Origin of the sequence: Candidatus Chloroploca mongolica (assembly GCF_004762035.2) — a bacterium.
Lineage (GTDB): Bacteria > Chloroflexota > Chloroflexia > Chloroflexales > Chloroflexaceae > Chloroploca > Chloroploca mongolica.
On record NZ_SIJK02000006.1, the window covers coordinates 1 to 57671 of the forward strand.

General features: G+C 57.8%; 49 protein-coding genes and 1 tRNA gene (1 of these 50 running past the window's edge). 27 read left to right on the top strand and 23 right to left on the bottom strand.

Translation table 11 applies throughout. The features are described from left to right. Positions 1 to 186: 186 nt before the first annotated feature. From EYB53_RS04825 to EYB53_RS04835, 3 genes are all read right to left on the bottom strand, one after another. Positions 187 to 1107 carry an ABC transporter permease gene (locus tag EYB53_RS04825; protein ID WP_135477087.1) on the bottom strand — a complete coding sequence of 307 codons (921 nt, stop codon included), beginning with the start codon at positions 1105 to 1107 and terminating at the stop codon, positions 187 to 189. Then, positions 1104 to 1955 carry an alpha/beta fold hydrolase gene (locus EYB53_RS04830; protein ID WP_371879068.1) on the bottom strand — a complete coding sequence of 284 codons (852 nt, stop codon included), beginning with the start codon at positions 1953 to 1955 and terminating at the stop codon, positions 1104 to 1106. The genes EYB53_RS04825 and EYB53_RS04830 overlap by 4 nt, the downstream gene beginning before the upstream one ends. 279 nt (positions 1956 to 2234) lie before the next feature. After that, positions 2235 to 5291, bottom strand: a complete 3057-nt coding sequence (locus EYB53_RS04835; RefSeq protein ID WP_135477089.1) for a S8 family serine peptidase — start codon at positions 5289 to 5291, stop codon at positions 2235 to 2237. A 166-nt stretch (positions 5292 to 5457) separates the two neighbouring features. Here EYB53_RS04835 and EYB53_RS04840 point away from each other — a divergent pair. The 10 genes from EYB53_RS04840 to EYB53_RS04885 all read left to right on the top strand — a co-directional run bounded on the left by EYB53_RS04840 (position 5458) and on the right by EYB53_RS04885 (position 18980). Beyond that, a tRNA-Pro gene (locus EYB53_RS04840) sits at positions 5458 to 5534 on the top strand. A 136-nt stretch (positions 5535 to 5670) separates the two neighbouring features. Next, positions 5671 to 10491, top strand: a complete 4821-nt coding sequence (locus tag EYB53_RS04845; RefSeq protein ID WP_167857261.1) for an SdrD B-like domain-containing protein — start codon at positions 5671 to 5673, stop codon at positions 10489 to 10491. A 30-nt stretch (positions 10492 to 10521) separates the two neighbouring features. Further along, on the top strand, positions 10522 to 10926 hold the full coding sequence (locus EYB53_RS04850; RefSeq protein WP_135477091.1) for a TadE/TadG family type IV pilus assembly protein: 405 nt from the start codon (positions 10522 to 10524) through the stop codon (positions 10924 to 10926). A 9-nt stretch (positions 10927 to 10935) separates the two neighbouring features. Next, positions 10936 to 11625: a hypothetical protein gene (locus EYB53_RS04855; RefSeq protein WP_245860296.1), complete on the top strand. Its 690-nt coding sequence runs from the start codon at positions 10936 to 10938 to the stop codon at positions 11623 to 11625. A 27-nt stretch (positions 11626 to 11652) separates the two neighbouring features. Continuing rightward, positions 11653 to 12549: an SAF domain-containing protein gene (locus tag EYB53_RS04860; RefSeq protein WP_135477092.1), complete on the top strand. Its 897-nt coding sequence runs from the start codon at positions 11653 to 11655 to the stop codon at positions 12547 to 12549. A 37-nt stretch (positions 12550 to 12586) separates the two neighbouring features. Continuing rightward, entirely contained in the window at positions 12587 to 13849 is a 1263-nt protein-coding gene (locus tag EYB53_RS04865; RefSeq protein WP_135477093.1) for an ATPase, T2SS/T4P/T4SS family, read from the top strand. A gap of 53 nt (positions 13850 to 13902) precedes the next feature. Next, positions 13903 to 15171, top strand: coding sequence for a ParA family protein (locus tag EYB53_RS04870; RefSeq protein ID WP_135477094.1), 1269 nt, complete (start codon positions 13903 to 13905; stop codon positions 15169 to 15171). A gap of 11 nt (positions 15172 to 15182) precedes the next feature. Then, complete coding sequence (locus tag EYB53_RS04875; protein ID WP_135477095.1) at positions 15183 to 17162, top strand: ATPase, T2SS/T4P/T4SS family; 1980 nt, start codon at positions 15183 to 15185, stop codon at positions 17160 to 17162. Between the two features lie 14 nt (positions 17163 to 17176). Then, positions 17177 to 18133: a type II secretion system F family protein gene (locus EYB53_RS04880; RefSeq protein WP_216863575.1), complete on the top strand. Its 957-nt coding sequence runs from the start codon at positions 17177 to 17179 to the stop codon at positions 18131 to 18133. A gap of 55 nt (positions 18134 to 18188) precedes the next feature. Continuing rightward, a complete protein-coding gene (locus tag EYB53_RS04885; protein WP_135477096.1) occupies positions 18189 to 18980 on the top strand; it encodes a hypothetical protein in 792 nt (263 codons plus the stop codon). 139 nt (positions 18981 to 19119) lie between these two features. Here EYB53_RS04885 and EYB53_RS04890 read toward each other — a convergent pair whose 3' ends face one another. Continuing rightward, positions 19120 to 19491 carry a LysM peptidoglycan-binding domain-containing protein gene (locus EYB53_RS04890; RefSeq protein ID WP_254150894.1) on the bottom strand — a complete coding sequence of 124 codons (372 nt, stop codon included), beginning with the start codon at positions 19489 to 19491 and terminating at the stop codon, positions 19120 to 19122. Positions 19492 to 19614: 123 nt separating this feature from the next. Between EYB53_RS04890 and map the strand changes: the two genes are divergently transcribed. From map to EYB53_RS04930, 8 genes are all read left to right on the top strand, one after another. Beyond that, positions 19615 to 20397 carry a type I methionyl aminopeptidase gene (map, locus tag EYB53_RS04895; RefSeq protein WP_135477098.1) on the top strand — a complete coding sequence of 261 codons (783 nt, stop codon included), beginning with the start codon at positions 19615 to 19617 and terminating at the stop codon, positions 20395 to 20397. Between the two features lie 6 nt (positions 20398 to 20403). After that, a complete protein-coding gene (locus tag EYB53_RS04900; RefSeq protein ID WP_216863576.1) occupies positions 20404 to 20676 on the top strand; it encodes a hypothetical protein in 273 nt (90 codons plus the stop codon). Next, entirely contained in the window at positions 20657 to 21112 is a 456-nt protein-coding gene (locus EYB53_RS04905; RefSeq protein ID WP_167857262.1) for a YggT family protein, read from the top strand. Before EYB53_RS04900 ends, EYB53_RS04905 begins: the two co-directional genes overlap by 20 nt. 48 nt (positions 21113 to 21160) lie before the next feature. After that, positions 21161 to 21577 carry a hypothetical protein gene (locus tag EYB53_RS04910; RefSeq protein WP_254150895.1) on the top strand — a complete coding sequence of 139 codons (417 nt, stop codon included), beginning with the start codon at positions 21161 to 21163 and terminating at the stop codon, positions 21575 to 21577. 79 nt (positions 21578 to 21656) lie between these two features. Next, positions 21657 to 23738, top strand: a complete 2082-nt coding sequence (locus EYB53_RS04915) for a molybdopterin-containing oxidoreductase family protein (protein WP_254150896.1) — start codon at positions 21657 to 21659, stop codon at positions 23736 to 23738. Between the two features lie 182 nt (positions 23739 to 23920). Then, positions 23921 to 24250, top strand: coding sequence for a hypothetical protein (locus EYB53_RS04920; protein ID WP_135477100.1), 330 nt, complete (start codon positions 23921 to 23923; stop codon positions 24248 to 24250). Next, positions 24247 to 24624 carry a hypothetical protein gene (locus EYB53_RS04925; protein WP_135477101.1) on the top strand — a complete coding sequence of 126 codons (378 nt, stop codon included), beginning with the start codon at positions 24247 to 24249 and terminating at the stop codon, positions 24622 to 24624. The genes EYB53_RS04920 and EYB53_RS04925 overlap by 4 nt, the downstream gene beginning before the upstream one ends. Before the next feature lie 147 nt (positions 24625 to 24771). Beyond that, positions 24772 to 25284, top strand: a complete 513-nt coding sequence (locus EYB53_RS04930) for an adenylyltransferase/cytidyltransferase family protein (RefSeq protein WP_135477102.1) — start codon at positions 24772 to 24774, stop codon at positions 25282 to 25284. A 79-nt stretch (positions 25285 to 25363) separates the two neighbouring features. Here EYB53_RS04930 and EYB53_RS04935 read toward each other — a convergent pair whose 3' ends face one another. Together EYB53_RS04935 and EYB53_RS04940 are read right to left on the bottom strand one after the other, a co-directional pair. Continuing rightward, positions 25364 to 26404, bottom strand: a complete 1041-nt coding sequence (locus EYB53_RS04935) for an NAD-dependent epimerase/dehydratase family protein (protein WP_135477103.1) — start codon at positions 26402 to 26404, stop codon at positions 25364 to 25366. Between the two features lie 12 nt (positions 26405 to 26416). Further along, positions 26417 to 27688, bottom strand: a complete 1272-nt coding sequence (locus tag EYB53_RS04940) for a DUF190 domain-containing protein (RefSeq protein WP_135477104.1) — start codon at positions 27686 to 27688, stop codon at positions 26417 to 26419. A gap of 216 nt (positions 27689 to 27904) precedes the next feature. Between EYB53_RS04940 and rarD the strand changes: the two genes are divergently transcribed. Continuing rightward, positions 27905 to 28813 (top strand): EamA family transporter RarD, encoded by a 909-nt coding sequence (gene rarD, locus EYB53_RS04945; RefSeq protein ID WP_135477105.1) that lies wholly within the window; start codon positions 27905 to 27907, stop codon positions 28811 to 28813. A gap of 87 nt (positions 28814 to 28900) precedes the next feature. Here rarD and EYB53_RS04950 read toward each other — a convergent pair whose 3' ends face one another. From EYB53_RS04950 to EYB53_RS04960, 3 genes are read right to left on the bottom strand one after another with little or no spacing between them, the layout of a single operon-like run. Next, on the bottom strand, positions 28901 to 30925 hold the full coding sequence (locus EYB53_RS04950; protein WP_167857263.1) for a WD40 repeat domain-containing protein: 2025 nt from the start codon (positions 30923 to 30925) through the stop codon (positions 28901 to 28903). 33 nt (positions 30926 to 30958) lie between these two features. After that, a complete protein-coding gene (locus tag EYB53_RS04955; protein ID WP_135477107.1) occupies positions 30959 to 31498 on the bottom strand; it encodes an NUDIX hydrolase in 540 nt (179 codons plus the stop codon). Positions 31499 to 31510: 12 nt separating this feature from the next. Continuing rightward, the gene (locus EYB53_RS04960; RefSeq protein ID WP_167857264.1) at positions 31511 to 32959 is read right to left on the bottom strand and encodes an MGDG synthase family glycosyltransferase; all 1449 of its coding nucleotides are present in this window, start codon (positions 32957 to 32959) and stop codon (positions 31511 to 31513) included. Positions 32960 to 33150: 191 nt separating this feature from the next. On the opposite strand from EYB53_RS04960, the gene argC reads away from it, so the two are divergent. Next, on the top strand, positions 33151 to 34152 hold the full coding sequence (gene argC / locus EYB53_RS04965; protein WP_135477109.1) for an N-acetyl-gamma-glutamyl-phosphate reductase: 1002 nt from the start codon (positions 33151 to 33153) through the stop codon (positions 34150 to 34152). Positions 34153 to 34222: 70 nt separating this feature from the next. Here the strand turns inward: argC and EYB53_RS04970 are convergent, their stop codons facing one another. From EYB53_RS04970 to EYB53_RS04980, 3 genes are all read right to left on the bottom strand, one after another. Further along, positions 34223 to 35329, bottom strand: coding sequence for an ABC transporter ATP-binding protein (locus EYB53_RS04970; RefSeq protein ID WP_135477110.1), 1107 nt, complete (start codon positions 35327 to 35329; stop codon positions 34223 to 34225). Between the two features lie 65 nt (positions 35330 to 35394). Then, complete coding sequence (locus tag EYB53_RS04975; protein WP_135477111.1) at positions 35395 to 36402, bottom strand: LacI family DNA-binding transcriptional regulator; 1008 nt, start codon at positions 36400 to 36402, stop codon at positions 35395 to 35397. Between the two features lie 321 nt (positions 36403 to 36723). Next, the gene (locus tag EYB53_RS04980; RefSeq protein ID WP_135477112.1) at positions 36724 to 37695 is read right to left on the bottom strand and encodes an LLM class F420-dependent oxidoreductase; all 972 of its coding nucleotides are present in this window, start codon (positions 37693 to 37695) and stop codon (positions 36724 to 36726) included. 79 nt (positions 37696 to 37774) lie between these two features. On the opposite strand from EYB53_RS04980, the gene pgi reads away from it, so the two are divergent. Continuing rightward, complete coding sequence (gene pgi / locus EYB53_RS04985) at positions 37775 to 39409, top strand: glucose-6-phosphate isomerase (protein WP_254150897.1); 1635 nt, start codon at positions 37775 to 37777, stop codon at positions 39407 to 39409. A gap of 68 nt (positions 39410 to 39477) precedes the next feature. Here the strand turns inward: pgi and EYB53_RS04990 are convergent, their stop codons facing one another. The 3 genes from EYB53_RS04990 to EYB53_RS05000 all read right to left on the bottom strand — a co-directional run bounded on the left by EYB53_RS04990 (position 39478) and on the right by EYB53_RS05000 (position 43871). Further along, positions 39478 to 41457: a polysaccharide biosynthesis protein gene (locus EYB53_RS04990; RefSeq protein ID WP_135477113.1), complete on the bottom strand. Its 1980-nt coding sequence runs from the start codon at positions 41455 to 41457 to the stop codon at positions 39478 to 39480. 279 nt (positions 41458 to 41736) lie between these two features. After that, on the bottom strand, positions 41737 to 42096 hold the full coding sequence (locus EYB53_RS04995) for an STAS domain-containing protein (protein ID WP_216863578.1): 360 nt from the start codon (positions 42094 to 42096) through the stop codon (positions 41737 to 41739). Positions 42097 to 42182: 86 nt separating this feature from the next. Then, positions 42183 to 43871 (bottom strand): SpoIIE family protein phosphatase, encoded by a 1689-nt coding sequence (locus tag EYB53_RS05000; RefSeq protein ID WP_135477114.1) that lies wholly within the window; start codon positions 43869 to 43871, stop codon positions 42183 to 42185. Positions 43872 to 44185: 314 nt separating this feature from the next. On the opposite strand from EYB53_RS05000, the gene EYB53_RS05005 reads away from it, so the two are divergent. Next, on the top strand, positions 44186 to 45424 hold the full coding sequence (locus EYB53_RS05005) for an NAD(P)/FAD-dependent oxidoreductase (protein WP_135477115.1): 1239 nt from the start codon (positions 44186 to 44188) through the stop codon (positions 45422 to 45424). A gap of 78 nt (positions 45425 to 45502) precedes the next feature. Here EYB53_RS05005 and EYB53_RS05010 read toward each other — a convergent pair whose 3' ends face one another. From EYB53_RS05010 to EYB53_RS05035, 6 genes are all read right to left on the bottom strand, one after another. Then, entirely contained in the window at positions 45503 to 46717 is a 1215-nt protein-coding gene (locus tag EYB53_RS05010) for a DUF3095 domain-containing protein (protein ID WP_167857265.1), read from the bottom strand. Positions 46718 to 46847: 130 nt separating this feature from the next. Next, positions 46848 to 47087, bottom strand: coding sequence for a hypothetical protein (locus EYB53_RS05015; protein ID WP_135477117.1), 240 nt, complete (start codon positions 47085 to 47087; stop codon positions 46848 to 46850). Beyond that, positions 47065 to 47400: a hypothetical protein gene (locus tag EYB53_RS05020; RefSeq protein ID WP_135477118.1), complete on the bottom strand. Its 336-nt coding sequence runs from the start codon at positions 47398 to 47400 to the stop codon at positions 47065 to 47067. The genes EYB53_RS05015 and EYB53_RS05020 overlap by 23 nt, the downstream gene beginning before the upstream one ends. 374 nt (positions 47401 to 47774) lie before the next feature. Beyond that, on the bottom strand, positions 47775 to 48860 hold the full coding sequence (locus tag EYB53_RS05025; protein ID WP_135477119.1) for a glycosyltransferase family 9 protein: 1086 nt from the start codon (positions 48858 to 48860) through the stop codon (positions 47775 to 47777). A 127-nt stretch (positions 48861 to 48987) separates the two neighbouring features. Then, entirely contained in the window at positions 48988 to 50289 is a 1302-nt protein-coding gene (locus EYB53_RS05030) for a CpXC domain-containing protein (RefSeq protein WP_135477120.1), read from the bottom strand. 102 nt (positions 50290 to 50391) lie between these two features. Then, positions 50392 to 51030, bottom strand: a complete 639-nt coding sequence (locus EYB53_RS05035; protein ID WP_135477121.1) for a class I SAM-dependent methyltransferase — start codon at positions 51028 to 51030, stop codon at positions 50392 to 50394. Between the two features lie 140 nt (positions 51031 to 51170). Here EYB53_RS05035 and EYB53_RS05040 point away from each other — a divergent pair, with 140 nt between their 5' ends. The 3 genes from EYB53_RS05040 to EYB53_RS05050 all read left to right on the top strand — a co-directional run bounded on the left by EYB53_RS05040 (position 51171) and on the right by EYB53_RS05050 (position 53904). After that, positions 51171 to 52139 (top strand): quinone oxidoreductase family protein, encoded by a 969-nt coding sequence (locus EYB53_RS05040; protein ID WP_135477122.1) that lies wholly within the window; start codon positions 51171 to 51173, stop codon positions 52137 to 52139. Positions 52140 to 52199: 60 nt separating this feature from the next. Next, positions 52200 to 53600: an aspartate kinase gene (locus EYB53_RS05045; RefSeq protein ID WP_135477123.1), complete on the top strand. Its 1401-nt coding sequence runs from the start codon at positions 52200 to 52202 to the stop codon at positions 53598 to 53600. A gap of 109 nt (positions 53601 to 53709) precedes the next feature. Then, positions 53710 to 53904, top strand: a complete 195-nt coding sequence (locus tag EYB53_RS05050) for a hypothetical protein (protein WP_135477124.1) — start codon at positions 53710 to 53712, stop codon at positions 53902 to 53904. Between the two features lie 63 nt (positions 53905 to 53967). On the opposite strand, the gene EYB53_RS05055 is transcribed toward EYB53_RS05050, so the two are convergent. Together EYB53_RS05055 and EYB53_RS05060 are read right to left on the bottom strand one after the other, a co-directional pair. Next, entirely contained in the window at positions 53968 to 54408 is a 441-nt protein-coding gene (locus EYB53_RS05055; RefSeq protein WP_135477125.1) for a SufE family protein, read from the bottom strand. A 133-nt stretch (positions 54409 to 54541) separates the two neighbouring features. Continuing rightward, complete coding sequence (locus EYB53_RS05060) at positions 54542 to 55393, bottom strand: response regulator transcription factor (RefSeq protein ID WP_135477126.1); 852 nt, start codon at positions 55391 to 55393, stop codon at positions 54542 to 54544. 103 nt (positions 55394 to 55496) lie between these two features. On the opposite strand from EYB53_RS05060, the gene EYB53_RS05065 reads away from it, so the two are divergent. Together EYB53_RS05065 and EYB53_RS05070 are read left to right on the top strand one after the other, a co-directional pair. Next, on the top strand, positions 55497 to 56900 hold the full coding sequence (locus EYB53_RS05065) for a sensor histidine kinase (RefSeq protein WP_135477127.1): 1404 nt from the start codon (positions 55497 to 55499) through the stop codon (positions 56898 to 56900). Between the two features lie 368 nt (positions 56901 to 57268). Further along, positions 57269 to 57671: the 5' portion of a response regulator transcription factor gene (locus EYB53_RS05070; RefSeq protein ID WP_135477128.1), read on the top strand. It continues 41 nt past the right edge of the window; the window shows 403 of its 444 coding nt (coding positions 1–403); it begins with the start codon at positions 57269 to 57271; its stop codon lies beyond the right edge, outside the window.

The window sequence follows — 57671 nt, forward strand, 5'->3', positions numbered from 1 at the left end:
TCTGCGTAATCTGCGGACACTATCGAACCCTCTCGGGACTTTGCATCAGCCCTGTGCGCCTACGCCATGGCGATTGCATCACTTTTCAAATAAGACCTCACAGGTCTGCTCGTCGGCATTGGGACGCCATCATCAAGACCTGTGAGGTCTAGCCCGTTGCGCATATAACGGAAGCTCCATCCCCGCTTACGCGGCGTCGGACGCTGAGCCCTGCTTTTTAGATCTGGCACGCGTCAGGTTGTACTGGACTGGCTTGAGCATACGGATAGCAAGGACAAGGAAAAAGATCGTGAAGGCCAGGGAGAAAAAGACATAGGCGATCCAGGGTGAAGGGAGCGGCAGATCGCCTTGCGTAGAAGGCACCGTAAACCAGAGAGGACTCTCACCCTCGGCGAGGAGTCCGGCGGTGAAACCGAGGGCCATAAAGGGATGCAAACTGACTAACAGACCAATCCCATAGATAAAGAGGACATGATCACTAAACCGATTCGTCAGGATTGTAGTGACTACCAGCAGAAAGGGCAAGAGGAGTTGCACACCAATGATTGTTCCCTGTGCCACCACGGTTGCTGAGAGCGTTGTCCGCATCACCGTCGACCAAAAGAGGCCAATCGTGGCATAACAGATGGCGGTGACGATCAACCCAAGCACCCCAATAACAAATTCGGTGCCGGTGACGCCACCAAAGAGAAAGGAGAGCCCGGCCATAGGCAACGCCGCCGCGATGAGCAGCATTGCAAAAGCCAGGGCCGAGACGAGCTTGCCAAGGGCGATCTGCAAGGGTGAGAGCAGCGTGGTAATCAACAGATCATACGTCTGGCGTTCTTTTTCACCTGAGATAGCCCCGGCTGTCAGTGAAGGAGTGATCACACAGACCTGAATAAGGCTCGCCGTCATCACCGTCAAGAAGATCGCCTTGCCAATACGTCGCCCGGCCTCGGGATCATTGAAGGCACCGCTAAAGGAATCCGACGCGGCGGCATAGACAAGCAAAGTCACGCTGGCAATCAGCGTAAGATAGACCACCAGAATGATCAAGGGGCGATTCCCCCGTATCCGCCCGCGGAGCTCACGGTTCAAGACAGGGTTGTTGCGTAAGCGAATCATGTGAAGAACTGCCCCAGCAGTCGATTCACCTCTTCGGGAGCCTCTTGTTGAACCCAGTGACCAGCGCCAGGCAACCGATGCACCACCAGGTCAGTCACATAGGGGCGGGTTGCTTCAACGAGTTCCACCCCAAGATAGGGATCATCTTCGCCCCAGATAAGGCATGTTGGCACCTCACAGTGTCGCACCTTGCCACCAGTCAGCCCTTGCATCCCGCCACGGGCAGCGGCGCGGTACCAGTTCAGCGCTGCGGTCAACGCCCCAGGGACACTAATCGCATCTTTATAGGTATCGAGATCATCTTCGGTCAACGCATCGGGGCGTGTCGCCGAGGTAAGTGCCAAGCCGATCATCGCATAGTCACCCGCCTTGAGCAACAGTTCAGGCAAGAAGGGGAGGCTAAAGAGGCCCATATAGAGGCTACGCTGTTGTTGTTGCCGATTGGTACGCAGTTCTTTGGCAAAAGCCACGGGATGGGGGGTATTGAGGATCGCCAGGCGACTGACGCGATGGGGATAATTCATCGCTGTGGCCCATGCCACGGCACCGCCCCAATCGTGGCCGACGAGCAGCGCCTGCTGATGACCAAGGGCCTCGATCAACGCAACGACATCAGCTACCAGCACATCAATTTCATAACCCCAGGACGGTTTATCGGTCTGATGATAGCCACGCTGATCAGGGGCGACCACGGTAAACCGGTCAGCGAGATCCGCCAGTTGATGCCGCCACGAATACCAGAACTCAGGGAAGCCGTGCAGGAACAGAACCAGCGGCCCTTGCCCCGCTGTCACATAGTGCATCTTGATGCCATTGATCTCGAGATGGTTGTGCTGTAGTTTATTCACGTTACTTCCTTTTGTTACTTGTTGGTCACAAGTGTACCACATCCCCGTAGCTTGTGGCACCTGGGGCCTTTGGCCCCAGGGCGTGTGCAATAGTCTGGGGCGTAGCCCCAGACCCCGCGTTTCAGGTGGTTTTGCCGCCCCAGCCCCTTCGCCGGAGCTGGCGTTGCGCCAGCTGGGACTCTCCATCTGGGAAGCGCATTTGTCAGAACTGCTGGTAGAAATAAGCGCCCGGGAAGAAATAACTCACTATACGCTTATTTTCGGGGCTTCCATGCAATGCTATTCTGGCCCACTGGAAGGCGGCAATTCGACGAACTGGTTCTCATAAGAGGGGAACGGTACGGCAAGCCACGGGAGATAGGCAATGTGAGGAACATAATGTATATTGATGCGTGTCAGGCCCAGGTTGTGGCTCGTTGTGGGGCCCGGCGCACTGCCGAGCGTAAAAGCCCCGTAAAAGTGTTCACGCAGCATACTATCGTCGGGCAGTGACCAGCCAACCCTGAGTTTGAAAGGTTGGCCTATGGGTTGGTTTTGTGGCCCGGTGATGGTCAGATTGCCAGGCTCGATTGGCGTTGTTGGCACAACGGCGGTATAGAGATCAACGGTATCTACGTCCGCCTCTGAACTTGCCCAGAGCCAAACGATGATCAGGAGGTTTGCATCTTCTGCCAACCCATACTTGTCGCGCAGATTAGGCAGGCCGAACAAGTCGCACGTTTCTTCAGCCGAGTAGTTGAAGCCAAAGCATAGGACTTCTTTACTTTCAAGAATGCCGTCATTATTGTTGTCAAACCCAACAACAAGATCGACGTCAGGTGCTGTTGAATTGGCAGTTTCAACAATAATGCCCATCGTACGATCAAGCGACGGAGTGAGCACCTTCGTGTACATACGGCTGTAATATGAAAGTCTGATGCGTTGCCGATCCGGCTGCACCATTCCATAGACCGCTTGCTGAAGATCGGTGATCGCTATTGCTGTAGTATCAAGTTCAATCGTCTGTGTCAGAGCATTCGTGCGGATATTGATGGTTGCAGGAAGATTGCTATTGCGCACTTCAATAGCAAGCGGAAAGCTTGCACGCGGGAGATCACCTGTTGCTGACAGTACGGCTATTGCAGGTGTGAAGGTGAGGTAGCCTCTTGCCTCTGTCCCGCCAGCCTCAACAGCTAGCTCGCTCCCACTTGCTGTAATCGTGATGATCTGGGTTGCCCCTGGGGCAAGCGTGATCATTGCTGGCGAGACCGTTACAGCTAACCCGGTAGTGCCCGTGAAGGCTGGGGTCCACGTTGTCGTTACTGGCAAGGTACTCTTGAGTGTACGAATCCAGACACATTCCCCAAAGCAGTTGCGATTGGTGAGGCTCGGGAGATTGAGCGTTGTCACATTGCCGCCCAGGGTCGGGTCAGCTGCCGCAAAGTTGGCGGCAGTCTCATCGAGCACAAACCCGGCCCGCATTGCGCGCCCGACATTGATCCGTCCTGCGCCAACCTCAAAGGGGTCATCAGAGGTGTGCTCGGCCGTCGTCATCAAGGCCGAACGCACTTCTGATGGTGTCCACGCGGGATAGCGTTGGCGGAGCAGGGCAGCAGCCCCCGCATTGTGCGGGGCGGCCATCGAGGTGCCGCTAGCAACCGCAAACTGAGGCTCACCCGTCCAATGAACGGTCACTGCGGCAATAATACCAACCCCTGGCGCAGCCACATCAGGCTTGAGCACATCGGGGACCGTCGCATCAGGCCCACGTGAGCTAAAGTCGGCTGTTAGATCAGTTTTTGTTGTGGCCGCTATGCTCATCACCCACGGTGCATTTGAAGGTGCCCCAATGGTGGCTGCGTCCGGGCCACTGTTTCCAGCCGAGACGGAAGCGAGGATGCCTGCTTCGAGGGCATTGCGGAAGGCAAGCGCATCAGGTTCTACCCATGGGTCACGCGAATAGCCCCCAATTGAATAGTTGATCACCGCAACGCCATCCTGTGTCGCTTGATCGATTGCGCCAACAAGGGCCGATGTTGGACACCCATCATACAGACAGCCATCGTAGATGATCAGGTTTGCGTGAGCAGCTACGCCGCCGATCTGGTCAAACGTGGATCCTTCTGCCTGCACGTTCTGTAATATATTGCCGGCAGCTGTACTGGCGGTATGCGAGCCATGACCATGGTCATCGAATGGACTGGTACGCCCCATAGGGTCAAAACTCTCGCTGGACGCAGGGAAGGTATATGCTCCAACAAGCTTGGCATTGCAACGAAAGCCATCGTGATAGGCTGGACTCTCAGGGTCAGCGCAGACGCCCTTATAGACTCCTTCACCAAAAGGATTCGTATGGGTATAACCATCAGCCCCAGTTGCGGCAAAAGCTGGATTGAAAGGATCAATGCCAGTGTCAATCACCCCAACGAGGACCCCTTCCCCACGGTTGGGCAGGATCTGACCGCGGATCTTGCCAGTGAGAAAATCAGGTGCCTCGTGCAGATTGATGTAGAGTTCGCCCGCAAAGAGCGCATCTTCGACCGCCTGGCTCAGGATAACGCTACCGAGGAACTGACCATTAACAAGCTGATAGGGCGCAAGATCGACGACAGCCGGGCCGTTCGCATCCGCCGCTGCCTGGTGGATATGTGCCCCTGGCCCACTGACTGTGACGCCAATACTGCTAATGGTAAAACTAAGCATTTTGCTGGTCGCATCATAATGAAACGTCGCGCTGCCCGTTGCCTCAGAGGAGACCGGGGGAACTTCGTTGGCTCCGCCGAGGTCAGCCCGGAAGATCGCCGGGCGTGTATCAAGCTGACTCGCCCCAATAATTGACGGGCCACTATTCGTGTGCAGTTGACGATAGGCTTCACGGGTCACTTGCACAACCCCCGGAAGGGCAGCAAGTTGCGTTGCCTGCTCTGGGCTCAACACGCTGACAAACCCATTGAAGGCCGTAGCGAAGACCTGTTCAACGATGAGTTCGTCGCCGAGAACCTGTTCAGCCGCCACAATCACCTGCTGGCGCTGGAGCGCCAGATAAGCGCGATAGCGCTGGCTTGCCACCGACTGAGGATCAAGTCGGTTGGTGCCAGCAAGGCGGGGATTGGTTGCAGGGATACCTACAATGCCGCCTGTATAGGTTGCGAGTGGTGGATCGGTGAGTTGCACGATATAACGAGCCGGGCCATCGTCAGCGTGAGCCTTCGCCTTGGTCACATGCGCGTCTAAGGCGGCAGCAACGATTGAGGGTTCTGCGTGGGTACGCGTGGAAAAAGCATAGCCTGGGATAAACGTGAGCACCAGCATACTGATAACCAGCAGGCTCAAAAGAGATACAGAATGCTTTAACATAGTCCTCGCTCCTTGAGAAAAAACTAAAAGTTAAAAATTCGTATAAGAGAATGCTGTCATAAATGGATAAGTTTTAGCATATTATACCACGCACAAGCTTCCGGAAAGCTTGATCGCCGCATATTTGACTGAACCGCATGAACGCGCTATAATCAACCAGATTGAACGGGGCGTAGCGCAGACCGGTAGCGCACCTGAATGGGGTTCAGGAGGTCGCTGGTTCAAATCCAGTCGCCCCGACCAGTCAAAAAAGACGAAGGCCACTTGCTGATCAGCAAGTGGCCTTCGTCTTTTTTGTATTTCTCTTGAAAGCGCATCTTCTGGCGGGCTTGTGCGGTCTATGAGTCAGGATATTTGCCCAAGCGAGCCAGAGGGATGTATGCGTTACTATCAAGCGTTTTTGCTTCAGTTGGTTTTTCGTGGAACGGTGCTCCTCTTTTTTCTGCTTCCCCTGTTCTCTACGGCTGGTCTGGTTTTGCGGCCAGCTTCTGTCGAGGCACATGTGGCACCTGCGGGGGCTTTTGGGAGCGCGGTTGGCTGTTTGCAACAGCCGGATCAATTTATTACCAGCCGCTATGCCAATACGATGTATTTGCCTCCCGGCTCAACGACCGAAGCCGCTGCGGCCCAGAACCTCCCCGCAGTCCAGGGATTAACAATGAACGCGGCAGGTGCAATCCTTGCCACCATTGGTGATCTGGGGGCTATCTATGGTCTGGCGTATGACGATGGCGCGGTAAGTGGACGTGAACGCATTTTTGCTGCTGCCTATACAAAACGCCTGACCCCGTATGGGCCTGGCGGTCCCGGGGCGATCTATGTGCTGACCCGCACGCCGACCGGGTGGCACCTCGAGGGGCATATTACGGCCCCCGGGGCTATCGGCGTCAATCGCCCCAATTCAATTCCAGCAAATTACACCGATGAGCAGGCGATTGCCGGTGTGGGCAAAACCAGCCTTGGTGATATCACGATCAGCCCCGATGGGCGTACGCTCTATGTCGTCAACCTTGGACCCAAACGGATCGAACGCTTTGATCTGACAAGGCTGGGGTTGCCGCGCTATAGCGGTTCACTTCCCATCGATCTGAGTGTCATTTCGTCTGATCCGGCTGTCCAGACTGATTTGTGGCCGTTTGCAATTGCGTTCTGGCCCTTTTCTTCGGATCGCAATGCGCCTCATCTGGTTATTGGTTTGACCGATAGTGCTGCGCGTGGCGGTGGTGCGGCGACAGCGAGTGGCGACTATTTTCAGGTACCGCCACGGATCTATGTCCTTGCCCAACATCTGGGAGTGGGACCCTGGGCGCTCGCGTTGCACCAGGATCTTGGCAATACGCTGATTCAAGGCATTCGCCAGCGTCATGCGGGGACGCTCTTTGAAGAGGTGTATAGCCAGTGGCCTGGTCTAACCCGCAGTTGGAACCCCTGGCGTGAAGACTTGCAAGCGTTACCGCGCTTTGATAACAGCGTGTTCTATGCTCAGCCAATGTTGACGGCGATCGAGTTTCTCAACGAAGCACCATCAACTGGCTCGCCTGCAGAGGGCCGCCCGTTGATGATCCTTGGCCTCCGTGATCGCACAGGGGATCAGAGCTTCAATGGCAATGCCCAGACTCCAGCCTTTCATTACAGCTCTATTGCGCAGGGCGACACACTCACCTATCGTCTGAATAGCTCGTGGCAGTGGGTTTTTCAATCAGGTGAAGCCTACGAGGATGACGATTACCAGGGTATTGCGACTGATCCCATGCCTGCCCATATCGAAAACCATATGGGGGCGCTGGCGAGTGTCCTGAATACCCAGACCTCGGTTGAGCATATCGGGACAACGCTGGGCGTGACGGCTTTGCGTGGACGCAATGCGCAGGAGGTTCGGATCTACGAGCATGCCAGTGGAGCGGTGACGAGTGGCGCGATTTCAGGCCGCGCCCCGCTGATTGCAGGCGAGACTGCGTCGGCGTCGAAAGCCTCGAACCTGGGCGACCTCGAGGTGTTGTGCAACTACGCGCTGATTGGGGGGCGGGTATGGGATGACCTGAATGGCGATGGAATTCGTCAGACAGGCGAACCAGCGATGGGCAATGTTGCGCTCGAACTGTTTCAGGGCCTCCCTGGTTCGGCCCCGGTGATGAGCTCGACAGCCCGTGCGGTGACTGATAGCCAGGGGCGTTACCTATTTGCCGTTCCGCCCAATACCAACTTTGGCATCCGGATCACTGCCAGCGGTGGGAGTCCGGGTCAGTGGACACGGGCGACGCTGGCGCAGGCCGGGTATCATTTCACGCTGCCTCATGCGGTAGCTGACGATACGATTCGCAGCAATGTTGATCCAGCACTTGGCATCATCGAGTTTGCCCATCCCAATGAAGATCTGAGTCAGTATGCCATCCGTCCACCCTGGAATCGTGCTGATGAACGCACCTTTGATCTTGGTCTCACCAGACAGCCGCCAACGGGACGGATTGGGGATTGGGTCTGGCTTGATACGAATCGCAACGGCCTGCAAGATGATGGGGCAACTGGAGTTGCCGGGGTCACGGTAACGCTCGAAGAGTCAACGCTTGGAGCGACGCTGCCGCGGTTGGTCGATCCAGTCACTACCGGGGGGAACGGTGCGTTTGCATTCACTGATCTTCCACCAGGCCTTTATCAGGTGCGTTTTAGCAACCTGCCCTTTGTACCGACGCTGTTGAGGCAGGGCAGTGATCGCAACCGTGATAGTGATGCCAATGCCAGTACGGGGCATGCAACGGGTTGGATCAGGCTACAACCGCATGAGACGCGGAACGATCTTGATCTGGGCCTTGTGAGTGAGGCCGATCTCTGGGTAACGAAACAGGGGCCGCCCAGTGTGCGTGCCGGGGCAAGTTTTGACTATATCCTTGCCTATGGCAATCAGGGAAGCAGTGTGGCGGCAGGTGTGGAGCTTCGCGATCGCCTCCCTCCTGGCCTCACCTATGTTGCAGCGCAGCCCGCGCCGACAACGGTCAACGGGAATGAACTGCGCTGGAGTATTGGTTCACTGAATGCAGGTGGGACGGGCAGCATCCGTTTGACGGTACGAGCCGCAACAACCTTTAGCCCGCCGGATGCGGTGCGCTGGCCGGTCGAAAACCAGGCCACGATCAGTACCACAAGTTATGAGATAACAACAGCCAATAACGAAGCGCGCCACACCACCGAATTGCAGCGTCCCGAGCTTGGTCTGAGCAAAACAGCGCCGCCCCAGGTACTGGTTGGCGAGACCTTTACGTATCAACTCGACTACAGCAACAGTGGGAGTACGGCCGCCCGTAATCTTGCGATCACCGATCAGTTGCCTGCAACGGTTGCTTTTGTCGCCTTTGAGCAGAACCCTGGCAATATCTGCCATTATCGTTATGCCGGGTCTACCGTGGGTTGCACCATACCCGCCCTTGCCCCGGGCGGGCATGGCACGATCCGTTTCCAGGTTATGGCGCTACCCAACGAGGCCAGTACTATTGTCAACCAGGCCCAGATCAGCACAACTGACGATGGTGATCGTCCCGACAATAATCAGGCGACCACCACAACGCTGGTACAGTACCCGGATCTAGGCCTGAGCCTGCAGATCACCCCCCGTCCCTTGCCAGTTGGCGAGACCGGAGCAATCAACATCAGCTATCGCAATAGTGGCCCTGGGATCAGCCGGGGCAGTGTGCTGACGGTCACGCTTGATGCCGAAACGCGGGTAGGCAACCTGCCTGGCAACTGCCAGAGCATCGCACCGCTCAATGGGGAACCGCGGGTGCAATGCAATCTCGGTGAGATCAATGCACATGCAGCGGGGAGCGTGGCTGTGCCCGTGCAACTTCCAGCGACGCCCCTGGATGCGGCGACGTATGCCGCCAACACATTGACAGCCCGCGGAATCATTGCTGGTGTGACGCCCGAGCGCAGCAGTACCCTGGCGAATAATCGTGCCAGCAATCAGGTCGACGTCACGCGCCCGAATGTCTGGGTGCGGGTACAGGCTGTCAACAAGAGTCTGCCCGCCGCCGGACCGGCTGGTTGGCTCAGCTTTGTCAGGTTCCGGGTGGAATACGGCAATAACACAGCGAGTCTGACGTTGCCGCCTGCGTTACGGCATCCGGCTCACCTGACCCGCCCGGCTGGGGGGACGAGTCTGAGGATTATGCTGCCAAGCAACGCGGAACTGGAACAGGTGAGCGATGCAGCAGGGATCCCCCTTGGGGGCTACGTGAGCACGACTGATGCCAGCGGCGCACCAATGCTCGTCTTTGACTACGGGACACTTGCCGCGCATGCGAGCGGCGATCTCTACCTGACGGTACGTGTGCGTGAGCAGCCAGGGTCTATCGTTGGGCTGGCGGCGAGGATTGCAACGACAACCCCTGGTGATGAAACAATTGACAACAGTGCCGCCGATGCAACTGATATTGTTGCTCCTCCGGCGGGCATTGATGGTACGGGCGTAGTACGGCTCGCCATGCACTCAGAGTTTGATCCGAACCATGGTGGGAGTGACCCGAACGATGGAGTCTATCTATCCGAGGGGAACCGGATCACGTGGCCAGCCGGGGAAGTCCTCGATTTCACGCCACGGCTCACGGCATTACGGGTTCAAGATCCCTTGAGTGGCCTCGACCCGTTGTTGCCATATGCCTATTACGGACGCGTCGTGGGCTGGAGCATTGTGAATTACCAGGTCAACGGACGCAGCCTTGATGCGCGTAGCGACGCTGATGCGACCGGGAGGGTTGGGTGTCGGGTGGGAAGCAGCACGCTTGCGCAGACGGCGCTTACCGGTTGCACCTACATCTATCCTGGGGCAACCACGGTCGGCGGGCCAATCAATGCCATCCTGCCAACAGCCCCCCTGACCGAAAACGAGATGCAGAGTCAGGGCCATGTCTACTGGACACACCGAGGGCCGGCGGGCACCCCACTGCCAACGATGCGGTCGGATGTGTACCTCTTTACGCTTGACCCGATGGAGGAAGTACGGCTCACCGTCGAGATCGAAGTTGAAGTCTGGGTCGTCAACCTCTACCCTGGCGCACCATTAGGCGACTGGACGCTGAACCCGATCAGGATCACCAGCATTCCCGAGGTGCGCCAGATCTACCCCGAGACGTTCGGGATCACGCTGGTTGTCCCACGGAGTGTCGTTGGCCCAGGCAATCGTCCAGGTGGCGCACCAACAACCCCATAACAACAGCGGAACACCGCAAGGAGGAACGAAATGATAGTCAGACGTGAACGTGGACAGGCGATTGTCGAATTTATGTTGGTGATTGGCATCTTTCTTGCCCTGGTCTTGTGGCTGGTCTGTATCGGTCAAATCCTGTTGGCAGGCTACACCGTCAACCAGGCCGCACGTGCAGCCGCACATCAGGCTGCGCTAGCGGGAGGGGCCTCTTCAACGGCCTATGATGCGGCGGCAGCAGTGCTGAATGCGGGGGTGGGAACACGGGCCGATGCGGCGCAGGTACGGATCGAATGCCTGCGGACACCGTGCCGACGTTACGACCCGATCACGGTCAACATTGCTTATCAGGGAGCGTACTGGGCGCCGCTAGCCCCTTTTTTTAACGAATTCACCCTTGAGTCTGAAGCTGTGCGCGCTGCCGAGCGTGATCAGCAATAGGAGGTTCAGATGAAGCAAGCGCAACCAACCACCTTTGAACAAGCCTCACAGGTTGCCTCCAGCAAACGTGAGACAACGCCACTTCAAAGCAAGCCCCAGCGTTCATTGCGTGGCACTGCACCGCAATGGCAATGGCGGCGACGGCTCGGGGGGCTACGTTCGGCGAGGGAAGCGGGGCAGATCATTCCGCTGGCGGTGATCATCCTGCCCTTCCTGGTGCTCTTTACCCTGCTGGTTATCGAAGTCGCAGAGCGTTGGCTTGAAGTCGCCATGGTCGAAGATGCCCTGCAGCAAGCGACGCGCTCGGCAGTACAGCAACTCGACTATGCCGCCTTTGCCCGGGGCGAGATCGAACTACGGGGAGGAGCGGCCTGCCAGTCCGTAACCGTCGCCCAGGCCCAGGGGACAGCCTGTGCCGCCATTCTTGGGGTTGCCGCCGAACTCTTTCGCACCAACCTCACGAGTGTCAGGGGGCTCGTTGCTTCGCCAGCAAGCGTCACCGCTCAAGTACGTTGGACCGTCTTGCCGGCAGGAGGGAGTTGCACCTATAGCAACGGTGTCAATGTCCCAACGGAAACCACGCCCCTGATCTGTGCCGAGGTTCGCCCGACTATGAAGGGGTTGGTCGGGTGGGGAACCTATACACCCCTGATTATCGCAGCGGATCGACTAGAGCCTGTGACCCCGCTTATCTATTGAACTCTTTTTTGGAAAGGATCGAACACCATGACGACTATGACGCCCAACGCGCCCTCTTTAGGGCAGGCCCTGACACGGAAGAAGGCGAGTCCTTTGCCAGTTCTGATGCTTGCGGCAGGCTTGATCGCAGCGATCGCTTTTGCGGTGATGGGATATCTCGAGAGCCAACGAACCGAACAGGTCGTAGTCTTGATCCATGACGTGCCCTTTGGTCAACAGCTTGTGGCCGAAGACTTGGGCATGGTTGAGGTACCTCTGCATCGTCCGGTGCCCCTGGCGGGCATAACCGACGCGAGTCTTGTGATTGGACAGTATGCGGCACGCAACCTCGGCGTCAATGATCTCGTGCAACCAGGGATGCTTATGGCTGCACGACCGGATCAACCTGTCTATCCGAATGGCGAGCAACTGACCGTGAATATGGTGCCAGTCCCTTTCAGCGTCGCGGCGCTCGGGCCAGTGAATTACCGTGATCGGGTCAACCTTGGTTTTAGCGATCCGTCGGGCGATCCGGCGCTCTGTGATGAGGCAATTGCAGCAGCGGCAGGCGAAGCACCAAGCAGAATGACGCTCAGCCAGGGCGAACTCGGGACACCACGACCATATGCGTGCCGCCTGCTCAGTTCGGTGCGCGTGCTCTGGATCGAAGGAACTACTGCTTATCTTGAGATGACACCCTATCAGGCCCATACCATCTGGGCGCTACAGGCGGCTGGGTTGCCAATGTGGGGCGAGCGTTACGGCAGCACGTCAGAAGTCCTGAGTGCATTCGACCGGCTCGATATCGGACAGGTCACCCTACCGGCCTTGCTTGCACCGGCGCCTGAAGGCGAGGCGACTGATGTTGACGCGAACGAGCTCCCCGGGGCACAGACGTCCCTTCCTGGGGCCAATAGTCCTGTGCCTGGAAGTGAACAGCCTTGAGGCTCGCTAATGCCTACCGCAGAGAAAGAAGGGTTATATGCATACCGAGTGCGATCTGGTCGAGACCGAACTGGCGGCATGTGCAGGGCAGAGCAACGAGGAACGAAAGAGGGCGCTGCACATCAGACCTGATTATGCAGCGATCACCGAAGAGTTGCAGATGCTTGTGCGAAGTGGACGCTTCCGTGACTGCTGGGATCTGCCGCCTGAAGAAGCCTTTGCGCGCCTTGGGGTCGGCTTAGCGTTGGGGAGCGACGACTGGGTTCATATCAACTGGTACGGCCCACTCGAAATCTGGCGCGATCCCGAACATCAGGTCTCGGATATTTTGTACAACGGGCCGCCCGAAGAGCCCTTCTATGTGGTGCAACGTGGTGCGATGGTCTGTACCGGGGTCACAGCACATCCAGACTGGATTACCTGGACTCAGCATCAGTTGTTGTTACGCGATATGAAGGTTTTGCCCTATGTGCTCGACTGGCCTCCTATGGCGCAGGGCGTGGCCGACTTGCTCCGCTATGCCATCACCGGGCCACCAGTCTCACGGATGGGTCGGAGTCTCTCGATCCGGCTCTTGCCTGAGCGCTGGCGAACGCTTGATGATCTTGTGCAGGCGCACATCATTTCGCGTGAGGCTTCAGAACTCTTGCTCGCAGGACTCGCTTCGGGCGCATCGTTGCTGGTCGCGGGGCCAACGGGGAGCGGCAAGACAACCTTGACGGCAGCGCTGACGCAGGCAGTTGGGCAACGGATGCGGCTCGTCTTTGTCGAAGACGGGGGCGAACTTCCCCGTTCGCCCAACAGTCTCCATCTTGAGGCCCCGGCAGAAGAGGGTGGTTTCACGCGTGCCGTGACCTTTGCGTTGCGCCAGAAACCGAACTACATCATTGTGGGTGAGGTGCGCGGTGGCGAAGCGATGGCGATGCTCCAGGCGGCGGCCACTGGACACCCTGGCGTCGGAACGATCCACGCCGGCGGGGTACAGGGCGCCTTGCGCAATCTCGAACGGATGGCAATGCTTGGTCTCGCCGCCGAAGCAGGTGGTGGTGGTCAAGCGGCAGCGCAGATTGTCCGTGGTTTGATTACGTCTGATACGGTCAATCTGATTGTCGTCACAATCGGACAGACAGCCCGTGGACGGCGTGCCGTCCTCTCGATTGAAGAGGTCTTGCGTCAGGGAGCGCAAGGGCAGAGTGGGGATGTTTTTCCGACCAATACGCTCTTTAGCTATGACCAGTATTACGAGCGTCTCGTGCAGACTGGGAATGTCAATGCGGCGTGGGGGCTTGGCCGTTTCTGAGAAGGGCGCGGTCGTTCGGGCCACGCCGATACCGTCTAAGAGGAGAGACCTCGATGGAATTGATCATTTTTACGGCAATGGATGGTCTTGCAACGCATATCGAACAATTTCGTGATCTTGCGGTACTGTCACCATCGCAACTCGACCAGGTAAATCGCTTGATCGAAGGAACACGCCCGCCCGACGCATTGTACCTTGATGATACACGCGCGGCACCGCTCGCCGAGTTGTGGCGCACCGCCACACTCGCACGGCGAACAGGGGTACGGGTCTTCGTCAACTTTCCCGGTACCGCGCGGGCCGCCCTGAATGAGGCCCAGGGAGCCGGGTTGCCTGCCCTTGCCGAACGCGATCCTGCGGTTGTCGCCACCTGGCTGGGCGAGCAACTCGGCCTCCGCCCTGGCACGGGCCTCCGCAGCAGTGCCGTCATCGCCGTTGGCGCAGCCAAAGGCGGCATTGGCAAGACGTTCGCGACCTGTGTCCTTGCCGAAGGCCTACGGCGGCGTGGCCTGCAGGTGCTTGTCTGGGATAGTGACATCTCGAATCCAGGTCTTGTACCAGCATTTCGCGTGCCGTCTAGTGCGCCATCCTATCTGCATCTGATTCAGCGGGGACCAGCGCACTGGAATCCGACGGGTATCGAGCCGTTCATTTACCAACCTGAGCATACGCGTGGCACGGCTGAAGGTTGGGGTGCCATTGATTTTCTGATCGGCTCGCATGCTGTTGCGCGTGCCGAAAATGATGTGCGTCTGCCTGATTGGCAAGGCTTTTATCACGGAACAGCAGCCCTGAGTGGCTATGATCTCATCATTGTGGATACGCCTCCAGATTACCTACGACGTCCGTATGCCACGCATGTGCTGCAATCGGGAGGCACTGTTATCTTGCCGACGCCTCCTGGCGCACGCGAGCGAATGGGTGTAGGCCACCTGCTCGACCATTTGCGTGACCATGCCCCGGATAGTCTCGAACGGTGTACGTTGCTTTTTATCGAGCCTGAGCGTGGGGTGACGGCAACGGTCCCTGATGTTGCAGCGCTCTTTCAGCGTCGTTACCCACAGGTACGTCCACTGGGTACCTTGCCGCGAGCGCCACGGCTAGCCAGTCTTGCCGACGAGCACGACGGCTATATCTCAATGCTCGATCTCGGGCCACACTCAACGTTTGCTGGTGCAGTTCACCGTGTCGCCGATACACTCTGTGTCCGTCTCGGGCTGCAACCAACGCTCCCGATGCCACGTTCGAGTTTCTGGGCGCGGATGCATGCCCGCCTCCGCGGTGATCGGGCGCTGGTGTTGCCGACACCGGCTGTCGCGTAAGGAGAGAGCACATGCTTACCTCACATCGTCCATTGACCGTGATTGAAGATGGTGGCCTGACCAACTTGAGTCCAGTTACGTCGGGGCAAGCTCAGGCGAGTGGCCTTGATGCCCTGACGCTTCAGGCGGTGCGCGAGTCGCTGCGCGATCGCATGAGTGCCACCTTGCTTGACCCGGTGGCACCGGCATCGGTACGTGATCCAGAAGTGTTACGCGTCTTGCGTGCCGAGATTGGGCATCAGGTCGAGGCAGGGTATGGCCCATTGCGCCATTTGCCAACTGATGAACACTCACTCTTACGGCTCTTTCAAGAGGCGCTCGGATGGGGGCCGGCCCAACCATACCTGGATGATGAGCGCATTCAGGAGGTAAAGATCATTGGTGATCTGATTATGGTGCAGGAAGAAGGAGCCGATTTTAGTCTGGTTGCCGAGCGGTTCCAGGATCCACGTCAAGCCCTGGATCGGGCGATGCTTCTAGCGGCGCGCTTGAATGTACCGCTCGACCGTTCGCGCCCACAAGACACGCTGCCGCTTGCGCATGGAACACGGATGCATGTCACTATTCCGCCGTGTACACCCGATGGGACTGGCCTGATCTGCATTCGTCGCGGGCGACGCTATGCCTGGGTGCTCGATGATCTGCTGCGTCGGCGGGCGTGCGATCAGGTCGTGGGTGATCTCTTGCGCCTGCTTGTGCGGGCGGGCTGTTCCTTCATCATTGCGGGCGAGACCGGGTGTGGCAAAACGGCACTGCTCGAAGCCTTGATCAACTCGTGGCCGGGCGAGCCGCATGTCATCACGATTGAGGACAACACCCTAGAGATCAACGTTCGTCATCGGGCGTGGACGCGCGAACTGGTACAGACCGCCGTAGAACGGGGGGCCTTTGGGCGCGCAGCGCGTGAAGTCTTGCGCCAGACACCCTCGCTGGTCGCACCTGGCGAGACGCGTGCCGACGAAGCGGGGGCGATTCTTGCCGTTGCTGTCAGCGGCCATGCCGTTGTGACCACCATTCACGCCCGTTCGGCAGCGCGTGCGGTAAGCCGTTTTGCCGATTGTGCTGCCATGCCAGGCGCCTATATCTACGAAGGGCGACGTGATCATGCGCTGGAAGATACGTGCGATAACTTTCAGGTCGTGATCCACCTTGAGAAGGTGAGCGGACGGCGCTACATTGACGAAATCCTGCTCCTTGATGGTGTCGAGGCGCAGGGAGAGCGTTTACGTCCTCGGTTTGTCCCGCTGGCACGCGTGAAACATATTGAAGGCGAGGTGACATGGCAGGTCGAGGCGATCGCCCAGGGTGATCGTCTGGTCTGGCAAACAGAGGGACAAACCCCAGAGGCCTTGCAGCGCCGGTTTGAGCTATTGCAATTGCGGGCCGATGTACGTGCAGCCGCGACAACCCATGCTGCGGTCAGTGAAGCCATTGCGCGGGCAAGTGCCGTCACGCGCTCGGGCGATGCAACGCAGGCGCTGGCAATCTTGCGGCGAGCCTGGAGTGATCGCCGCGATCAACGGCTTGTCACTGCGGCACAGCGCGTCCTTGAACTTGATCTCGAGACTGCCAGCACGATGGCGACCCAGTCGCGTCAGGCCGAGTCCACTATTCAGGCGGCGCTTGGTTCACGTCGTTGGCCTGACGCACGCGCCGCCTATGGCGAAGTCATGGCGGATCTCGCGATCGTCGCAGCCCACAGCCCCGCGGGGGGGTGGGAGCGCCTTGAGCGCACGATTGCCGCTGGTGAAGACCGTGACTACCTGGCCCGGTCTCAGATTGCCGAGGCCCGGTTGGCCCTGACGCAAGGTCGTGCCCGCGATGCCGTTGACTTGTTGACCCAGTGCGATCCGATGGCCCTATCGAAGAGCGTAGCCCTTGAGACGCTCGCAACGCGGCGCGACGCACTCGGCATCTTACACGCCGCCGGTGAGATTGGTGGAGACGCGCTCGGCCCGGTGCAGGCTGCGCTTGAAGCTTTAACTACTTGACCAGGGATACGACGATGATACCACTGCTTGTTGCGATTACCCATCCCGAAACCGCGTGGCTGATCCACGCAGTCATGCCTGTGACTGGCTTGCTGACGTTGCTGATCCTTGCCACCCTCGTACGTCCTGCCCTGATTAGGCTGACGGTCACCTTGCAAACAAAACGGCAGCGGCACAGGCTTGCCACGATGCCTGAGCATATGCGTCCTGATCTTGCCTTGCTCTGGGCACCTGTGGTGATCACGCCAACGCAACTCGTCACAACTGGCCTTGCGCTTGCGATCATGCTCAGCATCGGATTGGTCCTTTTTGCCCCGCTGAGTCTCGCGCTCTTGCTGGGGCTACCACTGACCGCTATGCTCGTGTGGGCAATGGTGCTGGTCGCTCAACAGCGTTATATACATCAACTCGATCAGCAATTAACCGCTGCTGTGGGGCGTCTGAGTGCGCTGCTCAAAGCAGGAACTGGTTTACGTCCTGCGCTGGAGCGGGTGACCGTCGATCTTGGTTCCGGCCCCTTGCAGAGCGAATGGAGCTACCTGATTTCGCGCCAGGGGATGCCCTTGGAAGGAGGAGGCATTGCCACCGCACAACAGGTGGTGATTGCGCTGGCTGATCAGACGCCCTCACGCCGCCATGCCAACTTGCTCAACCATCTAGGGGCCTCGGTCGGGCAACCACAGGATGTGCTGGCGCGGCGTTGCGAAGCAGCCTATGCCGCGCTGCAAGCGTCGGATCGCCGACGCGACGAAGCACGCACTGAACTTGCCCAGATGCGGTACAGCGGAGTAGCCGTCGGGCTCGCCGGCGTAACCATGGCGCTCTATCTAGCCTGGACCCAGTGGGAACGGGTTATTGTCGCTTACACCACCCCGCTGGGCATGCTTGTCGCCCCGATCGTTGGCCTGGCCCTGATCTTGCCAGTCCTCGGTGGCTTCGCACTCGCCCAGGTTGAAGATGCCGACTATTAGGTTCTGCTCACGCAGAGCAGAACATCAACCTTCTTGAAAGAATAGAGAGGCCCCTATGCCTGATCTTTTCCTCGCTCCTGGAGCGCCATTCTATACGATGGCGCTCGCGGGTGGACTCTTCAGCCTTCTCGGACTCACCATTGGTGGCCAACGTTTGTCCCGCCGTTCCTTCACCTTTAGCAACGCACCGTTGACGGCAACAGGGCGGTTGCTCGCCGGGCAACTGGCTGGCCTCAGCCTGGCCGCTCTGCTATTGGGGGCGGCCCTGGGGAGCGGTGTCAGGGGGAACCAGGCGAACCTGCTGATTTGCGCTGCACTCGCGGCGTATCTTGCGCTAGGCTTTGTCTTGCCGCGCCTCCCCCAACTGCGTCACGAACGGCAGGCAGCAGCATTACGGCGTCTCACGCCGGGCTTTATCAGCTTTGTACGGGTCGCACTAGGCAGTTTTGAAGCACCGATTGAAATCATGCGGCGGTACACCCGACGACCACATCCACGTCTTGCCGTGATGCAAACGCTGGTGAGTGACGCGCTCGAAACAGGGGCTGATCAGCGCCTACGGCCTTTTGCCGCCCTGAGTCTTACCGCACGCGACCGAGGGTGTCGCGAACTCTGCGACGTAGCCGATGCGCTTGCCCAGGCCGAGGCCGAAGGAGCACGGGTAGAGACCGTGCTTGCTGCCCATCAAGAGACCCTTGAACTGATCTTGCAGGGCGAATTCAAGCGCATGATCCGTCGTCGCACCATGTACCTGCTCTTGATGGTTGCCATCAGCCTTGTTGTCGGCATCCTGGCGAATCTCCTGTTTGTCATGACTGCCGGAGGGAGCCTTTTTAGCAATATCTGAGAAGCTGTCGGCGGACGTCAGACCTGCCAGGTATGCGCCGGTACACCGCTCCGTTCCCCCAAGGCTCCCGGCGGCGCACACCTGGCCGGTCTCCCGCGACCAAGCCGCTCGCGCTCCCGACCCGCGCAGTCTTCGCGCTTCATGGCGTAGACAATGTCGGGGTTGGGGTCAGCAAGGGCACAGCCCCTTCGGTGACGGGAGTCCGCAAAAGCGACGGAATGATCAGCGTCTGGCCAGGTTGGAGCGCATTGGGATCAGTGATACCATTGGCAACCGAGAGTTCATCAATGGTTGTATTGAAACGGAGGGCTAGGTCACTGAGCGTATCACCAGGCTGAATCGTATAGAGAGCAGCTGGAGTTGGGCTTGGGAGAGCGATCAACGCAAAAGCGGTTGCGGTTGCATCAATGTCAAGGGTAGGTGCCGGTGTAATATCGAGCACTGCTGGCAAGGTCGGCAAAACACTCTGTGGTGGTTCGGGCACACATGCCACCAGAATAAGCAGCAACAAACTTGCTCCTAGCACACGGGTCAGGGGTCGTTGAAAAAGATACACTGGGCTCCTCACTCACTCGAAAGAATCGGGTATACTATAGCTGATGAAGTAACATAATCTGTCTAGTCAAGGTACGACATGGCCATCACATTGAAGAGTGCGCGTCAGATCGAGTTGCTACGCGAGTCAGGGCAACTTGTGCGTGAAACCTTCGAACTTCTGCGCACTCAGATTAGGCCGGGGATCACCACGCTGGAACTGGATGCCATTGCCGAGGATTTTATCCGGTCGCGTGGGGCCGAACCAGTCTATAAAGGGTATGTACCCCAACGTCGCCGCGGTTGGCCCGCAACGCCACCGTTTCCGGGTACGATCTGTGCTTCGGTCAATGACGTCATTTGCCATGGTATCCCCAGCAAGAAGGTTCGCCTCCGTCAGGGCGATATTATCGGCATTGATATTGGCCTGCGCCTCAACGGGTGGATCGGCGATGCCTGCGAGACCTTCCCGGTCGGCGAAATTGATGAAGCGACTCAGCGCTTGCTGGATACCGCCCGTTATTGCCTCGAACTTGGGATTGAGCAAGCGCATCCTGGCAAAACGCTTGGTGATATTGGCGCGGTCATTCAGCGTTATGCCGAGGGCAATGGATTCAGTGTCGTGCGTGAATATACTGGCCATGGTCTGGGACGAAACCTCCACGAAGATCCCACAATCCTGCATTATGGTGAACCTGGAACAGGTCGTAAAATTATGACCGGGATGGTCTTTACTATCGAGCCAATGGTCAATGCCGGCGTTGCCGAGACAAAGCTTGAACGTGATGGCTGGACCGTCCGCACTGCTGATGGCAAGCGTTCGGCTCAGTTTGAACATACCCTTGCTATTACGGATCAAGGTCCGCTTTTACTAACTGCATAAATATACATGACAATACCACTCGAAACCCAATTAATCATGGCTCTGGTGGATGAAGATCACGACGAAGCTCACCGGATTGCTGCCTTGTTACAGGCACGTGGCGTCGATATGACGCTGATCGCAAGCTTGATCGAGGATCATCCCGACCAGGAAACAGCCCTCTATGCTGTCCTGAACGATGTTATACCGCTGTCACGTCGCGCTGCCAAACGCCGGGCAATCCGCGCTGCCGAAGAGCGCGATTGGGGCGATTGGAACGATGGTCGCCGTCAATCATAATTGGCCAACAGCGGTATATATATCTATTGTACACCTGCCCTACTATACCATGACGCAAAAACGAGCCAAAAAGATCCGCCAATCAAGAACTCTTCTGATCGTTTCCAGCGTGCTGATCGTTGCAGGAGCGTGCGAGATGCTGTTGCTCGCCCGGTTGGTAGCGCGTGCGCTTGCAGCACGCCCCGATAATCCGGCGATCATGGTATTGTATACGGTGACAGCCCCTTTCGCGAGGCCCTTTGATTTCTTGAATGCGACCCAGCCGCCTTTCGGAGCTGTGTTGGAATTCTCAACCCTGCTGGTCGCCCTGCTGCTGCCGCTGCTTGCCCTCCTGATCTGGCACTATGCAAGCAAGCACCACGATGATGTGTCCACCAGGGGCAATGACGCATGGCAGGCGAGCGCAACTAACCCCTCCGAACGAACGTCAACATAAGAGGATGTGTTGTTCGTTGGAAGTGCCAACTGCATGAAGTTGCGCTAGATGGTAACGATGCTAGAAAACCTTAGTACTATTTTTTTCTGGATCCTGGTTGCGATGGGTGTTGCACTGATCATCGCGGTGGTCGGGTTGGCCTTGATGTGGCACCAGATCAAGGCGCTGCGTGTGCCATACCACGCGGGCTTTTTTACGACCCTCCAGTATGTTCCGCTCTCACTGGTCATTTTGCTCGATTTGCTCGATTTTGCGCTCGATATTTTTGCTGCGCCGATTAGTTGGATTACCCTCGATCGCCTCGGGCTACGTGGCTTGCGCAATAAGGCGGCGCTTGAGGCGCTGATTCCCTTTACTCAGCCGATTCCAACGTTTACCATTGCCTGGATCGCAACCCGTCTGCTCGATCTTGATGATACGGTTGTACCACAATTCATTGCTGGGGATGACCGTTCCCATGGATAGTTGTTGTTTTGTCGAGGAGCAAGGTTAGCGTAGCTAACCTTGCTCCTCGACGGTAGCGTTGAGGGCGGTGAGGAGCAAGATGATGACGGATGAGCCGGTACGCTTCAGGGGGGCCTGTCCCCACGATTGTCCCGATACGTGCGCAACGATTACCGAGGTACAGGATGGACGGGCCGTTCGGTTTTATGCTGATCCAGAGCATCCGGTGACCCGCGGCTGGCTCTGCGCCAAGGTGCGCCCCTATCTTGAGCGAGTCACGAGCGATGAGCGCCTGCTCTATCCGTTGCGGCGGGTCGGTCCAAAGGGTGCAGGTCAGTGGCAACGGATCAGTTGGGACGAGGCGCTTGCCACCATTGCTGTCCGTTGGCAGGCGATCATTGCTCAGTATGGAGCAGCGGCCATCCTGCCCTATTCGTATAGTGGAACCCTGGGCCTGGTGCAGACGGTGATGATGGATGCACGTCTCTGGGGGCGGATGGGGGCAAGTGGGCTCGAGCGGGCGATCTGTTCGGCAGCGGCCCACGCAGCAGTGATGGCAACCCTCGGGGCGCGCCATAGTGCCGATTATGCTGATGTGCGTCAGAGCAAACTGGTCTTGATCTGGGGGCACAATCCCGCGAGTACCGGGCCACATTTTATGCCCTTTCTCCGCGAGGCGCAGAAAGCCGGTACCTATGTGGTTGTCATCGATCCGCGCCGTACGCTGACGGCACGCTCGGCGGATGAACATCTGCAGCCGCGTCCCGCGACTGATGGGGCGCTGGCCCTCGGGTTGATGCATGTGATCTTTGCCGAGGGTCTGCACGATGAGCCGTGGCTTGAGGCGTATAGCCATGGCTGGCGTGAACTGCGCGAACGAGCCAGTGCGTATCCGCCTGATCACGTTGCCGCCATTACGGGGATACCTGCCGAAACTATTATCAACCTGGCTCGCCGTTATGCGACGACGAAACCAGCCCTGCTCAAGACAGCCGACGGTGTGCAGCGGCATCAAAATGGGGGCCAGATCTTTCGCGCCTTGCTCTGCTTGCCTGCGCTGGTTGGGCAGTATGGTGTACGGGGTGGTGGCCTGGCATATTCAACTGGCGGCTACGCCACCTGGGATGCCGAGGCGCTGAGCCATCGCAGCGAGTGCCCACCTGTGCCGCGGGTGATCAATATGAATCGCCTTGGGGCAGCCCTGACTGGCGAAGCGACCGATCCTCCGGTGAAGTCACTCTTTGTCTACTGTGCGAATCCGGTGGCGTCGTCGCCCAATGCGAGCCTGATCGTCGAGGGTCTCAAGCGTGAAGATCTCTTTACGGTGGTACACGAGCAATTTATGACCGATACCGCCGACTATGCCGATCTCGTCTTGCCTGCGACAACCCAGCTTGAGCATACGGATCTCCATCGGGCCTATGGGCATCGGTACCTGCAATACAATCATGCCGCCGTTGTGCCCCCCGGCGAGTGCAAGAGCAACTGGGACGTGAGTCGTCTGCTCGCCCAGGCAATGGGCTATACCGAACCCTGGCTGCACGAGAGTGCGGAAGAGGCGCTTGCCGGGGTGCTTGAAGCTTCGCGGGCGACGAATCCCTATCTCACCGGCATTACCCTCGAACGCCTGCAACAAGAGGGGACGGTGCCTCTCTCCTTTACCGAGGCAACCGACATTCCTTTTGGGGATCTGCGTTTTGCGACGCCTTCAGGCAAAGTCGAACTCGTCTCGAGTCTGATGGAAGCGCGTGGGCTTGACCCCTTGCCCAACTATGAAGAACCGGACGAGTATGTCGCGGCAAGGGCGCATGGTGCAACCGATGGGCTGATCCTCATTTCGGGCGCATCGCACCACTTTGTCTCGTCGAGTCTGGCGAATCAACCGAGCCTGCGGGCCAAAGAGGGCGAACCATTCATTGAAATACATCCATCTGATGCGGCGCAACGTCAGATCAGTGATGGCGCGTATGTGATTGTGGAAAACCAGCGGGGTTGGTGTGAACTGCGTGTCCGCGTTACCGACGATGTGCCACCTGGCGTGGCTGTGGCTCCCAAAGGCCCCTGGGCGAAATTCTCCCGTCATCAGCGCAATATCAACTGGACCACCCCCGATGCTCTGGCTGATCTCGCTGGACAGAGCACGTTTCATTCAAATATTGTCTATATCCGACCTGTCTCATAACGTTGCTTCGGTGATGGGGGCTGGAGCTTTGGGGGCCTGCGGCCTCCAGGAATCTTTCTTTGGCTGAAAAAAAGCCAGCGTAGCTGGCTTTTTTTCAGCCAAAGAAGCCAGGTTTTGGGGCGTAGCCCCAGCAATCCTTGTTGCTCTGGTTGGGAACCAGAGCAACAAGAGGAATTTTCTGTATGAACTTCTTCCGGCGTTTGTTTGGCGGTCAGGCTCAACAAGAAGATCCTGCGCTGCATCTCTATGTGCAGTGCAGTCGTTGTGGCGCACCGGTGCATGTGCGGGTACATCGCTACAATGATCTCACGGTGCTCTACGATGACAACGAGAGCGTCGGAGGCTACCATTTGCGGAAAGAGATTATGGATGCGCGCTGTTTTCGGTTGATGTATGCGGAACTCACGTTTGATCGGAAACGCAATGAGATAAGCCGATCGATCGAGGGTGGCGAATTCATTACGCAGGAAACATATGCCCAACTTGTGGCCGAGCAAGCGAGGTCGGTGTGAAGGTCTCACCGGCTTTTTTAATTCCGCTGGGGGTGAGTGCGCTGCTTGGCGGCATCGGGGGGAGTGCGTTTCGCTGGGTGGGCCCCGAGCAAGCCTGGAATCTCTTTACCGCGGCTTTTCTCTGGACCCTGATTTCCGCAGCGGGAACAACCATTGGTCGCTTTGCCGGTGAACGGGTGCGCCGGGGCAACTGGCGCCGCGGGCTCTGGCTGGCGCATACCCAGACTTTTCCTTTGACGACGGTGTTTCTAGGGGCAGCGCTGCTCGTCGGTGCGCCTTCGGGTGGATCAGTGGTGGTGATTCTCTACCTGTGTACGCTGGTAGTTGCAGTTGCGATGAGTTTGCTTGGCGTATTAAGCTCGCCCTATCGCTGATTCAGTGCAAGACGTTGCACAGAAGCTTGACTCATTTTGACGCAAAGGCGCAGAGGCGCAAAGCTACGCATGGAGATGGATCAAACCTTTGCGTCTTTGCGTCTTTGCGTCAGAAATGTAATGCACAGAATCAAAAGGCACACACGTATGGCGATTTGTACGTTGGAGACGCTGGTTAAGGAACGTGCGCATTGGGGTGAGCAGGGTTTGCGTGTGGTGTTCACCAACGGGATCTTTGATCTGCTGCATGCGGGCCATGTGGAGTATCTGACGAGGGCGCGGGGGCTTGGGGATCGGTTGATTGTCGCCCTCAACTCGGATGCGTCGAGCCGGGCGCTCAAAGGCGCGCAACGTCCGCTGATTCCTGAGGCGGATCGGGCGTTGCTGTTGAATGCCTTGCGCCCGGTTGACTATGTGACCGTCTTTGCCGAGTTGACTGCCGAGCGCGTGGTGGCTGCGTTGCGCCCCGATCTCTATGTCAAAGGCGGCGATTATGCCAGCACGCCCGATCTTTCACCAGATCTGAGCCGCTTGCCCGAGGCAAGACTGGTGCTCAGCTATGGTGGTGAGGTGCAACTGTTGCCATATAGCGCCGGTCGTAGTACGACCACGTTGATCGAGCGGATCGTGACCGTCTATGGGCGTGATCCCGTGGCGTAGAACGAAGCCTCCAGAAAACCCTAATGGTGCGCACACACGATGCCAACGCAGTTCGCATCGTGTGTGCGTACCATCAGAGTTAAAAGAAGACCTTGACTACCTTGAGAATACCCTGGTTCCAGGGTACGCGGTGCGAAACGCCGGTGGCATTCTGGAAATCGCTGAGGTGGTCGATGTACCAGCGATAGTTGCGCACCAACGCATCCTTGTTGGAGTATTTTGGTTCAAACCCGAGGATGCGGGCGGCTTTCTCCACCGAAACAAAAGAATCTTCGGTGACCGTGCCATAGGCCCATTTGTAGACCGGCGAAAGCTTGAGGCGTTCGAGCACCACCAGGGCTGCCGTCATCGGGGCCGCCGGGAAGGTGATAATCTTTTTGCCAAAGCCGGCAGCATCCAGAACGGCCTGAAAATCCTCTTTGATAGTTGTAAAGACTTTGGCACCAATATTGAAGGTGTCATTGACCTGTTCGCGCTCAAGCGTTGCACAGCGATAGATGGCTTCGCACAGGTCTTCAACATCAAGCAGTTGATAACGATTCTTGCCGTTGCCTGGCAGCGGGAAGTTTTTGCCGTCTTTGGCCCAATCATAGAGCATCGCAAAGATGCCGAGGCGCTCGGGGCCAATAAATGATTTGGGCCGCAGAATCGGGACGCACATGCCGTGTTCACGATAGCTGAGACAGATCTCTTCGGCTTTGACCTTGGCTTCGCCATACGGCCCGACCCCATCCATTGGATCGCTTTCGAGCAGCGGGTGATGGTCGGGAATGCCATAGACGGCTGTGGTTGAGATGTGGATAAAACGCTCGACATTCTGGGTCTGCGCTGTCTGAATGACATTGCGCGTGCCGTCAATATCGGTCGAAAAGATATCGGCGGGTTTGTAGAGAGGGAGGGCCGCAGCGGTATGGACAACGATGTCAACCCCGGCCATAGCACGTTCAACCGCGGCCTTATTACGAATATCGCCAGTATGCACTTCGACGCGATCACGTTCGGGGTAGTCGAAGGGGGCAATATCAAGCGAACGCACAGCATAGCCGCGCTCAAGCAAATAGCGGGCCAGGTTGATGCCTAAAAACCCGGCACCACCAGTAATCAAAACCGTTTTACTCATATTCAAGGTACCTTATTCACTCTGTTGCAAAAGAGCTCGGACGAGTCCACCAGGCGCTATTATACCCAATAATGTCTGTTCACTATTCACAACAGGTAATTGGGTCGCTTGAAGCTCGATCAGGCGATGGGCCGCGTCGATCAGGCTCATAGCGGGGACAAGCGAAGGAGGGGGTGGCTCAAGCAGTTCAGCGAGGGGACGATCGCGCCCCGGCAAGCTGGCCGCCTCTGGTGGCGTGGGTTGCTGAAGGGCGGTCAGCAATTTCGTTCGTTCTTCGCCAGCCAGCCCCTTCAAGACTGAGGCAAGGGTGAGCAGACCAACGAGACGACGCTCAGGATCAAGGACAAAGAGCGGCTGAAGGCGCGTTGCCAACAGTTGCGCCAGGGCCTGGTTGAGCGGTTGCGTTGTGGTCGCCGCTTGAAAGACCGTCTGCATCACCAGGCTCACCGGGGGTGGAGCTTCAGCCTCACGCACTGCGGGTTCATCAGCAGTGCTTTGTGCTTGCGCCACCGCTTCACGCAAGATAGCGTCTTCACCAAGCAGACCGACGAGTCGTCGGTGGCGATCCACCACCGGCACCTGGCGCAAGCCCCATTCGATCATCGTGGTCAGCGCTTGCGGGATCGCGATCGTCTCCATGACATACCGTGGTTCAGTCGTCATGATGCTGCCGACCGTGAGGTCGTTCAGCAGTTGCACGAGTGGTTCACGTTCAGCAGAGGTCAACCTGGTGAGCATCCAGACGGGCATCCGTAGCGGTGAACGCCAGGTTACCTCCTGGCCGGTCAGGGTGCCCACGAGCAGACCCGTCGCATCAACCACAGGCAAAACCGTAAGTTTATCGGTGACAAAATGGCGTAGCGCCTCAAGTAACGGGGTAGCACTGGTGACGGTAGGAAGTTCGGTTTGCATCAGATCGCCAACCGAGCGATCAGCGCTGAACGGCCCCCGCGCACGCAACGTGGCGCGATAGACCGGCACCGGCTCGCTGGTCACCATAGCCTCACCACAGAGATCGTCGAGCATCGGCAAGATGCGGGCAACCCGCTCGGGGCGATCTAACCATTCGATGATGACCGGGAGATCGTACCCCGACTCATTGAGCATGGCGAGGCGCCCACGTTGTCCTGGCCCAAACCCGGCCAACCCCGTCAACGCCGTCGCCCCGGTTGCCCCGGCACTACGGAGCCGTTCGAGAATCGCCAGGTAGAGTGGGCCGCCTTGCCACTGATCGCTTTGGCTAAGATAGATGCGCACCCGCTGAACACTTGCCTCAAGCGCCATCACGCGTTCCTCCTGTCGTGATTATAGCGCAAAGCGTGCTGGTAGGGCAATGGCGGCGGGCAGCAGTCCATAATCTATGCTTGTGCGAAGGAAATGGCTAGCTTCGCTGGCCGTTTTCCCTCGCACACGCGCGATTCATTTGTCTAGTCAAATAATATTGTCGATCTTGTGGTATGATACAAGCCTGTTCTCCGTGCTCACAACAGGCAAGCACCCGTGAATAAAGGTGTCCTCTACGCAATTGGGGCGTATGTTTCGTGGGGCTTACTGCCCATCTTCTGGAAAGCCTTGCATCATGTACCAGCGCTTGAGATCCTGGCGAATCGGGTTGTCTGGGCAATGGTTGCCGCGCTGATCGTCGGGCTCTTTGCGTTCCGCACAAACTGGGGGTGGCTCTTCCAGGCTTTGCGCCAACCACGCACGGTGCTGGTCTTTGTGTTGTCAGCGAGCCTCCTCGCTTTCAACTGGGGCCTCTATATCTGGGCGGTCAACGCCGATCATGTCGTTGAGACGAGCCTGGGCTATTTTATCAATCCGCTGGTCAATGTCTTTCTCGGGGTTGTCGTGCTACGCGAGCGCTTGCGGATCGGGCAGGGCCTTGGCATTGCGCTCGCGCTTGCCGGGGTGCTCTATCTGACGCTTACCTATGGTTCGCCACCCTGGATTGCCCTTAGCCTGGCTGGATCGTTCGGGCTCTACGGCCTGTTACGTAAAACGGCTCCGCTCGCTTCGATCCAGGGTTTTACCCTCGAAACGCTGGTGATGGCGCTCCCAGCCTTGGTCTTCCTGGGCTTTGTTGAGCGCACCACCGGTGGTACGCTCGGCCATGCGGATCTTGTTACAACAACCCTGCTGATCTCATCGGGCGTGGTGACAGCGGTGCCCCTCTTGCTCTTTGCTGCGGGGGCACGCCTCGTGACCCTGACCACGCTCGGGCTCTTGCAATACATTGCTCCGACGCTTCAATTCCTGCTCGGGGTCTTTGTCTATGGTGAGTATCTCAGCACGCAGCGCTTGTTTGGCTTTGTGCTAGTCTGGATTGCCCTGGCGATCTATTCGATCGAGGGCATCATCACCAGCAGGCGACGCCAGACGATGCCCCCGGCACAGCCCAGCAGCGTATAGGGGTGGTTGGTTCTGGCGAACGAGGCCCAGCAAAGCGGGCCTTGTTCGCCAGAACCATTTTTTGCCCCCGCCGCGAGACGTTTACGCTTACGGCAAGGCCCAGAGCTCAACAAATCCGCGGCGTGAGCCAACAACTATCAGCGTGTCATCGGCAGTGACCGCAAGGTTGTCGCCATTGCAGGGGCTACTGGCAAGCTCGGTTAGCCCATCAGCCTCAACCTGCCACAGGCTGAGCCCGCCTGTTGGGCCGACGGTCAACAGGTGCCCTGTTGCGGTCGCTGCGAGTGCAGTTGCATCAGCGAGTGCTCCTCGTCCAAGCAAGGTGCCAGCCTTATCCCAGACCCACAGGCGCCCGGTATCATCAAGGGCCGCAAGCTCGCCGTGCGACCCACTGGCAAGCGCGATCAACCAGCCACCATGGGCAGTACGCAAGACCGTTGGCGCACCTCCAGCACTTGTCTGGAAGAGGCGTACCGACCCATCGTAGGCTGTGCCAATGACAACCTTATCCTGGTGGGCAAAGGCAACGCCGAGGACAGCGGTGGCATTCAGGCCACCATCCTCGATGACAGTCAATTCACGTACGGCTTCGCCCTTGGGTAGGCGCCAGAGGCGAACCGTGCCATCCAACCCCGCCGAGGCGAGCAAAGTGCCATCCTGCGCAAAGGCAAGCCCAAGCACCCGGCCTTTGTGTCCAGTCAGCCGGGTTCGCAGCGTACCCTTAGGCAGACTCCAGAGGATGAGGCTCCCATCCGCACCCGCTGAAGCCAGCATACGTTCGTCAGGACTGACCGCCAGGGCATGGATTTTGCCTCGATGTTCCCTTATCGTCTCAAGCAACTGGCCCTCCTGGGTCCAGAGCATGATGCTACCGTCTTCGCCCCCAGTAATAACCTGACGGTTGCGTGTCAGCGCAACGGCGGTAACGGCAGGCATCCCTTCGAGGGTGTCAAGAGGCATCCCATCGGCATTCCAGCGTTTGAGCGCACCGTCGCGGCCTGCGGTAAAGAAGCCGCCTCCGGGAACCGTCACCAGGGCACTGAGTGCGCCGTGGTGCGCCTGGATCACCCGTTCGCGTTGTCCCGAGGGCCATGCCCAGTGTACCACTTCGCCGCTGGTCGTGCCTGCGAACACTGACCGACCATCAGACGCAAAGGCTACCCGGGTGACCGGCGCAAGCTGTGCTGTCTCACTCATAATCGTCAGGTAGGCGCGGGCATAGCCACTGACCACATCCCAGATCTGCACTGAACCTGGTTCACTGCGCGATCCTGCTGAAGCCACTGCCAGCGTTGTGCCATCAGGGGTAAAGGCGAGATCGGTGACCTCGCGCAGACCAAGGGAGAACTGCCGGACAGGCGTAGATTCGGGCAACTGCCAGACCGTCACCGTGCCATTGGCATCACCGGCAGCTACGTAGGTACCGTCGTGATTGAAGGCCACGCTGGTGAAATTCGCCATGAGTCCACCCGGGTCGTCTCCTTCTGACGGGCGCAATTCGGCCAAAGGCACCCGTTGCTCTACCTGCCAAATGACAAGCGAGCCGGTCGCAAGCGCGACGGCCAGGCGATCACCCCCCGGAGCAAACACAAGATCAGTCACTCTGGCCCGATGCGCGAGGGTCTCAAGCACCGTCCCATCGTGCAGGCGGCGCAATTCAACGTCACTGCCAAGGGCAAGGGCAAGCAGTGCCCCCGAAGGCGCAACGGCAAGGCCACTTGGCGGTACTGCGAGGTCATGCTGCCAGCCGATACGCCCGAGCAAGCCAGCATCATGTTGTTGCACATGCAGCGCAGTTGCCACAAAGAGCGTTGTGCCATCGGGCCCAAGCGCCAGATCCAGCGGCACGCCACTGCCCCACTGATGCAAGCGTTGCAACATCGGGGCAGACAGGCTGAGGGGCACGTCAGGATCGGGGGAGACCGGGGCTACCGTCGCCAGAGGCACCACAGCATCAGCAGGGGCCACCGTTTCAGTTGTTGGCGAAGGGGCAACCACACTGGTTGGCTCACTCACGAGACGTAGTGACGTCAACTGAGGCGTGCATGCCGCAAAACCCAACACAACGATGGTTACAATGAGAATAGGGGTAGTTTTGCTTAGCACTGACATAGACAGGCATTGTAGCATACCCTGGGAAGGGGTTTACCCCTCAGCGGGCGTGGCGTTAAGCCATGCCAGCGCAGCATAGAGCCCGATCACGGTTTTGCCATCCTCAAATGTACCATTGGCGAGTGCTTCGGGCAGGGTTGCGAGGGGCAACGCAACCTGATGAATGCGTTCATCCCAATCGGGCGTTGCCGCCACGGGATGCAGATCGAGCGCCAGAAAGATGGCTGTGCTTTCATCGGTAAAGCCCGGGGACGTGCAATAGTTCAGCAGAGGGATCAGCCGCTTGGCCGCGTACCCGACCTCTTCAGCGAGTTCACGGGCAGCGCACGCCTCCAACGTCTCACCAGGTTCGCGCAGACCGGCAGGAATCTCGATGGTGTCGCGCTCAACGGCAATGCGAAACTGACGCACGAGCAACACCTGCCCGTCTAGCACCGGCACAACCCCGACCCCACCCCGATGGCGCACCACATCACGACGTGCCCGTTGCCCATCATCAAGCACGGCCTCACCCGTCACCACGGTAAAGACCGGGCCTTGAAAGGCCTCACGCTGTTCAACCCAGGTTTCCATAGAGCTCCTTTGTTATGGCAAGACAAAGCGTATTTCAACGTGGGTACGCGTACGCAGGATCGAGCGCAAGACCGTTAACAGTTCAGGATCGGGATGCTGCTCGATCAAATAATCGAGGGTTGGCTCATCGAGATAATAGGTCTCGTCATCCGAATGTTCTTCAACGAGATAGGTATCGAGAAACTTCATCTGAGTAGGCGTAATCGTGCCGAGCAGCACCCCGGTCTCGTCATCATAAAGAATCACGGTATCAGGGGGCGGCGGCGCCACCAGTTCTGGCTCGGTTTTGCCGCGTGACACCGCAATAATGCGCCGGCGCTGTTCACGGTCAAAGACATAGGGGCTTGTGGTATCGTTGAGCAGCGTCTCAATCACCACGCGGGCGGCATCAGGACGAGCCAGGCGTTGGGTCCCAGCCTGTAGACCTTCGAGGCGACCAGGCTCTTGCAGCACCTGATCGATCTTGAAGCCTAACACCGGTAGATCGCGACAACGGATGGCGGCCCCGTTCTCGAGCAGATGATCGCTATTGCGTTCTTCCTGCCCGGGGATCGGGTCAATGACAACCATGGGCAAGCCTGCCGCCATACACTCTGCGGTACTCAAGCCGCCAGGCTTGCCCACAAAAAGCGTCGCGGCGCGCATCAGATCGGGCATTTCGTTGGTAAAGCCAAGCACACGAAAATGTTCAGCCTTGGCTGCCGTCAGCGTAGTCACAGCCTGACGCAATGGCTGATTGCGTCCACACACCACAATCGTCTGCACGGGTGTTTTCATGCCCATAATCTGCTCGACAATCTCGAGGGCTGGCCCACCACCGAGGGCACCCGCTGAAACAAGCAAGACCGGAAGATCCGCCTGGAGATTGTAGCGCTCATAGACCCCGTCGCAATCAAACGGTTCCGATAACAGTGACGTAACCGGAATACCCGAGACGGTAATGCGTTCGTCGTCAACGCCAAACGATGCCAGCAAAGCCCGCGCCTCATCAAGGGCAACAAAATAGTGATTGAAGCTACGGCTCAGCCACATGCCCTGAAAATCATAATCGGTGGTGACAATGCCGAGCCGTGAATTGATCCGCTCTTCGAGCAAGAGTTGCGCCGCAATGCCGGCGGGCATAAAGTGGGTGCAGATAATAATATCGGGATGGTAATCTTCGATCAGTTTGACCAGAGGCTGACCATTGAGCATATTGAGCACGCGGGAGAGTCCGCGTTCGTTCTTGAAAGGTTCGTCATTATAATCATAGAGCCACCCAACCGACCAGGGATTCTCTTTGACCAGGGCAAAATAGGCATCAGTCGCGGCCACCTGATAGATGCGCGAGGTATGTAGCAGCGCATCCTGATTGATCACCTCAAACTCAGGGTAACGCTGGAAAGCTTGTTCAATTGCTGCCGCCGCTGCCTTATGGCCTGATCCAACACTTGCCGAAAGAATAAGCACTCGTGTTGGCATTCGCTCCTCCACACTCTTGCTACGGGTTTCCGGTCTTTGACGCATTTTCAGTATACCTGAGATTGATACATCAGTGGTGGCTTCTTGGTATAATGCCCGTGCGTGGCGTAAGAGCGGGCTGGTGCTAGCGCAAAAGGGCAGCACAGCCACGGGGTTTTGAGGGCGGTAGCCCTAAAGCAGAGGAAAAAGTTATGGCTCGTGTGGGTATTTACGGGGCAACCGGGTACACCGGGTACGAATTGATCAAACTGCTGGTACGCCATCCCCAGGTTGAGATTGGCTTTGCTACGGCACGCTCGGCAGTGGGCAAACGTCTGTCTGATATCTTCCCTACCCTGATTGATACGCCGCTGGTTGCCGTCGAAGAGGCCAATCTCCAGGATGTAGATCTGATCTTCACCTGTCTTCCGCATAATACTCCCGATCTTATTCCTCTGGTGCAACAGGCACTCGAGGCGGGCAAGCGGGTGATTGATTTCTCTGATACCTTTCGGCTTCACGATGCCGATGACTATGAGCGACGCCGCGGCAAGCCGCACCCGGCCCCCGAGTTGCTCAGTGCAGCCGTCTACGGCTTGCCCGAGTTGCACCGGACGGCGATCCGCGAGGCACGCCTCGTCGCCAACACGGGTTGTTATCCACTGACAGCGATTTTACCGTTGTGGCCGCTCGTGCAGGCCGATCTGTTTACTGATCGAACGGTCATTGTTGATAGCAAATCGGGGGTTTCGGGGGCGGGGCGGTCGCTGTCACTCAAGACCCATTTTGGTGAAACGCACGAGACCTTCAGTGCCTATAACGTTGGGCGAGTCCACCGTCACCTTGGCGAAATGGAGCAAGAGACCGGGCTGCATATTATCTTCTCGCCACACCTGTTGCCAGTCTATCGCGGCATTCTCTCGACGATCTATGTCACCCTCAAGCCAGGCACATCGCCTGAAATGGTTCACGAAGCCTACAACGTCTTCCGCGACGAACCGTTCATCACCGTGTTGCCCACCGGGCACTTCCCCGAGTTGCGCCATGTGCAACAGACGATGGATTTTATCCTTGGGTTTCAGCCAGTGGAGATCGAGGCGGGACGGATGATTATCGTTTCGGCGCTTGATAATCTACTCAAAGGGGCGTCAGGGCAGGCCGTGCAGTGTATGAACTTGATGCTTGGAATAGAGGAGACCGCAGGGTTGAAGTAGGGGCGAAGCACCCGCCCCTGCCGCTTCGCAACGGTGTACCGTACTCGCGGGCGGGTGCTTCACCCTTACTTTAGACCAGCGCCTTTTCGGTCTCGCGGTCAAAGACGTGCATCTTATTCATATCCACGACGATCTCGACCTGCTTCCCAGTACGGGCTCCGGTACGCGGATCGAGGCGACCGACAAACTCCTTGCCGCTATTTTCAAGATAGGCATAGACTTCCGACCCAAGCGGCTCAATGACATTGACCATCGTCATCAGGCGCGCACTCTCATCCACGCCACGCGGCACATAGTGCGCATCGTGGATATCCTCGGGCCGAATGCCGAAATAGATATTCTTGCCAACATGTGCCCCGAGTGGCTCGGCTGCACTGGAGGGCACAGGCACAACAAACTCCTTGCCGACCACGACAGCTAGACCACCCTGGACACGATCGATTTTGGCCTCAAAGAAGTTCATCGAAGGGCTGCCGATGAAGCCTGCCACAAACATATTGGCCGGGCTATCATAGAGCTTCTGAGGGGTATCGAGTTGCTGCAGAATGCCATCACGCATCACGGCAATGCGCGTCCCCATCGTCAACGCCTCGGTCTGATCGTGGGTCACATAGATAAAGGTTGTCTTGAGGCGCTGATGGAGACGACTGATCTCGGCGCGGGTCTGCACCCGCAACTTGGCGTCCAGGTTCGAGAGCGGCTCGTCCATCAAGAAGACCGACGGGTCACGCACAATCGCACGTCCGAGCGCGACACGCTGGCGCTGACCACCCGAAAGCGCCTTGGGCTTGCGGTCGAGCAGGTGCCCAATCGAGAGCATCTCGGCGGCCTCTTTGACCCGGGTATCAATTTCAGTCTTGGGCAATTTGCGCAGCTTCAAGCCAAAGGCCATATTATCATAGACGCTCATATGGGGATAGAGCGCATAGCTCTGGAAGACCATCGCGATATCGCGATCTTTGGGGGGCACATCATTGACGACGCGGTCGCCAATCCAGATATTGCCATCGGTAATCTCTTCGAGACCGGCGAGGCAGCGCAACGCGGTTGATTTACCACAGCCTGATGGCCCAACGAGCACCAGAAATTCACCGTCATTAATATCAATATTGAGATCCTTGAGGACCGAGACTTCACCAAAACGCTTCCAGACCTTCTCGAACTTAATACCGGCCATAGCATCCTCCTCAGGCAAGAAACAACTGCTCCTCAGCGAACATCGTGAGGATCATCAGCGAGCGCTCACTCAGGCAACGGACAGGTTGTCTTACGGACAATCAACTGTAGCGGCAGGGGCGTAAACGAGGGTAGGGGTTGCTGTTCTACCAGCGCGATCAACGTATGGGCAAGCGCCGCACCGAGGGCGCGGCGCGGGGCACGGAGCGTCGTCAGGGGTGGATGGGTATGGGCGGCGAGGGGAACATCACCACACCCGATCAAGGCTACGTCGCGCCCCACCTCGATCCCGGCATCACGCAGTGCGTGCATCGCCCCAAACGCAAGTTCATCGCTTGCGGCCAGCACTGCGGTTGGCCCTTCAGGTTGAGCCAGGAGCTCTTGCATTGCGGCCAGGCCATCATCTTGGCTCGTCCCCGCCTCGACGATAAATGAAGGAGCCACCTCCTCACCAGTTTCAGTCAGAGCTTTGGCAAAGCCCTGGTACAAGAGGTCGCTATCGGTCAACTCAGAAGGCAGATTGATCAAGGCAATGCGGCGGTGCCCCAGGGTACGCAGAGAGCGCGTTGCCATCAACGCCCCACCGGTGAGATCGAAACTCAGACCTGGGCAGGCATTGCCCGAGGCAGGCGCACCAACGCCAACATGAAGAATGCCAGCAGCGGTAAGGTCGGCACTCCGCTCGTCATCAACCTGCAGGTCAAGCAAGACAAAGCCATCCACCCGCCCGGTTCGCGCTAAACTGGTGGCAACAAGGCGTTCGGACTTACCCGGATCGCCCGCGAGCAAGAGGTAATAGCCGTGGTTCGCGGCGGCCTCAGTCAAGCCTGCGACCAGTTCTGCCAGGGTTGGCGTACTCAACTCGGCGGCACCGTAGGGTAAAATCAGGCCGAGGGTTCGCGAGCGTGAACGCATACTACGGGCAGCATGATTTGGCTGATACTCAAGTTCAGCTACCACCTGCAACACCCGTTGCCGGGTTGCCGCCGTCACCGATCCCGTACCATTGAGAACATACGAGACCGTTGCCGTCGATACCCCTGCCCGCTCAGCTACATCCTTGATCGTCGCCACCTTGCGCCGCCTTCGCCGCACCATTGACCGAGCACTTAACCGATTAACTAGATTATAACGAGCTCGCTGATCATTGTCAAGTCGCCCTACCCTTGCTTGTTGGGCGATTGCATCTTCCGTGCATGCACCCCGCCAAGGCACCCGCAAGGGCACCCGCAAGGGGTGCCCCTACACCGGGCCCGCCCCCGGCCCGGTACGGGCACCCGTACCGGGTGCCTCGTTGTATCCGATTTCGTATGATGCAATCGCCCTACCCTTGCTTGTTGGGTACGCAAAAAAGCCAGCCATGCTGGCTTTTTTGCGTACCCAACAAGCATACCCTTAACTCACGTGAGGAATCACCTCTTCGGCAAAGATATGCAGGGGCGTGTGATCATACGCGATCCGCGGGAAATAGGTGATGAAATAGTTCACCCCGGCATCGGCAAGCACTTGCAGGCGCTCGACAACCTGTTCGGGCGTACCAACAATCGAATTGCGCATGAGATCGTCGAGACTCCAGTTATAGGTTGCGCGCACAGCGGCGGTGGCCTGTTCGAGATCATCACCGGGGCGCACAAAGACGATATTGGCATTGGATGAACGAATAATGTCGTCATAGTTCCGGCCAACCTGCTCACAATGGCCGCGCAAAATGGCAAACTTCTGTTGCAGCGTGGCAGGGTCGCCCATCACATTGCAGGCATTGCCGTACTGCGCCACCAGTTTGAGCGTCACCTGTTCGCCGCCCCCGCCGATCCAGAGGGAAGGATAGGGCTTCTGCACCCCGCGAGGCTCGTTGATCGCCCCGCGAATATGGAAATACTCGCCCTCGAAGGTTGGCGTCTCCTCCGTCCACATCTTGACCATAATCTGCGTAGCCTCGCGGAAGGCCCGCATGCGATCGCGTGTTTCGGGGAAACCATAGCCATATGCACGCCATTCGTGCTCGTACCAACCCGCGCCAATGCCACAATAGAGCCGCCCGTGGCTCAGGACATCCACGGTCGAGGCAATCTTGGCCGCCAGGGCCGGATTGCGATACCCAATACAGGTGACCATCTGACCGACCTTGACCCGTTGCGTATCACGGGCCAGCGCTGCGGTGATTGTCCATGCCTCAAAAACCGCCTCTTGCTCAATCCGGGGTACCGTGTGAAAATGGTCATAGATCCAGATTGAATCATAGGCGGGCATGCCATCAACCACACGGGCGACCTGCGTCATTGCTTCATACTTCTCGATGGGATCGGCAATCTCCATCAAGTCCAGCCGCCATCCTTGCGGTACAAATGTACCAAAACGAATAGTCATTGCTTCCTCCTCTAACCTTTGTATTCTCTATTATAATATACTGGCCCTATCAAAGTCCGCCCATTGCCAGGAGGCATGAATGAGCGAAATGACAACCCATCCATCCAGCCGCCCGGAGTGGCAGGCCCTACACACACACGTCCAGGCGTTCCGACAGGTGCATTTGCGTGAATTGTTTGCAGCAGATCCCGGACGAGGCCGACGGTTTTTCGCTGAAGCTGCCGGTCTCTATCTTGACTATAGCAAACATCGCATCAGCGAAGAGACCATAGCGTTGCTGATGGCCCTGGTGCGTGCGGCTGGCCTGCCTCGCCGCATTGATGCAATGTTTGCCGGTGAAAAGATCAATGCAACCGAAGGGCGTGCTGTTTTGCATGTTGCGCTGCGTATGCCGCGTGGGTCGATTGTCAATGTTGACGGTCAGAATGTGATCCCCGAAATCTATGCCGTGCTCGATCGCATGGAAGCCTTTGCCAACCAGGTGCGCAGTGGTGCGTGGCTAGGCCATACGGGGCGTCCGATCAAGAACATTGTCAATATTGGCATTGGCGGCTCGGATCTTGGCCCGTTGATGGCCTATGAAGCATTGCGTCACTACAGTCAGCGCTCACTGACCTGCCGTTTTGTCTCGAATGTTGATGCTACTGATTTTGCCGAGACCGTCCGTGATCTCGATCCCGCCGAGACGCTCTGCATTGTCGCCTCCAAGACTTTTACGACGCTTGAGACCATGCGCAATGCGCGCACCGCACGCGCCTGGCTGGTCGAACACCTCGGCGACGAGGCTGCCGTAGCCCGCCATTTTGTGGCCCTCTCAACCAACGCCCGCGAAGTGACCGCCTTTGGCATTGATCCGGCCAACATGTTCGGGTTCTGGGATTGGGTCGGCGGGCGTTACTCGATGACCTCGGCCATCGGGCTCTCAACGATGCTTGCACTCGGCCCCGAGGCCTACCACGAGATGCTCGGTGGCTTTCGGGCCATGGACGAACACTTCCGCACGGTACCTTTCGAACGCAATATGCCGGTGATCATGGGCATGCTTGGGCTCTGGTACACCAGTTTCTTTGGGGCCGAAACGCAGGCCGTTCTCCCCTACGATCAATACCTGCGCCGGTTTCCGGCCTATCTGCAGCAATTGACGATGGAGAGTAATGGCAAGCGGGTACGCTTCGACGGCACACCGGTTGATTATCAGACGGGCGCCATCTACTGGGGCGAACCAGGCACCAACGGACAGCACTCGTTTTACCAGTTGATCCACCAGGGCACCAAATTGGTACCGTGCGATTTCATCGGATTCTGCCACAGCCTCAATCCCATTGAAAACCATCACGATCTTTTGATGTCCAACATGTTTGCGCAGGCCGAAGCGTTGGCCTTTGGCAAGACCAGCGAAGCCGTAGCGGCTGAAGGCGTCGGCCCCGAACGTATCGCCCACCGCACCTTCCCGGGCAATCGCCCGAGCACCACCATTCTGGCCCATCGCCTCACCCCGGCGATTCTCGGGGCCCTCATTGCCCTCTACGAACACAGCGTCTTTACCCAGAGCATTGTCTGGGACATTAACGCTTTTGACCAATGGGGCGTTGAACTCGGCAAAGTCCTGGCGGGTCAGATCGTACCTGAACTCACCGCCTCCAGCGAACCTGTCCTCAACCATGACAGCTCAACCAACAACCTCATCCGTCGTTATCGCGACGCCCGAAAATAGGTGGCAATACTATCGGGGCCAGCAAAGCTGGCCCCGATAGGTCGTCTTTCCTCTTGACAATTTCAGCCTCACGAGCGCGGGGTCAGCGTTTCGAGGGGCTCACGCGCAGGATGATAGCCATTCTGAGAGGCACCGATCTTCGCCACACTCGGCGCAAAATCAGGCAAAGGAGCCACATGCTGCGGCGGCTGATATTCAGGCACCAGGGTGCGCAGCATCCGCAGCAAAACCTCTTCGTCGTGTGCGTGGATCGCACCTTCGATCACGGCGAGTGAGTCGGCGAGTTCAACGGGAACCCAGTTACTCGCCGTGCCTGCAACAAAGATCTTCGCGTGGGTCGTCGCACGATACTCTTCACCGGCGGCAAACAGTTCCTCAAAGAGCTTCTCACCGGGGCGCATCCCCTGGAAGACAATATCAATATCCTGCCCCTCTTCAAGGCCCGAGAGACGGATCATATCGCGGGCCAGATCAACCACTTTGACCGGCTCACCCATATCGAGCATAAAGACTTCGCCCTGGGTACCGAGCACCGAGGCCTGCAACACAAGCTGGACAGCCTCGGGGATGGTCATAAAGTAGCGTTGCATCTCGGGGTGGGTCACCGTCACCGGGCCACCTGCGGCGATCTGCTGCTTGAAGGTCAGCACCACACTGCCCCGGCTGCCGAGCACATTGCCAAAGCGCACCGCAACATAAGGACGGCCACTGCGCTGACCCATCTGATGAACCAGCATCTCGGCCATACGTTTGGTGGCCCCCATCACGCTCGTTGGATTCACGGCCTTATCCGACGAGATCATCACAAAGCGTTCAACGCCTGCGGCCTCGGCTGCTTCAAGCAAATTCCGGGTTCCAAGGACGTTATTGCTAATCGCCTCGATCGGATTCGCTTCCATCAGGGGCACATGCTTATGGGCAGCGGCGTGGAAAACAATCTGTGGCTGGTGTTGTTGCAGCAAGTTGTTGAGGCGGACAGCATCACGAATATCGGCGATCAACGGCGTGAGGGTTGGCGGCGACACATCTTTCTGTGCCGCGATGGTGCGACGCAACTCGCTATGGATCTCAAAGATACTATTTTCGCCATGGCCGAGAATCAACAATTCTGCCGGGCCAAAGCGGATAATCTGACGGCACAACTCACTACCAATCGAACCACCGCCACCAGTGACCAGCACCCGCCGACCACGAATCAAATCACGCACCGCACCAATATCGGTCTGCACCGGCTCACGCCGCAAAAGATCGGTAATCTCGACCGAACGCAACTGGTTCAACTTGAGACTACCGTCAAGCAATTCTGACAATCCGGGCACCGTCAACGTCTGCACCCCAACACTCTGACAGATCTGCACAATCTCGCGGATCGCCTTACCGGGGGCCGTTGGCATTGCAATAATCACCTGACGCACGCGATATTGCTTGACGATTTCGGGGATGGCATAACGATCCCCAAGCACGCTCACCCCGTGGATGCTCACCCCTCGTTTTGTCGGATCATCATCAAGAAAACCGACAACCCGCATCCGCCAGAAGAGTTTGCTCTGCAACTCACGTACCGTCATCGCCCCACCGTCACCGGCCCCCATCACCAGCACCGGTGTCCGGGCCTCTTCGTCCCAATGGGGAATCTCGCGCCGCTTGCGCTGATTTGACCAGACACGCAGGGCGAGACGGGGAGATCCCAGCATTGCCACGAGCAACGGCAAGAGAATCAGGGGAATCGAGCGCGGAATCCGCAGGGCCGGAACGAGGATTCCAATCGTCAGCACAATCGCCCCGAGCAACAACACGGCCAGAGTCACCGTCCGAATCAGTACCAGGATCTCATCAACCGACACATAACGCCAGTATTGCTGGTAGATGCTGGCCTGGGCCAGCATCAATGGTACCAGCACCATCGCGGTCGCCACCATAAAGAGAAAACCCGGACGATACCCTCCGATCCCAAAGAGTTCGAGACGTAAGAGAAATGCAGTATAGACCGCAAAAGGGATCAGAATTAGGTCAGCTAGGAGTAAATGGCGGTTACGAAAACGACCCACAGCTGCACTCCTGGTCTATGCCATTACGCAGAATCGACTCACAGTGGCTCACCTTTGTCTGCTGCTGCTGGACACACTCCAAAGGACTGCCCTTGACCGTGGTGTGTCGAGGCAGCACATCTATGCAAACTGAGCGTAGCACTTCTAGTATAACCTTGATAAACACGGGCGCTCTGGATTTTCCTTACCACCATGGGGACAACAATAGGCGTAGATAAAGTTGCATGTACTTCTTGTCCTTCTGGGAAGCTATCAGGCCTGGGCTTGAACAACAGCTTTTCATCCCGAAGGTGCTGTATAGGCTGCTAGAGCAGTTGTGCGGTCAGAATAGATCTGAAAAAAAGTATCAAAACGACTTTTTCGAAAGATTTCGGCGATTGGCGGTTGGAGCCCGACCAGGCGGACATCGCCACCGAGAGGTTGCACGGCTTTCAACGTCGTGAGCAACATCCGCAGCGCAAGACTGGCAACAAAGGTCACCTGGCTCATATCAGCCAGCACTTTCCCACGATGATTGGCGACGGCCATTGCGAGTTGTTCTTCAATCGAGGCAACGCCAACTGCATCAAGACGTGCCGGCAGTTGAACGACAAGCACATCATTGATCAGTTCAACCTTCACCGTTTTGCCTTTCTTCATCTATGCTTTGATCACCGCTGTCGCACAGAAGCAGGTATGGAGAGAGAGAGATGGGCAGACTTATTATAGCATCACTCTGTTCGTCCTCACATCCGCGACACGACCAGCATGGTAATATCATCAGACTGAGCGGCACCATCAATATGGCGATCAACCGCTTCAATGATACCCTGCATCAATGCAGGTGCAGCCAGAGTGGCATTGTTGGTCAGCACCTCACGCAGACGACCTTCACCAAACATCTCGCCATGCGCATCAAGCGCTTCGGTAATGCCATCACTAAACATCACCAGACGACATCCAGGGTTGATGACCGTATGCTGCACATCGTACTGCTGATCAGACAGAATACCGAGGGGCATCGAGCCAAGCTCGGTTTCGCCAAGCGTTGCCCTGGCCCCATCGACAATCAAGGGGGGATTATGGCCAGCATTGACATATGCCAGGATCCCGGTACGAGGATCAAGCAACCCATAAAAGAGCGTAATGAACATCGTATTATCACCATGTTCACGACAGAGATAGTCATTGACCAGCCAGAGTGCATCAGCCAGGATCGCCTCGGCATCTTGTTGATCGGCACATTGGAAAACACGCGGCGCAAGTGAAGCCGCCCGCAACAACGAGCGGGTCAGCGCCACAAAGAGGGCTGCGGTCACCCCTTTGCCACAGGCGTCTGCCACCACGAGACCGAGCAACTGATCAGGCAATTCAATGCAATCAAAGAAATCGCCACCGACGGCCTGGGCCTCACGGCTCATCGCCGTCAACTGCCAACCCTCGGGTTGGGGCAGATGCTTGGGCAAGAAAGAGGTCTGGATACGCCGGGCAACGGCCAATTCCTCTTCCAGACGGTTGAGGCGCACCAGTTCAGTCTGCATCGCCTGAAGTTGCCGATATGCATCGGTTAGTTCGGCATTCTTCCGTTCCAACCCGGCAATCATGCGCCGGTTGGCCTCACGCACCCGTGCCGAGCCACTGCTCAACAGTTGCATCGCGAGGTCAGGATTCGACCGTAGCAGCGTCTTGAAAGCTTCTTCACCCAGGGCGATCAGATTACTATCAGTGACAGCCCGTACGGTCGCCGAGCGTGGACTCCGATCAATCAGGGCCATTTCACCAACAATATGGCCGGCCCCAAAGGTGTCGAGCCGCAATTCATTTCCGTTGACATAGGTCAAGACATCAACGTTGCCTTCGAGAACAATGAAACATTCATGACCCTCTTCGCCTTCAGCAAAGAGAAGCGCTCCCGCCTTCAGTTGACGGTACGTGATTGTTTCAGCCAGGCTTCGCAAGGCATCAAGAGGTAATTCGCGAAAGAAGGACACCTCACGCAAGAGGCTCTCGGTCATGGGTAGACGTCCCTTCGTTACGGTCAGTTCATTCCATCCGCTCTGCGGATCGTGGGTATAACTAATCTGGTCAACCAGTTCGCGCACAAAAAAGATACCCAGACCACCAAGATCACACTCAGCCGCACTGGTGTGATTCAAGTCAGGTGGTGGATGCTCACGGAGATCAAACGGACATCCCTGGTCACGAATGATGAGTTGCAGCGTATCGTTGTGATAACGACATTCCAACTGGATGGGGCCGGTATGGCTTTCACTGTACCCGTACTTGATAATATTGCTCGCAATCTCTTCAACCACCAGGCGCATCAAATAACGTTCGTCAGGCGATAGCTTAAACTCGTGCTCGATACGATCGCTAAAGGTAAGCAGAGTCACCAGACCAGACCATGTACCAGAGACTTGGATCTGCCGTTGCATACGCGCTCCAGAGGTTGAAGACGAGACAAGGACGGGTACGCTTGTGGGCGTATCAGAAGAGGGGTCGCCTTTGTCTTCTTGTTTCGAGTATACCATTTTTCAGGTGGTTTGTGAGCATAGTGCGTGCTGACGCAAGCGACCAGCAAAGCAGTCCGCTTGCGTCAGCAGCATCGGTTTGTCGGGCTCCAGCCCTACAGGTTATGCCTATGGAGCCGTAGGCCCATAGGCATAACGCCGAAACCTCCTTGCCTCTTTCCTACGAGGTGGTATCATAGAGTGTATCGGCACGAAGGTTGCTATGCAGGAGACGCGCAGTGACACGTTCACACTGGCATGCGACACTTGACCAGGAGCCTTTACCAGGGCACGAGTTGCCACCCCACGCCGAGGTGGTCGTCATTGGTGGTGGCATCCTGGGGGCAATGACTACGTACTGGTTGACCCGCGCCGGGGTCGCTCCACTGGTGCTGGAACAGGGTGGCCCCGCCGCAGGTGCCTCGGGTAATAACGGGGGCCTCTGTATTACAGGCACCCCCGAGCCCTACCCCACTGCCGTACAGCGCCTCGGTCGCGCAACAGCCCAGGAGGTTTGGGCGTTGACGCTGCGTGGCCTGGCGATGCTGCGTTCGGTTGTCGAGGAAGAAGGCATCGCGTGCGACTTGCGTCCTGATGGGCATCTTGAACTTGCCGCCAATCCTGCCCAACTAGCGGCCCTGACCCAGGCGGCGGTCGAGCTCCAGGCTGATGGCTTTCAGAGTAGCATCGTTGACCGCACGGCGATCACTCCGTTGCTTGGTATGCCACCAGGCGACGAGTTGCTCGGTGCCAGATATAACGAGGCGGCAGCGCGACTCCATTCGACTCGTCTGGTGCATGGCTTGTTTGCGGTGACCGCCCGTCGCGGTGCTCGCTTTTGCTGGCAGACGCCTGTCACCAGTCTAGACATAGCAGCGTCACCCCGTCAAGTCACGCTCACCACGCCGCGTGGTGTCGTGACCGCGAGTGCTGCGGTGGTCGCCCTCAATGCGTGGAGTAGCGATCTTTTGCCGGAACTGGATGGGATCGTGCGGCCCGTACGCGGCCAGGCGCTCGCAACGGCACCGGTGGCTCCCTCACTCAAACTGGCCTTTGGCGTTGATCTCACGCCGACCGGCGAGTATGGGCAGCAAACCGTTGATGGAACGATCATCTTTGGAGGATGCCGCGCCCTTGCCCCGCAACGTGATGTGGACATCCGTGAACCGGTGCCGACCCCTCTGGTGCAAGACGCTCTCGATACGGCGCTTGGACGCATCTTTCCGGCGCTGGTCGGTGTCCCTGTTGTCCGTCGCTGGGCCGGGTTAATGGGCTTTACCCCCGATTATCTGCCCGTTGCAGGCACAGTGGAACGCTTGCCTGGGGTCTGGTTTGCCGGAGGGTTCTGTGGTCACGGTATGCCGTTTGCCGGCCCGTTCGGGCGTCTGCTCGCCGAAGCGGCGCTTGCCGGCACCCTTCCAACTGAACTCGAACCCTATCGCCTGCAACGCCCCACTCTTGCCCAAACCCCGGAATGAAACCCTTTGAAGCCTACGTCCGGGCATACCGTAGTGCCGACTTCAGTCGGCTTCCGGCTCAGCCGACTGAAGTCGGCACTACCTGATTTCATTCGTAATCACCATTAACCCTGAACCCGACAATCGCTGCTTGAGCGCCTGGGCGGCCAGGGCATACCCACCGTCGGCCCCGTCAACCAGGTGGACTTGACGGCCCATACGTTCAAAGACGAGACAGGTAAGAATAGCCCGGTCGGTAATGTGGAGGCCATAGACAAGGTCACCGTGCTGATACTGGGCTTCCAGGTAGGTTTCGAGTTGCATGCGCTGGGCAGGTGTGCTGGCGATAACCATGCGCAGCGCACCATCGAATTTGCGGTAATCAGTCGTACGAAAAGCCAATGCCCGATAACTGTCCCACCACGGTGCATGTCCGGTCAAGATCTGGTAGCGTTTGTAGAGACCAACAAGGATGTTCATGGCCCAGATACGGCTGAGGTAATCGAAACGGGCCAGGGCATTCGGTCGAGCGCGCAGGCTGCTCTCGATCATCAGGGTGCGGGGGTTGGCGGTTGTCTGTAACTGCGCAAAGCTAACCGGGTGGTAGTCGCGGTCAGGAGCATAGATCTGCTCGATCATGGCAAAGAACTGGCGCAGCGTTAGCGCTCTACTTGCAGGCTCTTGATGCATTGGCCTCACGATCAGGCTGATGATTTCACCATGGCGGCTCGCCATATCTTTCCAACGACACTCCAACCCACGAAGATCGGCCGCTTCGGGCGTGGAGGTTTCTGTCACGAGAAAGGCGGCCCCTGCTACAGGATCTTTCAGGATATTTTCAACATACGCCAGCCCCCCAGAAAAGGCTGCCTGGATGTAGTGTTCGTCTACCTCGATGCGTGCGACACTCACTGACTGATGCCTAGTGGTGAGCAGACTCAGTGGAACAATGCCCACCCGTAGGTCAAGCTGGTACGTGCTTGCGGCGAGGCCCCGCAACGCCACAAGCACATTGCGCGCCGATTCAACAAGGGTTGGTGGAATGGCCAGGGTTGCACCATCGCCCCCAAAGATAAAGGGCAGGTCGACTGGATCAGCCATATTGAGCAAGGCGACAATCGAGGCGGCCCCGAGCATATTGACTTCTTTGTAACGCCCTGCCGCAATCGCCTGGGTCGAACTGACAACGTCGGTGATCACCAGGTACCAATCATCGGGAAGCGGGGTAAAGTTGTGCGGGTCAGTGATCGCAATGAAGTCACGTAACGGCGGAAGTTGCAGATAAAAGTCATCGCTCTGATGTAGCGCATTCAAGGCATCACCCACCGAACTGAGGGGATCACAATGCCAGAGTAAAGCGACAGTGCTGTCCGTAGCGCCTGTTGCATGACCCCAGGCCGTGAGACCACAATCGTCGAGATCGCCTGCTGATGTTCCATCGCATCTACCCTCCCCGTTGTCGAAATATGCTCACAGGTGGCAGCACCCCCGAGAATGCCCGCATTGTGTTGAGTTGGCGCTGCAGATGCGTCTCGGCCCGCTTGCGCTCACCAATCTCGTACTGGAGTTCATCGGCGCGCAGCCGTAGCGCACTGGCTTCACGTTTGGCCGCCTCGGTATCATGGATCACCTGCAGGACTTTCAAACGATGGTCGGCCTTCTCACCGGCAACAAGCTCCTTCAACGAGACGCAATGCTTCAAAGAGCGTCTGGGCACGGAGCAACCGCTCCATACCACGCGGGTAGGCACCAGAGCGCATATCAAGATAGCCCTGCGTTCGTAGGCTGTAGGCCTTGCCCCGCTCGTAGGTACGACCATCGTACGCTGGAGTATCAGCCAGGGCGTACGCTGACTCGGCGAGATTCATCGCACGGCTTGCATCACAATCGCTCAGCTCCCACGCCAGAGCATTCAGCAGATCGATCCGCTTGCTCGTGTCTCCATCAGCCTCGGCGAGCGCACGCTCCAACTCATCGACTGTCTGCGATGGTATCATGGTGCCAGCTTATCCGTCACGATAGGCGCAACTGCTCTTCATGCAAGTGGATGCTCACACGAACCACATAGGGCTATAATACTGTGTTTTGTGTATGTCTTGTCTTTCATCATACCACATACATCATGTTCAGCAACCACGGATGCCAGTCGCCCCCAGGGCTGATGCAACGTCAGATCTCCGGGGTCGCCGTCGCCGTCAACGGCTTGGCTACCGTCTGCGAAGCCGGCCTTCGCCGGCTGGATGAGGTCGCGCAGGCGGCCTTCGCGACCCGTAGCCGAGGGCTTCAGCCCGACGGTGCTCCGGTCAGGTGGACGCAGATGCGGAAGCTATAATCTGCGTAATCTGCGGACACTATCTAATCGAAAATGGCATCACTTCAGCAACCGCTGGGCTGCAGCGATGACCTGTTCGGGCGCAATAGCTGCCATGCATTCGGGGCCGCTTGTTTTGCGTGGACAAGCGTCAAAGACACCACACGGGCTGCAAAAGAGGTCGGCCCGCAGCACGCGCTGCCGCTCGCTGTCACCCCACGGCCCAAAGCGTTGATGGTCGCTTGGCCCAAAGAGGTGCATCGTCGGCACGCCCTGACTCACCGCGAGGTGCAATGGCCCACTGTCCACCCCGAGCACCAGGGCAGCGCGGCCAAGCAGCGCCGCTAGCTCGCCGAGCGTCGTTGCCCCGGCGAGCCTCAACGGGGCAGGCTCGACGAGGGCCGCTAGTTCGGCAACCAACTGTGCTTCACCGGGGCCGCCGGTACAGACAAGGCGTACCCCGGGTAGGTGTGCCAGCGCGTTGGCAACCGTTGCCCACGCGCCGACCGACCAGTGTTTGACGGCACCGCCCGTGCCGGGATGGATGATCACCATCCGCTCATCGGGGTGCAGGTGGGCGGCAAGCCAGTCGGCAGCCCAGTGCTGTGCATCAGCCGTGGGCGTAAAATGCAGTGCGGGCAGACCAGTGGTAAGAGCTGATGAAGCTCCAGGTTGCACCAGCGCCTGCACCACCTCGAGGGCCTGACGGGTGACGTGGGCACGTGGGTCATAGGGCAGGGCAGTCGTCAGGAACGGTACCGAACGCGGGTGCGCGTGGCCGATGCGCCGGGGAATGCCCGCGAGCGCAACGCACATAGCCCCCCACCAATGGTCATCACGCAAAAGCAGAGCCGCATCATAGCGGCCCTGCCGCAGGAGGGCGGCATACTTGCCCAGAAGCAGATAGGGACGTAAACGGTTACGCCCCTTGCTGGTGCGCTCGAAGCCAGGGAAGGGCAACTCGATCAACCGATTGAGATCGGGATTCGTCTGCCACATCTGGCGTGACCAGGGGCCAACAAGCCCGACCAGGGTAGCGTCGGGCAACGCCTGCCGCAACTGGCGCAGGGCAGGCGTTGCGAGCAACAGATCACCGAGATGATCCGGTTTCACAACCAGGATACGCTGTGGACGGTACACCTGCATAGGCTTAAAAGCAATACCATTCAAGTAAGCCCACACCAAGCCGCCAAGGGTTAGCGCACCTACACGAAAAACTTTGCGCCTTTGCGCCTTTGCGTCAAAAAACCGCCTTTTTTGCAAGGTATTGGGCTTAAAAGAGCATCGCCCCGCACTCGCGGGCGAGTTGCCGCAAGCGCTCAGCAATGGGCTTATTGGCACGCCGCTCTTCCTGATCGGCAAGTTCATTGAGTTGCTTGATCAGTTCAGGCGTAATCCGACCAACACTGGTACGCAAGAGCCGTGTTGCCGCTTGGGGCGTCTCGGCCATCAGCAACTCATTGATAAAACGCTCTTCGGGCGAGAGACGCTCTTGGATGACATCAATTGCAACATCGGCCAGGCGGGTCAGCAAGGTCTCGATATCCTCGCGTCCGGCACGCTGAGCGGCCCCAACATTGGCCGAAAGCACCATCATAAAGGCTTCGTCAATCGCTTCACCGCGTTCACGCAGGGCTGCCTCGGGATCGGGGGCTTGCATCACCTCTTGCAGCAAGACACTGCCCGCCTCGAACATCGCCTCGGCTTCACGGTCGAGTTGTTCGACCGCAGCGAGAATGCGGTCACGTCGGTCAGTGAGGGCCGCTGCGGTTGCCTGCTCACCGGCCTGTTCGGCCGCCTCAATCCGGCCCGTCAGCAATTCAAAAAAGCCATAATCGAGCACCGGGCGCAACTCGGCCACCGCCAGGTCAAGCTCTTCATCTGCGACCGCCACGAGACGCTCGAGCGCCTCTTGCATCTCTTCCTCATCGGGCGGATCTTCGTCATAGGTTTCAAGCAGCCGATTCTGGATCGCCATCAGCAACTGGCGCGTTTCCGCCTGATCAGGGGGCGTTGCTTGCACAAAGGCCGACAGCGTCGCAAAAAACTCGGGGGTCAGATCGGCACGCCGTTGCATCACCATTGACGCAAACTCGGCCTCATCACCAACCACACTCGCGAGCTCACTGATCAACTCGATATGGGCACGCTGCCGATCAAGCGCCTCACGGCTCACACCGTCGGCTTCAAAGATCGCCTCGACGAGCGACTGCATACTCAAAAAACGGCGCGGGGCAAGCAGATACGCCCGTGACCCATCTTTGGGCAGATCGCGGAGCAAAAAACTGGTCGCGTCACCAACAAACTGCTCTTGTTCCTGGGGGCTACTATTCAACTCGGCCGGAACATGCACGAGGCACAGTTGCTTGGCGGCATCGTGATAGACAAGCGGAGCACCAATCATGCTCGGTGTACTACACTTTGGGCAGACAGCCACGTTTAGCTGGCCCCCCAGAAGGGCGGGCTTTAATTCAGGCTGTACACTTACATCAATTAGCGTATAGATACCAGTGCGAAATGACGTACCACACGCCGGGCATGTAATTTGCACAGGCTGGGGGGCAACCGGGGGCATAATGCGCTCCAATCCTTCTTCGGCTTTCCTCTTCCACCATGTTCTGCATCCTGAACCCTTAGTCTTATGAGGGCTTGATTATACCAGGATTTCCGTGAAGCCTCATACCCGTTCGGTTATACCAACCACAGCATAGAGGGGGTCACTGAGCCAGCGCCGCGGTGAACGATCCAGGGTGACGATTTCGTCAAAACAACCGGCCAGTTCAAAATAGCGCCGCACCAGGATGCTATGCTGAGCATCACTTGTATTGACCCAGATCTGTACGGCTTTGCTGGGGAAACAACGGTTGGAAAAGGTCACAATAAAGGGCGAACCAGGTCGCAAGACCCGCCCCACTTCGGCAAAGACCTCAATTGGGCGCGTCAGATATTGCACGGAAACCGTACAGACGGCACCATCAAATGAGGCATCGTCAAAGGGCAGGCGCGGTTCTTTATTGAGATCATGGATCACACAAGCATCGAGTTGTGCATTGTTGCGCATCTCTTCTTCATTCAGCCCTAGGCCAATCACCTCGTCATACGCGATCTCAGGAGGCATATGGCTGACAAAACTACTCATCAAATCAAGGATGCGCCCGTCAGGTGGCAACAACTCGCGGAAGAGTTGCGACGTCGCAGCCGAGGCAGCATCATCAATATGCGCCGTCAACCGTGGGTAGAGGTAAAAACCACGGTCGTCGCTTTCGTCATAGCGCTTGAAGTAATTTGCGGGCAGACCGTTCTTCTCCAGGCGCAACGTACTACTCCTTACCTGACATGGTGTCGGACAGCCCGACAACAGCACTAGCCATTTACGATTCCTGTTATAGTATAGGCTGATTTCTGATACTGGCGCAAGGGTGCGCACAGTAAAGGGTGTGACGAGGAGAAGTGACTATGCGCGCGATTCACGTTCATGCAACAGGTGGCCCTGAGGTTTTGCAATTGGTTGACATCACCCCACCCGAGCCTGGGCCTGGTCAGGTACGCGTCCACGTGGCCGCCATCGGGCTCAATTTTATTGACACCTACCATCGTACCGGGCTCTACAAACTGCCCTTGCCCTTTACCCCCGGGATGGAGTTTGCTGGTACGATTGATGCGCTGGGCGCAGGGGTGACGGGTTGGACCGTTGGTGATCGGGTCGCCACCGCTTCGGGATCGGGTGGTTATGCCGAATATGCCCTGGCCCCTGTCGAGCGCCTGGTCGCTGTGCCCGCCGAGGTTGCTTTGAACCAGGCTGCGGCGGTGATGCTCCAGGGTATGACGGCGCACTATCTGGTGACGAGCACGTATCCGTTGAAGTCCGGTGAGACCTGCCTTGTCCACGCAGCCGCAGGCGGGGTTGGGCTCTTGTTGGTGCAGATGGCGAAGGCGATCGGCGCACGGGTTATCGGAACCGTCTCGACTGAGGCCAAAGCTGCGCTTGCACGGGGTGCCGGGGCCGACGAAGTCATTTTCTATACGAGTGAGCCCTTTCCCCAGCGCGTGCGTGAGTTGACCGATGGGCGGGGCGTTGATGTGGTCTATGACTCGGTTGGGGCGACAACCTGGGAAGGCAGCCTCGACAGTCTGCGGCCCCGTGGCATGATGGTCACCTTTGGCAATGCGAGTGGCCCGGTGCCCCCCGTCAGCCCATTGGTCTTGAGCAGCAAAGGCTCGCTCTTCCTGACGCGCCCGACCCTGGCCAACTATATTGCGACGAGCGAAGAATTAGCCTGGCGCACAGGCGACATCTTTGCATGGATCGGCAGTGGCACCTTGAACGTACGCATTGATCGCAGCTATGCGCTGGCCGACGCTGCAGCGGCGCACCGTGCGCTTGAAGGACGCGAGACGACTGGCAAGGTCTTGATTTTACCATAAAGATGCGCCATACGGCGCATCTTTATGGTGCATTAGGTTGCAAAATACAAAGAGGAACGCATGCGAGTTGTGATGAAGTTCGGCGGAACATCGGTCGGCAGTGCCGATGCGATCCGCCATGTGGCCCGGATTGTCGCTGACAGCCACCGCGAGCACGAGGTTGTGGTCGTGGTGTCGGCAATGAACGCCCCCGATTTACGTACGACCGACACCCTGATCGCAGCGGCGAAGGCCGCGGCTGCCGGCAATGGTGAGGCCACAGGCGAAGTTGCGCCACGTTTGCTTGACCTCCATCTGCGGGCCGCCGCTGAACTTGCCTCGCCCGAAGAGTGTGCCGCCCTTGAACCCGAATTGCAGGCGATGCTCACGTATCTGAGCAATCTTTCGCATAGCATTGCGGTGCTCGGCGAATTGACGCCACGGGCACTCGATCTCTTTAGCGGGCTGGGCGAGCGCCTCAATGCCCGCCTCATTGCTGCCGCACTGCGCAGCGCTGGCCTCGCCGCTGAAGCCGTTGATGCGACGCGCCTCATTGTCACCGATGAACACTATGGTTCGGCGTCACCGCTGATGGACGAGACCCGGGCGACAAGCCGGGCTGTGCTTGAACCAATGCTGGCCCAGAAGATTGTGCCCGTGGTGACCGGTTTTATTGGGGCCACCAGGGCAGGCGTGCCAACGACGCTCGGGCGCGGTGGTTCCGACTATACGTGTGGCATCTTGGGTGCCGTGCTGGAGGCGAAGGAAGTCTGGTTCTGGAAAGAGGTTGATGGCGTCCTGACGGCCAATCCTAAAGTAGTGCCCGAAGCCCGCACCCTGCCACGCCTCTCGTACAACGAAATGGGCGAGATGGCCTACTATGGGGCTAATGTCTTGCATCCCAAGACGGTACGCCCACTAGTGCAACAAAAGATCCCGATCCGTATTCGGAATACCTTTAATCCGGCACATCCGGGCACGATCATCAACGGAACCGACATGCCCGGCACGGCACGGGCAGTCACGGCGATCAATGATGCCAGCCTGATCACCGTCGGTGGGCCGGGCATGCTCGGGTTGACGGGCGTCGCCGCACGGATCTTTGGGGCCGTGGCGCGGGTAGGCGCCAACACGCTGCTGATCACCCAGGCGTCCAGCGAGCAGAGCGTCTGTTTAGCCGTACCCCGGGCCGAGGCCGCGGCGGCAGTCACGGCCTTGCGCGCCGAGCTCGCGGGCGATTTGTCCAGCCACAATGTTGAGCATGTCGAAGTGCTCGACCAGGTTGTCATCATTGCTGTCGTCGGCTCGGGGATGCGCGGCACCCCAGGTATTGCCGGGCGCGTCTTTGGTGCGCTGGGAAATGTTGGCATCAATATTATTGCCATTGCCCAGGGCAGTACCGAGAATAATATTTCACTCGTTGTGGCTGCCAGCGATGGCGATGACGCCGTACGTGCGATCCATCATAGCTTTGACCTCTGAAAAGCAAAGCAGATGCACAATTATTGCGCATTGATTACCTCTTGACGCAGTGCGCCGTGAGCAGTATCATAAATCTGTGAAGTAGCTCACAAACTGTGCGAGGTCTTCAATGATTATTCAGTTGCGACCATCACCCCATGTGCCGCATCATGCGCACCGCCGCCGTTGCTACTTTGCGCCCGAATCGCTTCATCTCTACCGCCGGGTGCTGATACGCCGGATCGGCATGACCCCTGGTCCGCGTCCTGCGTCAATCCTTGATACAGTGGCCCGTGCATTGCTCAATGCACGGGTAGCAGCGTAAGATAGATCGAGCCCGCACAGACGCCATGATCGGGTGTCGGTGCGGGCTTGGTTGGCGCACTGTTCACGCAGGTGCGAGCAGACGAAGCGCCTGGCGCTTCATATAGGCCAGCAGCGAGGTAATGCCATTGAGCCGCTGGGGGCTCAGCACTTGATGCAGGCCCATCGCCTCAAAAAAATTCCCCGGTACCTCCAGCACCTCTTGTGGTGTCAAGCCCTCGAAACCTTCCGTGAGCAGTGAGGCATACCCACGAATCGTTGGTGCTTCGGCTGGCACATCAATATGAAAGATGATGCGCCCGTCAATCAGTTCACTCTGGACAAAGACCGGGCTCATACACTCGTGCACCTGTTCCATGCCAGTATGGCCTTGCAGATGCGGGGGCAAAGGAGGAAGGCGGTCGGCATACTCCAGCATTAATTCGAGTTTTTCGGTACGGTCACTCGCCTGGAAGTCTTCAATAATTTCCTGTAACCGTGGAGGAATATGAGGTGTTTCATTCATTGAGCATCTCTTCTTTTGCTGTTAGGCATGTTTCAAACGAGCTTGACCGTTTGCGGTGATCGGAGTGCCGACTTCAGTCGGCTGAGCCTGGAAGCCGACTGAAGTCGGCACTCCAAACGGTCAAGCAACCGAGTTAATCAATCTGCAAAATATACCCTTTGCCGCGCACATTCAGCAGATAACGCGGCGCACTTGGATCGGGTTCGATTTTCTGGCGCAGATGATGAATATGCGGCTTGATCAACTCGCCAGCCTCCATATCATTGGCCTCGTAGCCCTGGGCACAACGCACCAACTGGGTATATGAAAGCATCTGTCCGGCGTGCTCAGCGAGGCAGAGCAGCAGACGAAACTCGGTCGGCGTCAGATTGAGCGAGCGCCCACCAAGCATGGCTGTCTGGTGCCAGGTATCGAGTTGCAACTGACCGATAAGCACCTGGCGATCATTGCTGCTGGTCGTCGGCATCACGGGCGTAGGCTGGGTCACCGACGACGATGGGGATGGAGTGGTTGCGGCAAGCGGGGTAGCGGTATCGTCCCCTGGCATTGCCCCGGTCAATTCCTGAGCAGCGGCCCCGATAGCATTGATCAGCGCATTCTGGCGCTGACGTTTCATACGTTCATTTAACCCGGCCTTTACACGCTCAATTATTTGTCCGGGGTCACTTGTCTTGAGCATGTAATCGAAAATACCCTGATGCAACCCTTCGATCGCTGTCTCCAACGAACCATGGCCGGTGAGGATAATGACCACCGTATCATTTGAGCGCTGGCGCAAGGCTTCGACGACCTGGATGCCATTGATGCCCGGCATCTGCAGATCGACGAGCATCAGATCAAACTGCTGACGCTCGAACATTGCCACGGCCTCTTCACCACTCGCCGCTACGGTGACGATATATCCGGCGCGGCTGAGCAATGTCGAGAGGGTCAGGCGGATGTTTTGCTCATCATCAACAACAAGAATATGGGCAGATTGCGTCATTCGTTTGCACTCCGTGCCAAAAAGCACTATAGTTTGGGGGATTCATCTTTTCGGCATTATACTGTGCGACGCTTTGCAGTGTCAACGCGTTGGAGCGATAACCATGGGCGATCTCGAAGAAATTCGTGCATATGTTCAATCCCTCGAGAAGCGCCTGCAGATTGCCGAGGCGCGGGCAGAGGCAGTTGAGCGTGAGGCGGAACTGCAACAGAGTCGGGCTGTTGAGTTAAGTGCCCGTTTGAGTGCGATCCTCTCAATTTCGGCGGTCTTGTTGATCAGTCGCGATGTAGACGCCATCGTGCAACTGGTTGTCCGTGAAGCGGTGAATCTCTTTCCCGGAACGAGTGCCGCCCATCTCTTCTTGCGTGATCCCGAGAGCGACCGGTTGGTGCTCTGGGCGTCGGCTGACGAAGAAGGACGCCCATGTGGGCCCGGGCTCGCCGAGATGGCGATTATGTCGCCGCGGGCAATGTTGCTCGTTGGCCCTGAACTTGAACTCGCGCTGGACAGGATGAGTCCGCATAACCTCGCGGCTTTGCAGGATGGGTTGCCATCCTGGCCGCCTTATAGCGCATTGCTGGCCCCGCTGCGCGTCGAGAGTGCCCAGATGGGCGCACTGGTGCTGTATGGTGGGGTGCATGCCCATCTCTATCACCCGCGTGATATTCCGTTTGTTCAGGCCTTGGCCGATCTGACCGCAGTCGCAATTGACGAAGTGACCCAACGTGCCCGTGCCGTCGTCTTGCAACGCGACCTGGCCCTCACCCAGTCGCTGCACGCCGAGGCTCAGGCGCGCTTGAATACGGCCCAGGCCCAGTTGTTGCAGAGTGCCAAACTGGCGGCGGTGGGTGAGTTATCGGCGTCGGTGGCGCACGAGATCAATAACCCCCTCTATGCCGCCCGCAATAGTCTCTATCTGGTCGAGCAAGATTTGCCCGAGGATGCACCCCAACGCACGTTCCTCGCGATTGCCCAGCAAGAGCTCGGCCGCATCGCGCGCATTATTACCCGTATGCGCGACTTCTATCGGCCAACTCGCGCCGAGCTTGCGGCAACGAGTATTAATGCGTTGCTCCGCGAAACCCTCGAACTTGTCCAGACCCACCTGCGCCACGGGCATATTCAAGCCGTTGCCAACCTCGAGCCGGATCTGCCGCATACCATCGCCCACGCCGATCAGCTCCGCCAGGTCTTCCTCAATATTATTCTTAATGCATGTGACGCTATGCCACGGGGCGGCGAGCTGCGGGTGACCACGCAGATGCTGCAGGCACGCCCTGAGGCACCGTCAACAATAGGGATTTATATCGCAGATACAGGCGTAGGCATTCCCACTGAGCACCTCCCCCACCTCTTTGAACCATTTTATACCACCAAAGTTCAGGGCACCGGTCTTGGGCTTGCGATTAGTGCCCATATTGTCACTCAGCACGGAGGGCGCATTACGGTCGAGAGTGAAATAGGCACGGGAACCGTGTTTACGCTCTTTTTACCAGTCAACGCATAACGCAGATCGCACCTCGATGACAAGCAGTTTAGACCACCATACTATGCCGATGAGCGCCCAGCGCTCGTCGGCATACTGTTGAAACATCAATAATTGACCCCTTTAGCTTTTAACCGCACGCTGATGCATTAGAGTGCGTCCCCCACAGCAAAAGTGTAAATCGTTTTGCCATCCTAACATAGCTAGTTGTGGCTTTACAACGCTCTAGATTGCCTGTCAGGTCAAATCAGATGAGTTGTTATTTTGCTACTACCAGTTGCGGCGTCGCCCCATCACAGAGTGGGCTGAGACTGCTACGATAGGGGTAGGTGAATTGTGTCGCTTCGCATATTCTACTCCGTACCTGGTAGGGCGGAGGAGCGTATCCCATGCCTGTTCGTCAGATCTACATTGTTGATGATGACCCAGCTGCTGCGCTGATTACCCAGCGCGGGCTTCAAACCATGCTTGGCGAACGTTTTAGCGTTTGGGTTGCACCCTCGCCAAACGCGGCGTGGCTCTCGTGTGCAATGGGCAATGTTGATCTTTTAATTGTCGATCCGAGTCCCCACACCAATGGTGCGCTAGCCCTGATACGAGTAGTCCAAGCGTTCCGGCCTGATATTCCGGTGCTGGTACTTACCGCGTATGATACACCTGGGTTGCGTGCGCGTATGCGCGAGTTGGGGGTAGCTCGTTATGTTGCCAAACCGATTGAGTTACGTGAGCTTGTACCGATTGTGAAAGCGATTATGCCTCCTGAACACATGCACCCGGTGTTGAATGGGCCAT

Coding starts and splice junctions, on each gene's coding strand:
- EYB53_RS04935 (WP_135477103.1), bottom strand. CDS start 26,404: ATGAGTAAAACGGTTTTGATTACTGGTGGTGCCGGGTTTTTAGGCATC.
- pgi (WP_254150897.1), top strand. CDS start 37,775: ATGAGCGAAATGACAACCCATCCATCCAGCCGCCCGGAGTGGCAGGCC.
- EYB53_RS04930 (WP_135477102.1), top strand. CDS start 24,772: ATGGCGATTTGTACGTTGGAGACGCTGGTTAAGGAACGTGCGCATTGG.
- EYB53_RS04880 (WP_216863575.1), top strand. CDS start 17,177: ATGATACCACTGCTTGTTGCGATTACCCATCCCGAAACCGCGTGGCTG.
- EYB53_RS04865 (WP_135477093.1), top strand. CDS start 12,587: ATGCATACCGAGTGCGATCTGGTCGAGACCGAACTGGCGGCATGTGCA.
- EYB53_RS04950 (WP_167857263.1), bottom strand. CDS start 30,925: ATGTCAGTGCTAAGCAAAACTACCCCTATTCTCATTGTAACCATCGTT.
- EYB53_RS04920 (WP_135477100.1), top strand. CDS start 23,921: ATGAACTTCTTCCGGCGTTTGTTTGGCGGTCAGGCTCAACAAGAAGAT.
- EYB53_RS04870 (WP_135477094.1), top strand. CDS start 13,903: ATGGAATTGATCATTTTTACGGCAATGGATGGTCTTGCAACGCATATC.
- EYB53_RS04980 (WP_135477112.1), bottom strand. CDS start 37,695: ATGACTATTCGTTTTGGTACATTTGTACCGCAAGGATGGCGGCTGGAC.
- EYB53_RS04900 (WP_216863576.1), top strand. CDS start 20,404: ATGACAATACCACTCGAAACCCAATTAATCATGGCTCTGGTGGATGAA.
- EYB53_RS04860 (WP_135477092.1), top strand. CDS start 11,653: ATGACGACTATGACGCCCAACGCGCCCTCTTTAGGGCAGGCCCTGACA.
- map (WP_135477098.1), top strand. CDS start 19,615: ATGGCCATCACATTGAAGAGTGCGCGTCAGATCGAGTTGCTACGCGAG.
- EYB53_RS05025 (WP_135477119.1), bottom strand. CDS start 48,860: ATGCAGGTGTACCGTCCACAGCGTATCCTGGTTGTGAAACCGGATCAT.
- EYB53_RS04850 (WP_135477091.1), top strand. CDS start 10,522: ATGATAGTCAGACGTGAACGTGGACAGGCGATTGTCGAATTTATGTTG.
- EYB53_RS04995 (WP_216863578.1), bottom strand. CDS start 42,096: ATGAAGAAAGGCAAAACGGTGAAGGTTGAACTGATCAATGATGTGCTT.
- EYB53_RS04885 (WP_135477096.1), top strand. CDS start 18,189: ATGCCTGATCTTTTCCTCGCTCCTGGAGCGCCATTCTATACGATGGCG.
- EYB53_RS04960 (WP_167857264.1), bottom strand. CDS start 32,959: ATGCCAACACGAGTGCTTATTCTTTCGGCAAGTGTTGGATCAGGCCAT.
- EYB53_RS05055 (WP_135477125.1), bottom strand. CDS start 54,408: ATGAATGAAACACCTCATATTCCTCCACGGTTACAGGAAATTATTGAA.
- EYB53_RS04825 (WP_135477087.1), bottom strand. CDS start 1,107: ATGATTCGCTTACGCAACAACCCTGTCTTGAACCGTGAGCTCCGCGGG.
- EYB53_RS05040 (WP_135477122.1), top strand. CDS start 51,171: ATGCGCGCGATTCACGTTCATGCAACAGGTGGCCCTGAGGTTTTGCAA.
- EYB53_RS04910 (WP_254150895.1), top strand. CDS start 21,161: ATGGTAACGATGCTAGAAAACCTTAGTACTATTTTTTTCTGGATCCTG.
- EYB53_RS04875 (WP_135477095.1), top strand. CDS start 15,183: ATGCTTACCTCACATCGTCCATTGACCGTGATTGAAGATGGTGGCCTG.
- EYB53_RS04835 (WP_135477089.1), bottom strand. CDS start 5,291: ATGTTAAAGCATTCTGTATCTCTTTTGAGCCTGCTGGTTATCAGTATG.
- EYB53_RS04970 (WP_135477110.1), bottom strand. CDS start 35,329: ATGGCCGGTATTAAGTTCGAGAAGGTCTGGAAGCGTTTTGGTGAAGTC.
- EYB53_RS04855 (WP_245860296.1), top strand. CDS start 10,936: ATGAAGCAAGCGCAACCAACCACCTTTGAACAAGCCTCACAGGTTGCC.
- EYB53_RS04940 (WP_135477104.1), bottom strand. CDS start 27,688: ATGGCGCTTGAGGCAAGTGTTCAGCGGGTGCGCATCTATCTTAGCCAA.
- EYB53_RS04905 (WP_167857262.1), top strand. CDS start 20,657: ATGGTCGCCGTCAATCATAATTGGCCAACAGCGGTATATATATCTATT.
- EYB53_RS04955 (WP_135477107.1), bottom strand. CDS start 31,498: ATGGAAACCTGGGTTGAACAGCGTGAGGCCTTTCAAGGCCCGGTCTTT.
- EYB53_RS05050 (WP_135477124.1), top strand. CDS start 53,710: ATGATTATTCAGTTGCGACCATCACCCCATGTGCCGCATCATGCGCAC.
- argC (WP_135477109.1), top strand. CDS start 33,151: ATGGCTCGTGTGGGTATTTACGGGGCAACCGGGTACACCGGGTACGAA.
- EYB53_RS05045 (WP_135477123.1), top strand. CDS start 52,200: ATGCGAGTTGTGATGAAGTTCGGCGGAACATCGGTCGGCAGTGCCGAT.
- EYB53_RS05030 (WP_135477120.1), bottom strand. CDS start 50,289: ATGCCCCCGGTTGCCCCCCAGCCTGTGCAAATTACATGCCCGGCGTGT.
- EYB53_RS05065 (WP_135477127.1), top strand. CDS start 55,497: ATGGGCGATCTCGAAGAAATTCGTGCATATGTTCAATCCCTCGAGAAG.
- EYB53_RS05060 (WP_135477126.1), bottom strand. CDS start 55,393: ATGACGCAATCTGCCCATATTCTTGTTGTTGATGATGAGCAAAACATC.
- EYB53_RS05020 (WP_135477118.1), bottom strand. CDS start 47,400: ATGATACCATCGCAGACAGTCGATGAGTTGGAGCGTGCGCTCGCCGAG.
- EYB53_RS05000 (WP_135477114.1), bottom strand. CDS start 43,871: ATGCAACGGCAGATCCAAGTCTCTGGTACATGGTCTGGTCTGGTGACT.
- EYB53_RS04915 (WP_254150896.1), top strand. CDS start 21,657: ATGATGACGGATGAGCCGGTACGCTTCAGGGGGGCCTGTCCCCACGAT.
- EYB53_RS04845 (WP_167857261.1), top strand. CDS start 5,671: ATGCGTTACTATCAAGCGTTTTTGCTTCAGTTGGTTTTTCGTGGAACG.